Origin of the sequence: Amycolatopsis australiensis, assembly GCF_900119165.1 — a bacterium.
Classification (GTDB): Bacteria; Actinomycetota; Actinomycetes; order Mycobacteriales; family Pseudonocardiaceae; genus Amycolatopsis; species Amycolatopsis australiensis.
Genome location: NZ_FPJG01000006.1, coordinates 3,315,536 through 3,373,206 on the forward strand (window position 1 = coordinate 3,315,536; position 57,671 = coordinate 3,373,206).

Sequence of the window (57,671 nt, forward strand, 5' to 3'; positions counted from 1 at the left end):
CCTCGACGACGACGTGTCCACCGCCCTCGAGCCCGGCCACGAGGTCGGCGGCCGCGGTGGCCGGCACCCGGTCCAAGATCGCCACCCGGTCACCGGCCGCGGCGAACCGCTTCGCGATGGCCCACCCGATGCCCCGGGCCGCCCCGGTCACGAGGACCGCACGTCCGGTTTCGTTCTCAACCATGGAGGAAGTCCCCGCTCGCCAGTCGGTCGACAGCTTCGGCCAGTACGTCGTCCGGAACGGAGAAGCAGGCCCGCACGTACGGACGATCCGGTGGGTTCAGGTAGAACGCCTCGCCGGGGACCGTGCCGACGAGGCCGTTCTCCAGCAGCCGCTCGGCCGCCGCCACCCCGCTGGGCACGCCCATCCGCGAGCAGTCGACGAACAGGTAGTAGGCGCCTTCCGGTTCGTTGGGCGACAGTCCCGCGGCGGCGAAACCTTCCGCCAGCAGCCGGCGCTTCCGGTCGTACATCGCGCGGAAGCCGCGGTAGTAGTCGTCGTCGAGGTTCAGCGCCCGCGCGCCGAGCGCCTGCAGCGGTGCCGGCGCGCAGACCACCAGCGAGTCGGCGGCGATCCGGATCGCGCCGATCAGCCGTTCCGGGCCGCAGGCGTAGCCCAGCCGCCAGCCGGGAACGCTGAACGACTTTCCCAGCGACCCCAGGGTCACCGTTCGCTCGGCGAGACCGCCGACGGTCGCCGCGGCGAGGTGCGGGTCCGGGCCGAAGTAGATGTCTTCGTAGACCTCGTCGGTGATGACGAGCAGATCGTGTTCTTCGGCGACGGCCGAGACGATCTTCAGCTCCGCCGCGGTGAGCCGGCGCCCGGTGGGGTTGTTCGGCGTGCAGACGATCATCGCCCGCGTCCGCTCGGTGATCGCCGCCCGCAGCGACTCCTCGGCGATCCGGAAGCCCGGCCCGGTGAGCCGGACCGGTTCCGGGCGCAGGTTCAGGACTTGCAGCGAGGAAAGGTAGTAGCTGTAGAAAGGTTCGAACAGGACGACGCCGTCACCCGGGTCGAGCAGGGCGGTGAGCGTCGCCATGAGCGCGCCGGTGGCACCGACCGTGGCCAGGACCTGAGTGGTGGGTTCGACGCTGAGCCCGCTGGACCGCTTCAGCTTGCCGGCGACGGCTTCGCGGAAGACGGCGAGGCCTTCGGGCTGGCTGTAGGAGTGCCCGACGGTTTCGAACTCGCGCGCGCCCTCCGCCAGCAGCGAAGCGGGCGGCGGCACCTGGCTGAGTCCCTGGGCGAGGTTGAGCGCGCCGAGTTCCTGGCAGCGCACCGTCATGGCGCCGAGGGCGGACTGCTGCAGGCCCCGCATCCGCGTGGCGACCTTGGCCATCGTCAGCCTCCGTTGGTGCTCAGCCGGTCCAGCAGCTCGTCGAGCTCCGCGACGGTGGGCGCGTCGAACAGTTCGTTCATCGAGATCTCCAGGCCGACCTCCGGCCCGACGCGGCTCGCGATCAGCATGGCGTCGATCGATTCGCCGCCCATGATGAAGAAGTCGTCGTCGACACCGCACCGGGTCCGGGACAGCACTTCGGCGAAGATCGTGCAGAGCGCTTCCTGGCGCGGGGTTTCCGGCGACCGGTAGGGGAGCAGGCCACGCAGGTCGGGCGCCGGAAGTGCCTGCGGCTGCGGCGTTCCTCCGGCGTCGAGGGGGATCGAGTCGACGGTGATGATGGCGGCCGGCACCGCGCCGCCCGGCAGCGTCTTGCGGACGTACTTGTGCAGTGCGGCCAGGTCGAGCCCGGGACCGCTGGGCACGACGTAGGCCACCAGGACCTCGCCGGCGGGTTCCTGGACATGGGTCAGGACCGCGACGTCCGCGAGTTCCGGGTACGCGGCCAGCACGTCTCGCACGTCCTGGATCGCAGTAACAGCCATCAGCCGCTCACCTTCCGTTCGGGCTCCGGGAAGTCTGCCCAGTCCACCTTCGCAGGGGCGGGCGCGCCGGAAACCTTCTCCGTTGCGGAGGTTCGCCGCCCGGCTCGGCAACTCAAGAGATGCCCGCCGCGGACATCGGGCGCGATGCTGCTCCGAGCGGAAATTCGCGATTCGCGACTCGCGTAATAGGAGCGGCACTGTGACCATTCTGCCCGAACTGCCGAAGTTCTCGGCCGTTCAATTGCGAAAGCTCGATCTCCAGCACGTCATCCACCCGCACCAGCAGGCCGCGAAGACCGAGCGCTGCGTCATCGTGCGCGGCCGGGGATGCACCGTCTGGGACGCCGAGGGCAACGAGTACCTCGACGCGACCGGCTCGGCGAACTGGCTGGCGCAGGTGGGACACGGCCGCCGCGAGCTCGTGGCGGCGGCCGCCGAGCAGATGAGCGAGCTCGCCTACTTCACCAGCTGGGACGTCTTCACGAACGACAAGGCGGTTCAGCTGGCCACCCGGCTGGCGGAGCTCGCGCCGGCCGGTCTCGAGCGGGTGTTCTTCACCTCCGGCGGCTCGGAAAGCGTCGAGACGGCGGTCAAGGCCGCGCGCCTGTACCACCACCGGCGCGGCGAGCCGGACCGGACGTGGATCATCGGACGGCACTTCGGCTACCACGGCTCCACCTACGGCAGCGGCAGCATCACCGGCCTGCCGCCCATGCAGGCGGAGGTCGGACCGGCGCTCCCGCACATCGAGAAGGTCAGCGCCCCCGCGTTGTACCGGGCTGCCGAGCTGTACGGCGACCAGGACCCGACCGACTTCCTGATCGACGAGCTGGCGCGGACCATCGACCGGCTCGGGCCGCAGAACATCGCCGCCATGATCGGCGAGCCGGTGATGGGCGGTGGCGGAGGCATCCTCGTCCCACCCGCCGGCTACTGGCCCCGCGTGCGGGAGCTGCTCAGCCGCCACGGCATCCTGCTGATCGCCGACGAGGTGGTCACCGCCTACGGCCGCACCGGCGCCTGGTTCGACTCGGCGGAGCGCGGCATGGCCCCGGACATCATCGTCACCGCCAAGGGACTCACCAGCGGCTACGTGCCGCTCGGCGCGGTGCTGCTGACCGACGCCATCGCCGAGCAGCTGATCAGCCAGCCGTTCTTCCACGGCTTCACCTACTTCGGCCACCCGGTGGCGTGCGCCGTGGCGCTCAAGAACCTCGAGATCATCGAGGAAGAGGGCCTCAACGAGCGGTCGCTGCGGATCGGCGACTGGTTCCGTGCGGCCCTCGCGCCGGCGGCGCAGCTGCCGGTGGTCGGGGACATCCGGGTCGCGGGCGCGACGGTCGGCATCGAGCTGGTGACCGACAAGGACACCAAGGCCCCGCTGATGGCCGGCGCCGCGGCCGTCGAGCTCCGCCACGCGCACGGCGTCATCGTCCGCGACTACGGCCCGACGCTCGTGCTGAGCCCGCCGCTGGTGTTCGAGCGCGATCACGTCGACCGCACCGCGACGGCCATCATCGAGGTTCTGTCCAGGATGGACAGTGACGGCCGGCTGACGCCGCGATGAGCGCCGACGCGTCCTACGACTACGTGGTGGTCGGGGCCGGCTCCGCCGGGTGCGTGCTTGCCGGACGGCTGAGCGAGGACCCCGACGTCCGCGTCTGCCTCATCGAGGCGGGCCGGGAAGACGGCGCCGACCTCACCCGCATTCCCAGCGGTGCCGCGCTGCTCCAGCAGAGCGAGTACGACTGGGACTACGACACGAGCGAAGAGCCCTCCTGCGGCGGCCGCCGCATCTACCTTCCCCGCGGCAAGGTGCTCGGCGGCACGAGCGTGCTGAACGGGATGGTCTACGCGCGCGGCAACTCCGCCGACTACGACGGCTGGGGCCAGCCCGGCTGGACCTACCGGGACCTCTTGCCGTACTTCAAGCTGGCGGAGGACAACGAGCGCGGGGAAAGCGTCTACCACGGCACCGGCGGCCCGCTGGGCGTTTCCGACGGCTGGTACCGCAGCCCGGCCACGAGCGCGTTCGTCGCGGCCGCGCTCGAGGCGGGCTTCGCGGCCAACCCGGATTTCAGCGGCCCGACCCAGGAGGGCTTCGGGTTCTACCAGATCACCGGGCGGGCGGGTGAGCGCTGCAGTGCCGCGACCGCCTACCTGCACCCGGCGATCGACCGTCCCAACCTGACGGTCCGGACCCGCACGCTCGCCGAGCGCGTGTTCTTCGAGGACGGCCGGGCAGCCGGGGTGTCCGCGCGCGCCGGCGGCGAGCGGGTCACGATCCGGGCCACCCGCGAGGTCGTCCTGGCGGCGGGCGGTTACAACTCGCCGCAGCTGCTGATGCTTTCCGGCGTCGGCCCGGCGGATCCGCTGCGGACGGCGGGCATCCCGGTCGTGGCCGACCTGCCGATGGTCGGGCAGAACCTGCAGGACCATCCGCAGTGCTGGCTCGTGTTCACCCACTCGCTGCCGGTCAGCCTGGCCCTCGTCGGCGACCCGCGATCGGTCCGCCAGTACGAAGCGGACCGCACCGGGCCGCTGGCCTCGAACGGCCCGGAGGCGGGCGGGTTCGTGCGAACGGGCCTCAGCCCGGACCCGGACGTGCAGTTCCACGCGGTCGCCGCGAGCCTGGCCGAGAACCGCGCCGCCGGCGCGGGCCCGCACGCGTTCTCCATGGCGCCGTGCATCCTCGCGCCACGGAGCCGGGGCAGCGTGACGCTGGTGTCGGCCGACCCGACCACCAAGCCGATCATCCGGCACAACTACTTCGCCGCCAGCGCCGACTTGGACGCCATGGTGGCCGGCCTGCGGATCGGGCTGGAGATCGCCAAGCAGGACGCGCTGGCGCCGTACACCGAGACCCCGGCCCAGCTCCCGGCGTCGGACTCCGATGCCGATCTGCGTGCTTACGCGCGGCGTCATGCGCAGACCTGCTTCCATCCCGGGGGCACCTGCGCGATGGGCGAAGTCGTCGACGCGGATCTGCGCGTGATCGGCGTCGACGGGCTCCGCGTTGTCGACATGTCGGTGATGCCGACGATCGTCCGCGGCAACCCGAACGCGCCGGTCATCGCGATCGCCGAACGGGCGGCCGACCTGATCCGCGGCAAGGCGCAGACGCCGGGAGCGGCGACCGCGTCTCGATGACGCATCCGGACCGGCAATGCATGAGACGCACCGCATTCCGCGCGGAGCGAGGATGGTTGCGGGTCGGACCACGGGCACATCATTCGGACCCGATTCACATCAGCCGGAAATTGCACGGATTTGAGGCGAGCATGCAGCCGTACCGAGTCGAAATCCCGCAGGCGGCCATCGACGATCTCCGCGAGCGGCTGGCCAACACCCGCTGGCCGGAGGAACTGCCCGACGCGGGGTGGGACCGAGGCGTGCCGCTGGCCTACCTGAAGGAGCTGGCCGAGTACTGGCGCAGCTCCTACGACTGGCGCGCCACGGAAGCGGCGCTGAACCGCCACCCGCAGTTCGTCACCGAGATCGACGGCGCGCCGATCTACTTCATGCACGTCCGCTCGCCGGAGCCCGGCGCCCGCCCGCTGCTGCTGACCCACGGCTGGCCCGGCTCCGTCGCCGAGTTCCTCGACCTGGTCGGCCCGCTGTCCGACCCACGCGCCCACGGCGGCGACCCGGCCGACGCGTTCCACCTGGTGATCCCCGCGCTGCCGGGCTACGGCTTCTCCAGCCCGCTGCGCGCGACGGGCTGGGACGTCCCCCGCATCGCACTGGCCTGGGCCGAGCTGATGCGCCGTCTCGGCTACCGCGACTACCTCGCACAGGGCGGCGACGCCGGCTCGGTGATCTCCCTGGCGCTGGGCACCCTGGACCCGCAGAACTGCGCGGGGGTGCACGTCAACATGCTGATGACGTTCCCGAGCGGCGACCCGGCCGAGCTGGCCGCGCTCGGCGAGGACGACATGGGGCGCCTCGGCGTGCTCGGCAAGTTCGACCAGGAACTGTCGCCGTACATGAAGCTCATGCAGACCCGGCCGCAGACGCTGAGCTACGCGCTCACCGACTCGCCGGTCGGCCAGCTGGCCTGGATCGTCGAGCGGTTCAAGGAGTGGACCGATTCCGACAAGGTGCCCGAGGACGCGATCAGCCGCGACAAGATCCTCGACACGGTCTCGATCTACTGGCTGACCGCCACCGCCGGCACGTCCGCGCACTTCTACTACGAGGGTGCCGCCGCGGTGCGTGCCCAGGCCACCGGGCAGAAGCCGCCGCCTCCGGCCGTGCCGGTCGCGGTCGCGGTCTTCCCGCGCGACATCCTCCTGCCGATCCGCAGCTTCGCCGAGCGCGACCTGCCGACGCTCGCACGCTGGACGGAGTTCCCCCGCGGCGGCCACTTCGCCGCGCTGGAGCAGCCGGAGCTGCTCGTCGGCGACATCCGTGCCTTCGCCCGGTCCCTCGAGAGCCCGCCGGCCGGCCGGTGCCCGGTCCTGGACACGACGGGACGGGACATCCACGGCGAGGCCGCCCGCCTGCGGGCGCTGGGCCCAGCGACCCGCGTCGAACTGCCCGGCGGGGTGCTCGCCTGGTCGGTCACCCGCGCGGACGTGATCAAGAGGCTGCTCACCGACCCGAGGGTGACCAAGAGCGCCCGCAACCACTGGCCGAAGTTCATCAACGGCGAGATCCGGCCCGATTGGGAGATGATCAGCTGGGTCGCGATGGACAACATGGTCACCGCCTTCGGCAAGGACCACGTCCGGCTGCGCCGCCTGGTCGGGAAGGCGTTCACCCCCAAGCGCACGGAGGCGGTCCGCCCGCGGATCGAAGCATTGACGACCATGCTGCTCGATGGGCTCGCCGCCGGTCCGGACGAGGTCGTCGACCTGCGCGAGCGGTTCGCCTACCCGCTGCCGGCGATGCTGGTCGCCGAGCTGATCGGGATGGACGAGCAGGCCCGCGCGGCCACCGCCAAGGTGATCGACATGATGGTGGACACGACGGTCACGCCCGAGCAGGCGCAGGCCGTGCTCGCCGGCTGGCGCGGCTCGATGGCCGAGCTGATCGCGAAGAAGCGCGCCAACCCCGCGCAGGACATCACCAGCGACCTGATCGCGGCCCGCGACGAGGACGGCTCGCGGCTGTCGGAGCAGGAGCTCGCCGACACGATCTTCGCGATCCTGGGTGCCGGGTCGGAAACCACGATCAACTTCTTCGACAACGCGATCACGGCGCTGCTCACCCACCCCGGCCAGCTGGCGCTCGTCCGCTCCGGGGAAGCGACGTGGAACGACGTCATCGACGAGACGCTGCGCGTCGAGTCCCCGCTCGCCTCGCTCCCGCTGCGGTACGCGGTGGAGGACATCGACCTGGGCGAGGGTGTCACGATCCCTCAGGGCGAGCCGATCCTGGTCAACTACGCGGCGATCGGCCGCGACCCGTCCCTGCACGGCGAATCGGCGTGCGAGTTCGACATCACCCGGGCGGACAAGGAGCATTTGTCCTTCGGCTACGGCCCGCACTTCTGCCTGGGCGCGGGCATCGCCCGCCTGGTGGCGACGATCGGCCTGTCCACGTTGTTCGAGCGGTACCCCGACCTGTCGCTGGCGGTGGATCCGGCGGACCTGGAGCCGTTGTCCACCTTCATCATGAACGGTCATCGCGCCCTCCCCGTGCGCCTGAACGCAGTCGCGTAGTTCCGCGTCGCCGAGAAGGTGGCTTCTGCCGGGTACCGCAGGCAGAAGCCACCTTTCTTGCTGTGTCCATCCACAGTGGACTGCCCGGCTCATGCCGCCTCCGGCGTGGACGGCCGTGTCTCGCCGGCTGCGTCGCGCCCGGGCGGCGTCGCATCCGCAGTCCCGGCCGGCTCGATGTCGCCGGCCGAGCTGCCGGCTTCCGGTTCGGCGAGCGATCGGGTAGCGAGGTGGCGGAGCTTCAGGAGGTGTCGATGGACGAGCCCGGCCCGCCGGGCTTCGTCGAAAACGGCACGCGCGGCCCGGTTCGCCCGCCGGCGCTGCTGTCGAGGGGTGGGTCGGTGGTGCGCCACGATTGGTGTCCTCCACAGGGGTATGCCGGTTCAGGTCGGCGCGTCGAGTTGACGCGACATCGCACGGAGTAAGCGTCCGATCGCGGCGAGGGGTCGGGTAACAAGGTTGTCTCGACAAGAAATCAAAGAGGAAAGATTCCGCCACTCGGCGGCTTACGCGCTGCGGCTTCCGGCCGTGTACGCCACGGAGAAGTGGACGGCCCATCGTCCACAGTGGGACCACGCCGCAGACCGCAGCTGTGGGCCCGATCACGTGATCAGGAGGCGCCGTGCGTAGCCCGCGCACGGCGTTTTCCCTGGTGGCGCCCCCGGCAGGACTCGAACCTGCGACCTAGAGATTAGAAGGCTCTTGCTCTATCCAGCTGAGCTACGAGGGCCCGCGCCGACGGCTGCTGCCGGTCGTACCGGTTCGCCCGGCACTGGCAGCTTAGTCGTCGCCATCCTCTCGATCGTTCGACACCGGCGAATCGTTTCAGGTCTCGTTCGACGTAATTCGGAAGTCCGGCGCAGAGGCCGGCAGACCCAGGCAAAGGTGACAAGCCGGTGACGCTGAGTGCTCCTTTCGGCAGAGGTGGCCCGGCCGGCGGGGTTCCGTGACGGGCGCGAACCTGCTATCCAGAGATCAGAAGGCTCTTGCTCTGTCCACCGCAACCCGCCCCCGCGGCGGCCGACGTTCCCGCCAGGGGACCGGACCACCGGCTCATGTGGCCTGGTCGGGCTGGTCGCCGAGCCCGGGTGCTCGCTTGGTTCGCTGGCGCCCGTGCCCGGATCGGTTTGGAACCCGCGACCGAGAGATTAGAAGGCTCTGGCTGCGGCTCGGCCCGCTGATGGGCGGGCCCGGCCTGTGCTGCAGTCGGTCGTGATGCGCCAGGTCTGGGGTGTGTGGGTTCGATGGGACTTCCCCAGTCGCTGGGTGTGGTCCAACAGGCTTGCCAGGCGGTACCCGGCTGTTGAAGGTGGGGTTGGCTGAGAGCTCTAGGGCGGTGGTCACCCTTCGGTGTGCGGTCGGCTGGCGTTCTCGGGACATCCAGCCGCCAGGCGGCCTGCTGAGCGCGCCCAGGCACTGGATGTGGTCGGGGAGCTCGGGGGGCGGTGCTCGGCCGCTGGATGTGGTCTAGCGGGGCTTGCTCGGCCCCTGGAAGTGGTCGAGGAAGCCCGCGGGATTGTGCTCGGCCGCTGAGGTGGTCGAGTGTCGCTCGCCGGAGGCATCCGGCCGCTGAGGTGGTCGAGTGGCGCCGCTGGCGGCATCCGGCTGCTGAATGTGCGAGTGGGCTGGCGGCGGTGCCTGTTCCTCTGGCGGGTGGTCAGTGCCGGCTTGGAGTGGTTCCTGGGGTGTGGCGGGGCGGCGGCCGCTCGGCCACTGGCTGTGGTCGGGTGCGGCCCGCCGGGCGTTGCCCGGCTGTCGAACCGCGCCGGTTCTCCGGCCGGCCAAATCCGGCCAGAACCAACCCCGGGGAGCCCGTGGGCGCGCCCCGCCGCTGAGGCGCGCCCACGGGTGGGGCCGCTGTCGGGGGAGCGGCCCCGGTCGGGTCCGGCCGCCGCCGCGAGCCGGCTCCCCCTGGAGCGGGCGGCGGTTCGGGCCCGGGTCAGTGCGTCACTCCCAGATCTGGATCCCGCGGACCAGGAACGGCGCGTCCGGGACGAACGTGCCGCCACCCGGGTAGGTGACGAAATCTCCCTCCGTCGAGCATTCGTCGTCCTGGTACACCGTGACGTCGCGGGACATCCGGTTCACGAACGACGATCCGTCGAATCCTTCCGGCAGCGGGATGCATTCTCCCGGATTCGCGGTACGCAGATCGAAACGCTGGACCTCACCGCCGTAGTCGTTCGCCGACCACAGGCAGAATTCGCCCTTCTGGCAACCCGGATCGGACGCGGCCTGAGCCGTTCCGACGCTGGTCAGCAACCCAAGCGCGGCCAGGACGAGCAGGTGTGGCAGGCGGGAGCGGAAACGGCGTTCGGACATCGTGGAATTCCCCTCTGGAATCGCGGCTTTTCGCGGGCCGCGGTGGACTGGTGATTCCAGATTGGCGGGTGGCGGGGGATTTGTCAGCCCGCGATTCCGAATCTGTGGACAGGTTCCCGCGCGAGACGCGGTTGTCCACAGGGCCGTGGATTCCCCTTGCGGGTTCTGCCGATGTGGTGCTAGACGGGGCCCGTGCTGCGCCGCACCACGAGCGAAACCGGCACTTCCTCCGGCGGCGGCACCGAACCGGCCGCCAGCAGCCGCAGCACGAGCCCCCCGCGATCCGGCCCTTCGCCGCCAGGTTCTGCCGGACAGTCGTCAGCGGCGGGGACGGCCACGCCGCCGGCGGGCTGTCGTCGAACCCGACCACCGAAAGCTCCCCGGGCACGTCGATGCCCAGTTGTGCCGCCGCGAGCACGGCCAAAGCCAGCTGGTCGGACGTGCACAGCAGGGCCGTCGGCCGCGGGGTGGCAGCCGTCCCGAGCACGCCGGGGCGCCGAAGCCGAGCCGGGCGCCGACCGCCATCCGGTGCTGTGGCTGCTCGCCGCCGTCGCGCTCTGCTCCGTGATCGCCGAAGGCGCTGCTCGTGATGGCCGAACGTGGTCTGGTCCTGGTGCGGCTGCGCTCGCGTTCGGCGGGTTCCAGCCGGTCATGGCACTGACCCGGCCGGCGGGTTCGTGGGCGCAACGCCGGTTCGGCCCCACACGCTGCCTGGCCGCCGGCGGCCCGATTCCGTGCCGGAGCGCGGATTCCGGGCGTTGACAGCCGAAACGTCGGCGGGGCAAGCTGAGCTCGTCGTAAACTGAAATGAATGCGATGACGCGTCGATTTCAGGTCGGCTGACCAAGGTAGGGGCCTTGGTCCGGGGAGGATGTCGTGAGGGTTGTGCTGCTCGGCGGCGCGGGGGCGCTCGCCGGCGGGAGCGGGCGGTTCGGGCTTTCGCTGGTCCAGGGGGCCGTGCCGCGGCTGGTGCTGGTGCCCGTCGTGTTCCGGCTGGCGCTGTTCCTGCAGGCGGTCTGGGCCGCCGACGGGCTCGCCGCGCCGGCGCTCGGCATCGCGGTCGCGCTCTACGTCGTGCCGAACCTCCTCGAAGTCGCCTGGGTCTTCCGCCGCGGCACCGGCATCCCGGCCGTGCTCGCCGCCGACACCGCGTACACGGTCGTCAGCAGCGTCGTCGCGGCGGCGTTCGCGGCGGACGTGCCCGGCCTGCTCGCCCTGACCTGGCCGAACATCATGGGCACGGTCATGGTCTGGACCCTGCTGCGCGGCGCCCCGGCCGGCGCGGCGGCGATCGCCGCCGCGGTGCTCCTGCGGTACGGCATGGCCGCGGTGGCGGGCACGTCCGCGCCCGCGACGTGGATCCTGTTCGCCCTGCTCGCCGCGGCCGTGACGGCACTGGCAATCGTGCTGCTGGTCGCGGGCTCGATGCGGTTCGCGCTCGGGCTGGGGGAGCAGCGCGGCCGGGCCGCCGAACGGGAACGGCACCGCCGCGACGTCCACGACACCGTGCTGCAGGTGATGGAGTCGCTCGCCCTGCCGGCGCCCCGGGACGCGGTCGACCCGGTCGGCAGCCTCGACCAGGTCCGCCGCACCGCCCGCGCGCACGCCCTGCGCCTGCGGCTGAGCCTCGACGGCGACGCGCCCGCCGAGCCCGGCGGCCTCGAACACCGCCTCGGTGCCTTGGCGGTCGAGATGACGGCGGACGGCCTGCGCGTCGACCTGGTCACGCTCGCCAAGCCCGCGGAAGTACCCGAAAGTGTCGTCCACGCCCTGCACGACGCGGCCCGCGAAGCCCTGCGAAACACGCTGAAGCACGCGAAGACGACGAGAGCGGTCGTGTGCCTCGAAGAACGCGAAGGCCTCGTCACGGTGTCCGTGCGCGACCACGGGACGGGCTTCGATGTCGCCGCGCGCCCACCGGGGTTCGGCATCGAGAACTCGATCCACGCGCGGATGGCCGAAGTCGGCGGGACCGCGCGCATCCATTCCGCGCCCGGCCAGGGCACGCGCGTGGTGCTGAGCGCGCCGCTAGAGCTGCGTTTCCCCGTCGGGTGAGTCCCGCCACTGCGCGAACGGGCGGTCCAGCGCCCACTTCCCGTCCTGTTCTTCCAGGACCCGGTATTCGCAGGTGGCCGGGTTGGACAGCGACTCGAACAGCTCGATGCTCCACCCGAAGAGGCGGCGGCACAGCAGCCGCAGCGTGAGCCCGTGCGACACGATGAGCACCGTCTCCGGGTGACTTTCGTCGCGCAGCCGCAGGTCGGAGAGGAACGCCGCGACGCGGTCGTCGACGTCCGCGCCCGACTCGCCGAAGGGCAGCCGGTAGAAGAAGTGGCCGAACTCGTGCCGGCGTGCCTTCTGGATCTCCTGCTCGGCCGGGTCCTGCAGGTTGCCCCAGTCCTGCTCCCGCAGCCGCGGCTCCGGCACGATCCGCTCGCACGAAGCCCGGATGTCCAGCAGCCGCAACGTTTCCCGTGTGCGCAGGTACGGGCTGACGTAGACGGCGGGCCGCGCGCCGTCGAGCAGCCGGACGATCTCCGGTGCCACGGCGAGCGCCTCCCGCCTGCCCTTGTCCGTCAGCGGCAGTGCGTGGTCGGGGATCCGCGTGTAGGCGAGCTCGTCGACGTTGCCGAGCGACTCGGCGTGCCGCAGGAGGATCATCTTCACGGCTCCATCCTGCCCGTCACACGGGCCCGACCGGGCCGGGCATACCCTCGGTGGCGTGTCCGCGACGAAATCCGACGTCCCCACCCAGCGCCGGGCGAGCGTGCTGCCCCTGGTCGCGGTCGGCGTGCTGCTGGCCGCCGTCGTCGCGGTCGGGCTGATCGCGCTGACCGGCGGAGCCGGGTACGTCATCGCCGGCCTGCCGGACCCCGGCCTGGTCACCAAGTACGGCATCACGGTCGTGCGCGTGCTGTCCGAAGCCGCATCGGTGCTCTGCGTCGGTTCGCTGCTGCTGGCCGCGTTCCTGGTGCCGCCGCAGAAGTCCGGCACCCTCGCCCCCGAGGGCTACGGCGCACTCCGCGCGGCCGGGATCGCCGCCTGGGTCTGGTTCGGCGCGGCGCTGCTGTCGGTCGCGTTCACCGCCGCCGACACGGCCGGGAAGCCGTTCGGCGAGATCCTGGACCCGCAGACGCTGCTGGACCTCGTCGGCGCCATCGAGCAGCCCAAGGCCTGGCTGTGGACCGCGCTGATCGCCGTCCTCGTCGCGCTCGGCTGCCGGCTCGCGCTGTCCTGGGGCTGGACGGCGGTGCTGTTCTTCCTGGCCGTCGGCGGGCTCGTGCCGGTCGCGGTCACCGGGCACTCCGCCAGCGGCGGCTCGCACGACGTCGCCACCAACAGCCTGCTGTTCCACCTCGTCGCCGCGTCGTTCTGGGTCGGTGGCCTGGTCGCCGTCCTCGCGCTGGGCTACCGGCGCGGCAGCCACCTGAGCCTCGCCGCGCAGCGGTTCTCGAAGCTGGCGCTGGTGTGCTGGATCGTGATGGCCATCTCCGGCGTGGTCAACGCGCTGGTCCGCATCGGCCTGAACGACCTGTTCACCACCGACTACGGCCTCCTCGTCGTGGCCAAGACGGTCGCGCTGCTGCTGCTCGGCGTCTTCGGCCACCAGCAGCGGCAGAAGGGCGTCGCGGACCTCGTCGACGGCAAGGGCGGCCGGCAGCTGCTGCGCCTGGCCGCGGTCGAGATCCTGATCATGTTCGTGACGATCGGGATCGCCTCCGGGCTGGCCAGGACGCCACCGCCGGCCGACGCGGTCACCCAGCCGTCGACCACCGAGCTGCTGATCGGCTACGACCTCGACGGGCCGCCGACGGTGTGGCGGCTGCTCTTCGACACCCGCTTCGACCTCGTCTACGGCACGCTCGCGCTGGTCCTCGGCGGCCTGTACCTCGCCGGGGTCCGGCGGCTGCTGCGCCGCGGCGACACCTGGCCGGTCGGCCGCACGGTCGCCTGGATCGCCGGCTGCGTGGTGCTGCTGATCGCGACGTCGTCGGGCATCGGCCGGTACGCCCCGGCGATGTTCAGCGTCCACATGGGCAACCACATGCTGCTGTCGATGGTGGCGCCGGTGCTGTTCGTGCTCGGCGGCCCGGTGACGCTCGCCCTGCGCGCCCTGCCCGCCGCGGGCAAGGACACCCCGCCGGGCCCGCGCGAGTGGCTCGTCGCCTTCGTGCACTCCCCGGTGTCGCGCTTCCTCACCCACCCGGTGGTCGCGCTGCTGCTGTTCGTCGGCTCGTTCTACGCGCTGTACTTCTCCGGCCTGTTCGACAACGCCCTGAACTACCACTGGGCGCACCTGGCGATGAACGCACACTTCCTGCTCGCCGGGTACGTCTTCTACTGGCCGGTGATCGGCGTCGACCCCGCGCCGCGGCGGATCCCGTACCTCGGCAGGCTCGGCATGATGTTCGCCGCGATGCCGTTCCACGCGTTCTTCGGCGTCATCCTGATGAGCAAGCAGACGGTCATCGGGCAGGCGTTCTACAGCCAGCTGCACCTGCCGTGGGTGTCGGACCTGCTCACCGACCAGCGGCTCGGCGGGGGCATCGCCTGGGCGTCGGGCGAGATCCCGGTGCTGCTCGTGCTGATCGCGCTGCTGGTGCAGTGGTCGCGCCAGGACGAGCGGGAGGCGAAGCGGCGGGACCGGCGCGAGGCGGCGACCGGCGACGAGGAGCTGACGGCCTACAACGCGATGTTGAAGAACCTCGCCGAAGGCAAGCGACCCTCGGGTTCCAGTTGAGGTTGAGCCCGCGTCCGGATGGCGGGAAAACCGCGGTTTCGGTGCTCCGCCGTGATCTCGGGCTGACTTTCGGTAGTCCGACGGTGACCGGCGTCAAGTCGCGATCAGGTGCGCTCTACGATCGTGGGCATGGCCGAGTTCATCTACACCATGAAGAAGGTGCGCAAGACCGTCGGGGACAAGGTCATCCTCGACGACGTCAGCACCGCGTTCTACCCCGGCGCCAAGATCGGCGTGGTCGGGCCGAACGGTGCCGGTAAGTCCACCGTTCTCAAGATCATGGCGGGGATCGAGCAGGCCAGCAACGGCGAAGCGTTCCTCCAGCCCGGCGCCACCGTCGGCATCCTCATGCAGGAGCCGGAGCTCAACGAGGACAAGACGGTCCGCGAGAACGTCGAGGAGGGCCTCGGCGACATCAAGGTCAAGCTCGACCGCTACAACGAGGTCCTCAAGCTGATGGAGACCGACTACAGCGAAGAGCTGCTCGAGGAGATGGGCAAGCTCCAGGAGGAGCTCGACCACGCCGACGCCTGGGAGCTCGACTCGACCGTCGAGCAGGCCATGGACGCGCTGCGCTGCCCGCCGCCGGACGAAGGCGTCTCCCACCTCTCCGGTGGTGAACGCCGCCGCGTCGCCCTGTGCAAGCTGCTGCTGTCGGCGCCCGACCTGCTGCTGCTCGACGAGCCCACCAACCACCTGGACGCCGAGAGCGTCCTGTGGCTGGAGCAGTTCCTGGCCCGCTACGCCGGTGCCGTGCTGGCGGTCACCCACGACCGGTACTTCCTCGACAACGTCGCGCAGTGGATCATGGAGCTCGACCGCGGCCACGTCGTCGGTTACGAGGGCAACTACTCGACGTACCTGGAGAAGAAGCGCGAGCGCCTCGAGGTCCAGGGCAAGAAGGACGCGAAGCTGGCCAAGCGGCTGAAGACCGAGCTGGAGTGGGTGCGGTCCAACGCCAAGGCGCGCCAGACGAAGTCCCGCTCGCGTCTCGAGCGCTACGAGGAGATGGCCGCGGAGGCGGACAAGCACCGCAAGCTCGACTTCGAGGAGATCCAGATCCCGCCGGGCCCGCGGCTGGGCAACGTCGTGGTCGAGGTCGAGAAGCTGCGCAAGGGCTTCGACGACCGCGTGCTCATCGACGGCCTGTCGTTCAACCTGCCGCGCAACGGCATCGTCGGCGTGATCGGCCCGAACGGCGTCGGCAAGACGACGCTGTTCAAGACCATCGTCGGGCTCGAGGAGCCGGACGACGGCGTGGTCAAGATCGGCGAGACGGTCAAGCTGTCCTATGTGGACCAGTCGCGTGCGGGCATCGACCCGGAGAAGACGGTCTGGGAGGTCGTCTCGGACAAGCTCGACTACATCCACGTCGGGCAGACCGAGATGCCGTCGCGCGCGTACGTGTCGGCGTTCGGGTTCAAGGGCCCGGACCAGCAGAAGCCGGCGGGCGTGCTCTCCGGTGGCGAGCGCAACCGGCTCAACCTGGCGCTGACGCTCAAGCAGGGCGGGAACCTGATCCTGCTCGACGAGCCGACCAACGACCTGGACGTCGAGACGCTGGGCTCGCTGGAGAACGCGCTGGAGCAGTTCCCCGGCTGCGCCGTGGTCATTTCGCACGACCGGTGGTTCCTCGACCGGGTCGCGACGCACATCCTCGCCTGGGAAGGCACCGACGAGAACCCCGCGCAGTGGTTCTGGTTCGAAGGCAACTTCGAAGGGTACGAGAAGAACAAGGTCGAGCGCCTCGGCGCCGAGGCGGCCCGGCCGCACCGTGTCACCCATCGCAAGCTGACCCGCGACTGAGGGGGCGGGTTTCCCCGTGGAAGCCAGCGAACAGCACCGGACGGGCCCGTCCTCCCGCGTGGCGGGCGGGCGTCCCGCGCATGCCGGGGAAACCCTCTCCGCAGTCGGCAGGCTGATCGAACGCGCGGACGCGCTGCACCTGCGGGCGCCCGAGCTCGCGCTGGTCCTCGGCGAGCGAGCGGCCGCGCTGGCCGAAGCCGCCGGGGCCGACGAGCAGTGGATCCGCGCGGAGAGCCTGGTCGTGTCCTCGCGCGTCCGGCTCGGCGAGCGGCCGGGCACGGTCGGCCGAGCGGTCGCGGCACTGCGCGCGGCCGAGCACGCCGGTTACGGCGACATCGCCGCCCGGCTGCGCATCGACCTCGCCGTGTGCGCCCGCAGCCTGGGCGTGCCGCTGACCGGGCTCGCCGCGCTGCGGCCGGTCCTGACCGACCCCGTCGTCTCGCCGGTGCACCGGGCGGCCGCGTTGTGCCACCTCGTCGGCTGCCTCGGGCTGATCGGACGGAAGGCGGAGCTGGACCGGGTGCTCGTGGAGGCGGACAAGCTGGTCCTCGGCGACGACTCCTTGGGCGCCGACACCCAGCTGCTGGTGCGGGCGTTGCTGCGCGTCGGCACGGCCGCGCACCGGCGCCGCCACGGAGACCTGACGGCGGCGGCCGACGCGGCCCGCACCGGCCTCGGCTTCCTGGAGAAGCTCGACAACCCGGCCGACGACGGCGGTCTCGTCCGGATCCGGCTGGTGCTGCTCCTGGTGAGCACGCTGCTGGACCGTGGCGACACGGAAATGGCGTACGAGATCGCGGAGCCGATGCTGGCCGAGCCGGTACGGGCGGCGGGTGTCGCGCCGATGGGCTGGCTCAGGTTGGCGGTCGCGACGAGGATTCATTTGCCGGCGGGCGCGGGCGAGGCAGCGACCGAGCTGGTCCGCGAAGCCGTGGCGAGCACGGAGCGGCACGGGCTGGCGGCGGTCACGGCGCGGTTGTGGCTGGAGCTGGCGCAGCTGCAGGAGCGGTTCGGCCAGGCGGAGGAGGCCATCGCGTGCCTGTACCGCTCCCGGGCGGCGGAGCAGCTGCACGCGCGGGCCCGGCGGCAGGCGTGCAGCGTCCTGGCGGGCGAGTTCGGCACGGGCGAACCGGCGTCGGTGGACCTGGACGAGGTGCTGAAGGCGGTGCCGTCCCGGCCGGTCCCGATGGTGGCGGACGAGCCGGCCTCCCCGCCGGCGTCGCCGGTCTGGTCGTTCGGCCGCGAAGAAGCGGCGAAGCCGGGGCCGGCATGGTCGTTCGAGCGCCCGCGGGTGACGGCCGACGTGGCCGAGACCGCGGTGATGCCGGCGGTGCGGGCGGAACCGGCGGAACCGCGGGGGCGCCGGGAGCCGGTGGTGGTCGAGCGACGCCCGGAGCCCCGCACGCCACGGCCGGAGCCGATCGAGGTCCGTGCCGAGCACCGCTTGGGGGCGGCGGAGGTCGGGCCCCCGGGTGAAGTGCGCTCCGAGCGGCGCTCGGGCGCTGCGGAAATTGGGGCTGGGTCGTCGCGCAGGGCGGAGCCGGAGTTTCGGTCCGAGTCGGTTGAGGTGCGGTCCGAGCGGCACTCGGCGGCTGCTGAGGTCGGATCTTGGTCGTTGCGCCGGCCGGAGCCGGAGTATCGGCCGGAACCGGTCGAGGTGCGGTCCGAGCGGCACTCGGCGGCTGCTGAGGTCGGATCTTGGTCGTCGCGCCGGGTAGAGCCGGAGTTTCGGCCGGAACCGGTCGAGGTGCGGTCCGAGCGCCGGTCGGAGCCGGAGTTCCGGCCGGAGCGCCGGGTAGAGCCGGGATTCAGGTCGGCGTCGGTTGAGGCGGGCTCTGAGCGCCGGTCGGAGCGGGAGTTCCGGCCGGAGTCGGTCGAGGTGCGGTCCGAGCCGGAGTTCCGGCCGGAGTCGGCTGAGGGGCGGTCCGGGCGCCGGGCGGAGCCCGAGTTTCGCTCGCAGCCGCTCGAGGCGCGTTCCGGACGTCGGGCGGAGCCGGATGATGTGCGGCCCGGGCGTCGGGCGGAGCAGGAGTTCCGGTCCGAATCGGCTGAGGCGGGCTCGGAGGCCGGGGCGCGGCGGGCCGAGCCGGAGCGTCGGGTCGAGGCGAGCGAGGCGCGTCCGGCGTCGCGCCGCCGGGAGGCGCCGGCCGAAGCCGAGCCGAGCGACACCGGGAAGACCAAGTTCTCCTGGGCCGCGCTGGCCGAGCAACGGCTGCGGGAGACCGCCGCCGAACGCGAGTCGGCGCCCCCGCGCGTCACGCCTGCCCTGCCCCTCGCGCCCGAGCCCGCCGCCGAGCGGGAGCCGTGGGAAGAGCGGCGGGAACCGCAGCCGTCGACGCGTCACGACGCCGAGCACGGCTCCGTGGCCGCCCGGTCGGTGCTGGACCGCCTGGGGATCTCGCCGTCGGGCGGCACGGGCGGCGGCCGTCGCCGGGCCGAGGACGCCGAGGCGCGCGCCGAGGAACCGGCCCGTCCCGAGCCGGAACTGGCCCCGCCACCGCGGCCGGAGGACGAGCCGCCCTCGGTGCCGGACTACCGCGACGAAGCCGAGCCCTGGCTGCCGCGGCTGCGGATGCCACCGTCGCTGGAGCCGATGGAGGACTTCGGCCACTGGACCCCGGCGACGGCCCCGTTCCCGGAGAGCTACGCCCGAGCCATCGCGGAGGACGAGCCCCCACCGGACGCGGGCCTGGCCGACCTGCTGGCCCGCGCGCTGGCAGAGCACCAGGCGGGCACAGCGAGCGCGGCGGCGCTGGTGAAGCAGCTGGGCTCGCAGGACACGGGCCGCCGCAACGGCCACGGCCGGAACGGTCACGGAGCGGAAGTCCCGGACTCCCGCCGCCACGGCACACCGGACTGACGTGGCGGCGGAGCCGTCTTCACCACCCGGCCCGAACCAACCCCTCCGCCACGCCCGAACCTCCTGCCGTGAGCCTCCGCACCCCCTGTCTTCGCCGACCGGCCGCCACCCTTCGCCGAGCGGCCGCCGACCCGGTGAACTGAACCGATCACGTTGACCCCACCCGGCGCAACGCTCGCCGACCACGGCTGGTCAGCGCGCCGCGAACCCCGCCAACACAACCCGCCGGTAGCTTTACCGATCCCGCAAAATGCCAGCTCCCAGCGCGTTTTTCCGGACTGGCGAACCCCCGGGTCTTCATGTGATCCCCGACCGCCGCGCATTAGTGTGGGGTGGTCCGGTTCACCGCCGAACCGGCGCGGTGCCACCTCACGCATACTGGAGAGTTGCCTCAAATGAGCTCGACCGGAGTCTCGTCCCTGCCCGGAACCGGAGCCGACGCCGAACCCGAATTCGGTGCCCCGCGCTCCCCGGCCAGCCCGGAGCAGATCAGGGACGACCTGATCGACGCCGCGGCCGGCCTGGCGCCGGAGATCGGTGAGCTCATCCGGCTCTACTACCGGCACATCCCCGCCGAGGAGATCGTCGGCGACGCGCCCGTCAACCTCGTCGGTGCCGTCCGCTCGCACCTGCAGCTCGCCAAGCACCGCATGCCCGGCCGCCCGGCCGTGCGGCTGCTCAACCCCACCGTCGCCGAGGACGGCTGGGCCCGCGAAGCCACCGTCGTGCAGGTCGTCACCGACGACATGCCCTACCTCGTCGACTCGATCGCCGCCGAGTTCGCCCGTGACGGGGTGCAGGTGCAGCGGATCGTCCACCCGATCGTCGTCGTCAGCCGGGACCTGACCGGTGAGCTGCTCGAAGTCCACCCCGAAGCCGACCCGGCCGACCCGCCCGCGAACTCCGCCGCCGAGTCGTGGATGTACATCGAGATCGACTTCGTCACCGACCGCAATCGTGCCCGCGAGCTCGACAACCGGCTCTCCAGCGTGCTGGGCGACGTCCGCGAGGTCGTCGAGGACGCCGACAAGATGGCCCAGACGGCCTGCCAGCTCGCGAGCGAACTCGAGAACGACCCGCCGAAGCTGCCGGAGGACGAGGTGGCCGAGGGCGCCCGGCTGCTGCGCTGGCTGGCCGACGGCCACTTCACCTTCCTCGGCTACCGCCGCTACGAGCTGATCGACAACCCGCACCCGGAGTCGGACGAACCCGCCCTGCGCGCCGTCCTCGCCTCCGGCCTGGGCGTGCTGCGGCAGGACAGCCTGGCCGCCCGCGGCCTCACCGCCGGCCCGGACACCGCCGCCACCGCGCTCGCGCCGTCGCTGCTGGTGCTGACCCAGGCGAGCGCGCCCTCGACGGTGCACCGGCCGGTGTACCCGTACTACGTCGGCGTGAAGACCTTCGACGCCGAGGGCAACGTCACCGGCGAGCACCGGTTCCTCGGCATGTTCACCACGACCGCGCTGCACGAGAACGTGCTCGACATCCCGGTGGTGTGCAAGCGGGTCCGCGAGGTCATCCACCGCGCCGGCTTCCCGATGGAGTCCTTCTCCGGCCAGCGGATGCTCGAGGTGCTGCAGAACTGGCCGCGGGCCGACCTGTTCTCCGCCGACACCGACTCGCTGTACGCGACGACGACGGGCGCGATCACGCTGTCCGACCGCCGCCGGCTGCGGCTGTTCCTGCGCCGCGACCCGTACGGCCGCTTCTACTCCTGCCTCGTCTACCTCCCGCGTGACCGCTACACGACGCGCTCGCGGCTGGCCATGCAGGAAGTCCTGCTCGAAGAGCTCGAAGGCACCCAGCTCGAGTACAGCGCCCGGATCGGCGAGACCGTCCTGGCGCAGGTGCACTTCGTCGTGCACACCGATCCGGCGCGTCGCCTGGAGCCGGACACGCTCAAGATCCAGGAGCGGCTGAACGACGCCGTCCGCACCTGGGACGACCGGATGGTCGAGGCCGTTCTCGACGAGCGCCGCGAGCGAGCCGACGGCGGCGTGGCGGTCGGGATCGTCGGCGAGGAGTCGGCGACCGAGCAGGGCCAGCGCTACGCGGGCGTGTTCCCGGAGGGCTACAAGGAGGACTTCACCGCCGAAGAGGCACTGGCCGACCTCCGCGCGCTCGACTCGCTCAGCGACGAAGGCGACCTCGCGCTCTCCTTCTACCGGCCGGCCGACGCCGCCCCGGGCGAACGGCGCTTCAAGCTGTACCTGCGCGGCGAGGGCGTCACGCTCTCGAAGGTGCTGCCCGTCCTGCAGGCGATGGGCGTCGAGGTCGTCGACGAGCGGCCGTACGAGCTGCACCGCGAGGACGGCGGCCCGTGCTGGATCTACGACTTCGGGCTGCGCGTCGACCACAAGATGCTCGACGCGTCCGACGACGACGCCGTGGACGAGCTGCGCGGCCGGTTCGAGGACGCCTTCGAGGCCGCGTGGCACGGCGACGCCGAGGTGGACGGCCTCAACGGCCTGGTCCTGCGGGCCGGGCTCACCTGGCGCCAGGCCGCCGTGCTGCGCGCGTACTCGCAGTACCTGCGCCAGGCCGGCAGCGCGTTTTCCCACGGTTACATCCAGAACGCGCTGCTGAACCACACCCAGATCGCCACCAAGCTGCTGCGGCTGTTCGAGGCCCGCTTCGACCCGAAGCTGCCCGGCGCCGACCGCGAAACGGCCACCGAGACGCTGGCCGCCGAGCTGAGCGCGATGATCGACGAGGTCACCAGCCTGGACGAGGACCGGATCCTGCGCCGGCTGATGGCCGTCATCCGGGCCACCCTGCGCACGAACTACCACGTGCGCGACAGCGACGGGAACCCGCGGCCGTACCTGGCGATCAAGCTCGACCCCGGTGGCGTGCCCGACCTGCCGGAGCCGCGGCCCAAGTTCGAGATCTTCGTGTACTCGCCGCGCGTCGAGGGCGTGCACCTGCGCTTCGGCGAGGTCGCGCGCGGCGGCCTGCGCTGGTCGGACCGGCGCGAGGACTTCCGCACCGAGATCCTCGGCCTGGTCAAGGCCCAGGCGGTGAAGAACGCGGTGATCGTGCCGGTCGGCGCGAAGGGCGGCTTCGTCGTGAAGCGGCCGCCTGCCCCGACCGGTGACGCCAGCATCGACCGCGACGCCCAGCTCAACGAGGGCATCGCCTGCTACCGCATGTTCATCTCCGGCCTGCTCGACCTGACCGACAACCGGATCGAGGGCAAGACCGTGCCCGCGCCGAACGTCGTCCGGCACGACGGCGACGACTCCTACCTGGTCGTCGCGGCCGACAAGGGCACCGCGAAGTTCTCCGACATCGCGAACGAGGTCTCGGCGCAGTACGGCTTCTGGCTCGGTGACGCCTTCGCCTCCGGCGGCTCGGTCGGCTACGACCACAAGGCCATGGGCATCACGGCGAAGGGCGCGTGGGAGAGCGTCAAGCGCCACTTCCGCGAGCTCGGCAAGGACACCCAGACCGAGGACTTCACCGTCGTCGGCATCGGCGACATGATGGGTGACGTCTTCGGCAACGGCATGCTGCTGAGTGAGCACATCCGGCTGGTCGCCGCGTTCAACCACATGCACGTGTTCCTCGACCCGAACCCGGACGCGGCGACGTCGTACGCGGAGCGCCGCCGCCTGTTCGACCTGCCGCGCAGCTCGTGGGACGACTACGACCGCTCGCTGATCAGCGAAGGCGGCGGGGTCTACCCGCGCACGGCGAAGTCGATTCCGATCAGCCCGCAGGTCCGCGAAGCACTGGGCCTGGCGGACGGGGTCACCGCGCTGGCGCCGATGGAGCTGATCCAGGCGATCCTGCTGGCGCCGGTCGAGCTGCTCTGGAACGGCGGCATCGGCACCTACGTCAAGGCGGAGTCCGAAAGCCACGCGGCGGCGGGCGACAAGGCCAACGACGCCATCCGGGTCGACGGCAAGCAGCTGCGCGTCAAGGTGTTCGGCGAAGGCGGCAACCTCGGCCTCACGCAGCTGGGCCGGATCGAGTTCGCCCGCAACGGCGGAAAGATCAACACCGACGCGCTCGACAACTCGGCCGGCGTCGACTGCTCCGACCACGAGGTCAACATCAAGATCCTGCTCGACCACCTCGTCCAGACCGGCAAGCTGGAGCGCGAGCAGCGCAACGAGCTGCTGGAGGAGATGACCGACGAGGTCGGTGCGCTGGTGCTCAAGGACAACTACCGGCAGAACGCCGTCCTCGGCGTCAGCCGGGCGCACGCCGCGCCGATGGTGTCGGTGCACGCGCGGCAGGTCCAGGCGCTGGTCGCCGCGGGCGCGTTCGACCGCAAGCTCGAAGCACTGCCGAGCAACTCCGAGTTCCGGGAGCTGGAGAAGGCGGGCAAGGGCCTCACGTCGCCGGAGCTGGCGACGCTGCTCGCGCACGTCAAGCTGGAGCTGAAGGACGAGCTGCTGGCCAGCGACCTGCCCGACTCGAAGGTGTTCGCGGCCCGGCTGCCCGAGTACTTCCCGAAGCCGCTGCGCGAGCGGTTCCCGGACGCGATCCACGAGCACCCGCTGCACCGGCAGATCATCACCACGATGATCGCCAACGAGGTCGTCGACGGCGGTGGCATCTCCTTCGTCTACCGGCTGATGGAGGAGATGAACGCGACGGCGACCGACGCCGTGCGCGCGTACGCGGTGGTGACGCGCGTGTTCGACCTGCCCGCGCTGTGGCGGGAGATCGACGCGCTGGACAACGTGGTGCACACCGACGTCGCCGACGCGATGGTGCTGGAGACACGGCGGCTGCTGGACCGGGCCGCGCGCTGGTTCCTCACCAACCGGCCGCAGCCGCTGGCGCCGCTGTCGGAGATCAAGCGCTTCGGCCGGGTGCTGAACGAGCTGGTCCCGAAGATCGGCGACCTGCTCCGCGGCCGTGAGGCGGAGTCGGTGCAGGCGCACGCGGACGAGCTGGTCGCCGCGAACGTGCCGCCGGAGCTGGCGCGCCGGGTCGCGTTGCTGCTGCACACCTTCGGCCTGCTCGACGTCACCGAGGTCGCCGAGCTCGCCGAGCAGCAGATCGGCATCGACGCCACGCACAGCCCGGCGGAAACGGCGGAGCTGTACTACGCGCTCTCGGCGCACCTGGACATCGACTCGATGCTCACCGAGATCAGCAAGCTCGAACGCGGCAACCGCTGGCACGCGCTCGCCCGGCTCTCGCTGCGCGACGACGTCTACGGCTCGCTGCGGGCGATCACGCTGGACGCGTTGCGGCACAGCGATCCCGGGTCGTCCGCGGACGCCAAGATCGCCCAGTGGGAGAAGACGAACGCCTCCCGGCTGCAGCGGGCGCGCGTCGCGCTGGACGAGATCACCAAGTCCGGCCGGCTCGACCTGGCGACGCTTTCGGTGGCGGCCCGGCAGATCCGGAGCACGGTGCGGTGACCTACGTTTCGCACGTCCGCCCGCGCTGGACGGACATGGACGTCTACGGCCACATCAACCACGCGAAGATGGTGACGCTGCTCGAAGAGGCGCGGATCCCGCTGCTGTTCGCCGGCGCCGTCGAGGCCGGGCTCGAGCAGCTGCCGAAGGGCATCGTCGTGGTCAAGCTGGAGGTGGCCTACAAGGCGCCGATCGTGGTGTCCGGGCAGCAGCTGCGCGTCGACATCGACCTGACCGAGCTGCGGGCGGCGAGCTTCACGCTGGCCTACCGCGTCCGCACCGGGCCGTCCGCGGACGATCCGGTGGCGGTGACGGCGGAGACGGTGCTGGCGCCGTACGACACCGTCGCGCTGCGGCCGCGTAGGCTCACCCCGGCCGAGTCGGAGTTTCTGAAGCAGGGGTTCGCGGATGCCTGAGTTGTTCGTGCCGGACGCGGCCGACCGGGAGACCCTCGGCGCGTTCGTCGCCCGCGCGGTGCGGCTGGACGGCCAGACGGCCGTCCGGCTGCGGCAGCGCGGCGACGGCGTGGTGGAGGCCTGGTCGGCGACGCCGTTCGAGTGCCTGGCCACGCGCGCGGTGGCGGGCGACGTCACCCCCGGCGACGTCACGGTGTCGGGCAACGAGCTGCTGGCGGCACTGACGGTGGCGGGCGGCCCCCGGATGGACCCGGGCCCGGCCCGCGACCTGCTGTGGCACGGCGAGCTGCCGCCACCGGGCCGCTGGCCGCTGGTGGACGAGCTGCCGGCCCGGGTGGTGGCCGAGCTGGCCGACCGCGGCGTGACGCTGGCCCGCGACAACGTGGGCCCGCACGGCACGCCACCGGCGTCGCTGATGGACCAGGCGGTGCTGACGGTGACCGGCGGCGAGCAGGAGGTCAAGGTCCAGATGCGCTGCCTGTTCGCGATGTCGGGAATGGGTTTCGTGGACTCGGACGTGGAAGGCGACGTGGTCCGCGTGACGGCGACGGACTCGTGGCTGCGCCTGGACGCCCGCTACGGCGCGATCGTCCGGCGCCGCCACGCGCTGCTGCCCCTGCTCTTCTGACGGATTCCTGACGGCTGCCACCGTGTTCCGCGAACGGTGGCAGCCCGAAGTCGCGGCCCGCCCTCCCTGGGGGCTGCCCCCGCTTCCAGCGTATCGGAGAGGCACGACGAAATTCGCCGTCCGGCGGCGCCGACGGCGTGCTTGTCCACATCACGACGGTGCTGTGCACAACCTGCCGGGCGGTGCCTTCGACGACGGAGCCCGGCTGGAAACACCCCAAGACAGGGTGGCGGCTCAGGGGAATCCGCGTAGCGGGCGACGATCGCGGCGGCACGATCCCGCAACGCGGTGCGCAACGACTCCGGTGCCAGTGCCTCCGCCTTCGTGCCCAGCTGCCACAGCGCCCACTCGGCGTGCCAGGCGTCCTGGAAGGTCACCTCCATCCGCAGCCACCCGTTCGCGTCCGGCTGCTCCGCGCGGACGGCCACCGCGGTGTTCAGCAGCTCTTCCCGCCGCGCCGGGTGCACCCGGACTTCCGCGGTGCGCCGGCCGTCCGCCAGGAACCGCGCGCAGCGCTGCCGCCAGATCCGGTCGAGGTCGACCCCCGCCGGCCGCCGGTTCGGGCAGTCCCTCCACGGCGAGTACCCGGGAGAGCCGGTAAGTGCGGTCCGTGCCGGATCTCGTGGCCAGCAGGTAGGTCCGCTCGCGCACCGTCACCAGGCCGATCGGGTCCACCGTGCGCCACCGCGGCTCCTGGCCCGCGGCCGCGTAGTGGATGCGCAGCCTGTGCCCGGTCAGCACCGCGTGCCGGACCGCGAGCATCGTCGCCCGTGGAACGTCCTCGGCCACCGGCCGCCGGGAGAGCAGATCGGTCTCCGGCTCGACGAGGAACCGCCGGGCCGCGTCGCTCGCCGTCGCGCGGTGGTGCTCCGGGAGCGCGTCGACCACCTTGCGCGTCGCCGAAGCCAATGCCGGGCCGGGGCCGGACACCCGAGCTGGCCCCGCGGTCAGCAGGGCCAGGGCTTCGTCGTGGTTCAGCCCGGTCAGCTCGGTCCGGAACCCGGGCAGCAACGCGAAACCGCCGTGCCGCCCGCGTTCGGCGTAGACGGGGACGCCGGCCGCGGACAGCGCGTCGATGTCGCGCAGCACCGTCCGCGGGGACACCTCCAGCTCGCGGGCCAGCGCGTCCGCGGTCAGCCGCCCCCGCTGACGCAGCAGCAGGACCAGCGAAACCAACCGGTCGGCGCGCACCCGCAGAACCCTAGCGAAATCACGACAGCGGGTGTCGTGATTCGACGGCAGGCTCTTCGCTACCGGACAACCGAAAGGAACTTGCGTGACGATGAACCGAACGGCCGTCAACCCGGTCTCGTGGTCGGCCGGGCTGGGGTTCAACCAGGGTGAGCTTCCTCGAAGGACACACCCGGACCCTGTACTGCTCCGGTCAGACCGCGGCCGGCGCCGACGGCAGGCCCCGGCACGAGGGCGACCTGGCCGCACAGCTGGAACTGAGCCTCGGCAACCTGGAGGCCGTGCTCGGCGCGGCCGGCATGTCGCTGGCGAACCTGGTCCGGCTGAACGTCTACACCACCGCCGTCGACGGGCTGTTCCCGCACTACGGCGTGCTGGCGGCGCGGCTGGCGGCGGCCGGGGTGGCGCCGGCCACCACGATGCTCGGGGTCACCCGGCTGGCCATCGCCGGCCAGCTGGTCGAACTGGAGGGAACCGCCGTCGCGTGACGGCGGCCTGCTGCCCGTCCCGGGGCGGGCAGCAGGCTAGACCAGCCAGGCGGCCGAATCCGCCGGCAGCTTCCCGTCCACCAGCGGACTGCTCGACAACAGCACCTCACCCGGCGGCAGCGCGATCGGCGAAGCCGAGGTGTTCAGCGCGCACACGAGCCCACCTCCGCGCCGCCGGAAGGCGAAACATCCCGCCGGTGCCCCGTACCACTCCAGCTCCTCGCCGCTGAACGCCGGATGCGTCTTCCGCAGCTCGATCGCCGCCCGGTACAGCGAGAGCGTCGAGTCCGCGTCCTCGATCTGCTTCTCGACCGTCAGGGCCGCCCACTCCGCCGGCATCGGCAGCCACGTCCGCGGGTTGCGCGAGAACCCGAACGGCGGCAGGTCGCCCTCCCACGGCAGCGGCACCCGGGACACGTCACGGCCGAACTCCGCGCCGCTCGTCTTCGCGCGCGGGTCCGCCATCTCCGACGGCGCCAGGTCGACGTTCGCCAGCCCCAGCTCTTCGCCGTTGTACAGGTACACCGCGCCCGGCAGAGCCAGCTCCACCAGCGCCATCGCCCGCGCGCGGCGCACCCCCACCTGGCCGCCCCCGTAGCGGCTCACCTGCCGCCAGACGTCGTGGTTGCCCAGCGTCCAGGTCGCCGGGGCGCCCACCCGGGCCGGCACCGTCAGGGACCGCTCGATGGCCGTGCGCATCGCGTCCGCGTCGAAATGGGTCAGCACCAGCCGGAAGTTGAACGCCAGGTGCAGCTCGTCCGGCCGCAGGTAGCGCGAGAGACGTTCCTCGTCGGTCACCCAGATCTCGCCGACCGCCATCGCGTCCGGGAACTCGTCGAGCACCTTGCGGATCATCTGGTGGATCTCGTGGACGCCGTCGTGGTCCCAGCGCGGGTCGTAGTAGAGGCTCGGCCCCAGCGGGTCGGCGCGCGGGTCCATGTCCGGCAGCCCGGGCGGCTTGGCCATGCCGTGCGCCACGTCGATGCGGAAGCCGTCGACGCCGCGTTCGAGCCAGAACCGCAGCGTCCGCTCCAGGTCGGCGGCGACCTCGGGGTTGGCCCAGTTCAGGTCCGGCTGCTGCGGCGCGAACAGGTGCAGGTACCACTGCCCGTCCGGCACCCGGGTCCAGGCCGGACCGCCGAACGCGCTCACCCAGTTGTTCGGCGGGTCCTCGCCCTTCGGGCCGACACCGTCGCGGAAGATGTAGCGGTCGCGCTCCGGGCTGCCGGGCGCGGCCGCCATCGCGGACTTGAACCAGGCGTGCTGGTTGCTGGTGTGGTTGGGCACCACGTCGACGGTGACCTTGATGCCGCGCTTGTGCGCTTCGGTGAGCAGCACGTCGAAGTCGCCGAGGGTGCCGAACATCGGGTCGACGTCGCGCGGGTCGCTGATGTCGTAGCCGTGGTCGGCCATGGGGGAGCGGTAGAACGGCGTGAGCCACAGCGCGTCGACACCCAGCAGCTCCAGGTAACCGAGCCGGGAGCGGATGCCTTCCAGGTCACCGACGCCGTCGCCGTCCGAATCGGCGAACGAGCGCACGTAGACCTGGTAGAAGACGGCATCCCGCCACCAGGCGCCCGCTCTCATCACACGAAGCTGTTCATCATGCTGTGCGCGGCCATCTCCAGGTACGCCCACAGCTGCCCGCGGTACGGCTCTTCGAGGTTCTCCTCGTCGACGGCGATCCGGATGCAGCGCAGCCACGCGTCCCGCTCGATCGGCCCGATCTTGAACGGCGCGTGCCGCATCCGCAGCCGCGGGTGCCCGCGGCGGTCGGAGTAGGTGTGCGGGCCACCCCAGTACTGCATCAGGAACAGCCGGAACCGCTCCTCGGCCGGGCCGAGGTCTTCTTCGGGGTAGAGCGGGCGCAGGATCTCGTCGCGCGCGACCTCCTCGTAGAACCGCGCGACGATCCGGCGGAACGTGGGTTCGCCGCCCACCGCTTCGTACAGGTTCGCCGGTTCGCTCACTGCAGACACGCCTCTCATTTTGCTCTCTTGGTGCGGGTTCCCGACGCCCGGTCCCGCGTGGAGCCGATGGTCGCGAACCCGTTCCCCAGCGTAACGACGCCGCCCGCCCGGGGCGGTCCGCTACTTCTCGATCGTCGGCGCCGTGGCGGGGAACAGCCTGCCGAGCGGCGGCTCGAAGCCGGCTTCCTCCAGGGCGGCCAGCAGCTGGGCCCGCAGGGCCCGCTGGACCGCCCACTGCTTGCCCGGCCGCACCTTCACGGTCAGCCGCAGCTCCAGGCCTTCCGGTGTGACGCTTTCCACGCCCAGCATCTCCGGCGGCTCGAGGACGTTGTCCTTGAGCGCGTCGCCCTCGGTGGCGGCGGACGCCGCTTCCGCGAGCACGGTCGTCGCGCGCTCGACGTCGGCCGTGTAGCCGAGCGGGACGTCCACGACCGCCACCGCGAAGCCCTGGCTCGAGTTGCCGACGCGCAGCACCTCGCCGTTGCGGACGTACCACACCGTGCCCTTGAGGTCACGCAGTGTCGTGATCCGCAGGCCGACCGCTTCGACGGTGCCGGACGCGACGCCGATGTCGACGATGTCGCCGACGCCGTACTGGTCCTCGACCATCATGAAGATGCCGGACAGGAAGTCCTTGACCAGGTTCTGCGCGCCGAACCCGATCGCGACGCCGATGATGCCCGCCGACGCGATGATCGGCCCGAGGTTGATGCCCAGCTCGCCCAGCACGAGGATGAACGCGAGGCCGTAGACCAGGAACGTCGTCACCGACTTCAGCACCGAGCCGATGGTCTGCGCGCGCTGGCGGCGCCGTTCGAACACGGCGGAGCCGAGCACTTCGGGGGCGCGCTCGCGCAGGGGGCGCAGCAGCGCGGGCAGCTTGCCGCCCGACTTCGGGAACGTGGTGACCCGGTTGATCAGCCGTCTCAGCAGCAGCCGCACGACGAACGCGATCAGGAGGATCATCAGGATCTTCAGCGGCTTGGTCAGCAGCCAGTTCGCCGAGCCGGCCAGCCATTCGTTCCCGGTGACCCGGAACACCTGGTAGCAGAACGTGCTGGTGTCGTCGGTGCACGGCGTCTTGGCGGTGGTGAGCAGGGGCAGCACGGGAGTTCGATCATCCTTCCGATCAGGTCGATCACCCGAACTCCAGGTGGATGTCGGGTCGCGCGGATGTGACACGTCATGTAACACACGTGCGCTGGGGGCCTGTTCTGTGGTCGACTATGCCTACGCCCCTGGAGGTGGTCGAGTGCCAGACCGACAACCCAGCCCCCGCGGCGCCTCCGGCCGAGCCACGGCCGACGAGACGCCAGAGGTGGTCCTGCGCGCTTGCCCGGGGGGTTCCGCATCCGGCGGAGCCGTCCCGGCCGGGCCGGGGAGCCGCCCAGGGGGAGTTACCCGCCCGCCCGGACAGCGTAGTAGAGGCCGGGATCCGGCCGCCCCGGCCTGGGGCAGGCGCCGGGTGCTCCTGCTCAACGCCACTTTCGAGCCGCTGACCGCGCTGCCGCTGCGCCGCGCGGTCGTGCTCGTGATGTGCGGCAAGGCCGAAGTGGTGCACGGTGATCCCGGCGGGACCGAACTGCATTCGGCGAAGGTTTCGCTGCCGGTGCCTTCGGTGATCCGCCTCAGCACGTACGTGCGGGTACCCTACCGGGCCCAGGTGCCGCTGACGCGCGCCGGGCTGATGCACCGCGACCGGTACCGCTGCGCCTACTGCGGAGGGCGGGCGGAGACGATCGACCACGTCGTCCCGCGCAGCCGCGGCGGCCCCCACAGCTGGACGAACTGCGTCGCCTGCTGTGCGAAGTGCAACCACCGCAAGGCGGACCGGCTGCTCTCGGAGATCGGCTGGCGGCTGCGCGTCGTCCCGCGTGCCCCGCACGGGCCGCACTGGCGGCTGCTCGCCCACTCCAAGGAGGCCGACCCGCTCTGGCAGCCGTATCTGGGTTCGGCCGCCTGAGCGTTCCGGCCCCGGACATGCCGGCGCCCCGGCTGCCTTGTGGCGGCCGGGGCGAGCCGGGTGCTGGCACGGGGTCCAGGAGTGCGCGCGTGACCCTGAACGGACGGGCTTCGGTTCAGGCGGCCAGCGCGTAGTCGTGCTGGCAGGTGACGCGGGTGCCCATGGTGACGCGCGTGCCGCGGGTGACTCGCGTGCCCCGGGTGACGCGGGTGCCGCACGTCACACGCGTGCCGGCCGTCACTCGCGTGCCCATCGTGACCCGGGTGCCCCTGGTGACTCGCGTGCCCCGGGTGACTCGCGTCCCCGCCGTCACCCGGGTGCCCATGGTGACGCGCGTTCCGGCGGTGACCCGTGTACCGCGCGTGACGCGTGTACCCCGGGTAACCCTTGTGCCCGCCGTCACACGCGTTCCGGGGACGAATTCGATGTCGCTCGGTGACGAGAAGGTCTCGGTGATCGCCTGTGCGGGGGGCTGGACGCTGTTCATGGCAAGGCCTCCTGGGACCGGTGCGTTACCTGCTGGGGCTGGGGAGCGGGGCGCAAGGCCCGTACAGGTGAAAAAGCTACGAGGATTTCAAGGCGGCGACAAGACGACAGCGGCGGGTGCGGCCGCCTGTACGTTGAGTTGCAACCTTTCGGCCCGACGGTCTTCGCCCCAACGTTCCATTGCCCGCGAGCCAAGCGGCGGACGGCGCCCGGCTTACGACGAACGGTCGAGTGCGGTGCGCGCGGTGCGCGCGGTGGCCGCGGAGGTCATCCGATACGCTCAGCGCCGTGAACGTTGTCGAGACGATCGTGGTCTTCGCCGTGATCCCGCTGGCCATCTACGGCCTCGCCGGGCTGCTGACGCTCCGGCGCAGGTCCGGTGCCCCGCGATACCGGTCCGGCCAGGCTTGGGAGTACCCGCCCATGTGGTGGAGCGCCAACCCCGAAGGGGTGGGTGCCGGGCACCGGCACGCCGGCGTCGAGAACAGCGCGCCCGAAGGCGCCCCGACCGCGGCGGGAGGCGCTCGTGGCAACTGGTGAGCTGACGAAGCGCGTCGACGAGTCCGAGCTGGGCTACGGCGAGGCCATCACGAACAGCGGCCGCGTGTCCGCGGCCAAGATGTACGAGCCGGCGGCGCCGACGAGCCCGTTCACGACGCGCCAGCTGGCCCGCCTGGACGAGGCGCTGACGTTCGCGAGCCGCGAGACCGGCCTGGACTTCAGCGTGTACCTGGGCGAGCTGGGCGAGGACAGCCGCGCGGCGGCGGAGAAGCTGCACGCGACGACGGCGAACCCGGCCAACTCGGTCCTGGTGGCGGTGTCCCCGGGCGAGCGGCTGATCGAGATCGTGACGGGCCGGACGGCGCACCTGCGCCTCCCGGACCGCGGCGCGAAGCTGGCGGTGGCGAGCATGGTGGCGTCCTTCAAGGAGGGCGACCTGGTCCGCGGGCTGGTGAACGGCCTGGTGAACGCCCTGCGCATGCTGTCCGACCAGGCGGGTCCCGCGCCCCGCTGATCGCAGGCACGAAGAAGGCCCCGCACCGGCTCGGTGCGGGGCCTTCTTGCCGTGGTCAGGACTGCGCGTCGAAGTCCCGTGCCGCCAGTGCCCGGACGATGCCCGCCCGGCCCTCCGACACCAGCCGCCGCAGGGCCTGCGGGTGGTCTCCGGCCAGCCACTCGTCCGAGGCCGTCACCGTCTCCGGGGCCACCGCCCACGACGGGTACAGCCCGATCGCCATCGGCTGGGCCCGCTCGCTCGACCGGCGCTGCCAGACCTCGTCGATGACCTCGAAGTACTTCGCCACGTACGCGTCCAGCAGCGCCTTCTGGCCCGGGTGCGAGAAGCCCGAGATCAGCGCGTCGCTGACCGCGTTGGGCAGCTCGTCGTCGTACACCGCGCGCTGCCACGCGTCCGCCTTGGCCTCCGCCGTCGGGCGCAGGGCCCGCGCGCGCTCCGCCTGGCGGCGGCCCGTCGCCGTGTTGTCGCGGGCCAGCTCGGCGTCGATCTCTTCCGAGCCCGCCCGGCCGTGCGCCACCAGCGCGTGCAGCAGGCGCCAGCGCAGGTCCGTGTCCACCGTCAGCCCCGCCAGCGGTGCCGACCCGTCGAGCCAGCCGGCCAGCACGTCCAGCGTCGCGTCGTCCAGCACCGACCCGGCCAGGGAGTTCACGAACGCCAGCTGGTGGTCCGAGCCCGGCTCGGCGCCACGGGCCAGCTCCAGCAGCCGCGCGGTGAACGACGGCCAGCCCGTCGAAGCCGCCCACTCCTGCTCGGCGTACGAGTTCAGCGCCGTCTGCGCCTGCAGCAGCAGCCGCTGGACGACGCCGACCTCGCTCTCGGTGTGGATGCCGCGCTGGACCAGCGTGACGAAGTCGCGGGCCTTCAGCTCGGCCTCGCGGGTCATCTCCCACGCCGCCGACCAGCACAGCGTCCGCGGCAGCGGCTCGGTGATGTCGGCGATGCGGTCGATCAGCGTGGTCAGCGACGCCGGGTCCAGCCGCATCGTGCAGTAGGTCAGGTCGTCGTCGTTGACCAGCACCAGCTTGCCCGCGGCCTGGCCGACCAGCTGCGGCACCTCGGTGCGCTCGCCGTCGACGTCCAGCTCGACGCGCTGGGTCCGGACGAGCTTGCCGGCGCCGTCCTCGTCGTAGATGCCGACGGCGACGCGGTGGGTGCGCAGCTCACCGGCGCCCGGCTTCGCCCCGGACTGCACGACGGCGAACGACGTGATCTTGCCGTCCGCGCCGACCTCGTAGCGCGGGCTGAGCGAGTTCAGCCCGGTCGTCTCCAGCCACTGCGCGCTCCACCACGACAGGTCGCGCCCGGACGCCTCCTCCAGCGCGCCCAGCAGGTCCGCCAGGGTCGCGTTGCCCCAGGCGTGCTTGCCGAAGTACACCTTCAGGCCGTCGAGGAAGTGGTCCAGCCCGACGTAGGCGACGAGCTGCTTGAGCACGCTCGCGCCCTTGGCGTAGGTGATGCCGTCGAAGTTCACCTCGACCGCGTGCAGGTCGACGATGTCGGCCGCGATCGGGTGCGTCGAGGGCAGCTGGTCCTGCCGGTAGGCCCACGACTTCTCGATGTTCGCGAAGCTGGTCCACGCGTTCTTGTACTCGGTGGCCTCGGCCTGGGCCAGGACGCTGGCGAAGGTCGCGAACGACTCGTTCAGCCACAGGTCGTCCCACCAGCGCATGGTGACCAGGTCGCCGAACCACATGTGCGCCATCTCGTGCAGCAGCGTCTCCGCGCGCCGCTCGTAGGCGTAGCGGGTGACGCGGCTGCGGAAGACGTAGTCCTCGAGGAACGTCACCGCGCCGGCGTTCTCCATCGCGCCCGCGTTGAACTCCGGCACGAACAGCTGGTCGTACTTGGAGAACGGGTAGGGCGTGCCGAACTTCTCGTGGTAGAAGGCGAAGCCCTGCTTGGTCTCGGTGAACAGCCGGTCGGCGTCCATGTGCTCGGCCAGCGACGCGCGGCAGTAGACGCCCAGCGGGATGGTCTTGTGCGCGTCGGAGTACTCGTCCCGCCATTCGGCGTACGGGCCGGCGATCAGCGCGACCAGGTACGTCGAGAGCCGCTCGGACTCCTTGAACACCGTCCGGACGGCGCCTTCGGGCGTCTCCTCGGTGGACTCGGCCATCGTGTTCGAGACGACCTTCCAGTCCTTCGGCGCGATCACGGTCAGCCGGTAGACGGACTTGAGGTCGGGCTGGTCGAAGCAGGCGAACATCCGCTTGGCGTCGGCCGTCTCGAACTGGGTGTACAGGTAGACGCCGTCGTCGACCGGGTCGACGAACCGGTGCAGGCCTTCGCCGGTGTTCATGTACCGGCAGTCGGCGCTGACCACCAGCTCGTTCTGCTCGGCCAGGCCGGCCAGCGCGATGCCCTTGTCCTCCACGTAGGCGCTGACGTCGACGTCCGCGCCGTTCAGGGTGGCCGAGTGCACGCGGTCGGCGACGATGTCGACCCACGTGGATTCGCCGGCCCGGGCGCTGGCGAACCGGACGGTCGTCGTCGACGCGAAGGTCTTCTCCCCGGGGCCGCCGTGGCCGTCGGTGAGATCCAGCTCGATGTCGTATCCGGTGACGTCGAGCAGGTCCGCGCGCAGCTTGGCTTGGTCGCGGGTCAGGTTGGGGGCGGGCACAGGCACCTCTGGTCGTTGGTATCGGTTTTCAACTCCCCGCATCCAATCATGGGGACGCCGGTCGCGGCGACGGGGAACAAGGCCGCGTCGCCGGGTGTTGGCGGCTGTGTGGGGGTGTGCCCACCCTCCCGGACCGGACCTGACTTCGCACAGGAGTACCCGATGACCGCTGCCGAGCAGCCCACGAAGGTCGATTTCTACTTCGACCCGATCTGCCCCTTCGCCTGGATCACCTCGCGCTGGATCCTCGAGGTCGAGAAGCACCGCAACCTCGACCTGAACTTCCGGATCATGAGCCTGTCGGTGCTCAACGAGGGACGCGACGAGCTGCCCGAGCGGTACAAGGAGCTGCTGGCCAAGGGCTGGGGGCCGGTGCGCGTGGCCGTCGCGCTGTCGCAGCTCAACGGCGAGAAGGCGCTGCGGGACTACTACACCGAGTTCGGCACCCGGTACCACAACCAGGGCAACAAGGACTACGACGCGGTGATCAAGGAAGCACTGGCCGCGATCGGCGCGCCGGCGGAGCTGGCCGAGGCGGCCGACAGGACCGAGTTCGACGATGCGCTGCGCAAGAGCCACCACGAGGGCATGGACCCGGTCGGCCAGGACGTCGGCACCCCGACCATCCACATCGACGGCGTCGCGTTCTTCGGCCCGGTCCTGTCGTCGATCCCGCGTGGCGAAGACGCCCTGAAGGTGTTCGACGGCGCCGTCGCGCTGGCGAGCTACCCGGACTTCTTCGAGCTCAAGCGCACCCGCACGGGCGAGCTGAACTTCGACTAGGGCGTGGCGAGGGCGGCCAGGGTGACGTCGCCGGGGTAGCGGGACGCTGCCACGGCGGCCACCTCGGTCGTCTCCCCGCGGCCCATCGCCGCCTTGAGCGAGACCAGCTCGTGCAGGCCGTCGCGGTGGTAGCGGACGAACTCCGCGTCGACCGGGTCGCCGTGGCCGGGAACGACGACGCGGGGCTCCAGGTCGAGGATCGCCGAGAAGGCGTCCGGCCAGGCGGTCAGGTCCGATTCGGAGCTGAAGGAGAACGCGCTGAAGCCGTGTTCGGCGTTCTCGACCACATCGCCGGCGAAGAGCACCCCCGCGTCCGGAACGTGCACCACGGCATCGTGGTGGGTGTGGGCGGGGCCGGGGTGCAGCAGGACGGCCGTCCGGCCGCCCAGGTCGAGCTCGGTCCGGTCGGTGAACACGTGGTCGGGCGCCGCGATCGTGGTGCGGGCGATCGCCTCGGCGATGTCCGCTTCGCCTTGTTCGCGGTAGTAGGCGATCCAGTTGGCGCGCGAGGCTTCCGCGTGCTCGGTCAGCTCGGCACGGCAGCCCTCGTGGGCCCAGACCTCGCAGGGCAGGAACGCCTCGGTGCCCCAGGCGTGGTCGAAGTGCGCGTGCGTGTAGACCACCGCCCACGGCAGCGGCGTCAGCTCCCGGACCGCGGCTGCCAGCTCGGCGCCCTGCTGGAGGTCGCCGCGCGTGTCGACGACCAGGCAGCGCTCCGCGCCGACGACCAGCCCGACGGTCAGGTCCAGTTCCTCGTAACGGCGCGCGTGCACCCCGTCGGCGGCCTCGATCCAGCGCCCGGTCATGCCAATACTCCTTCGTTCAGGACGGGAGCGGTCGCGCTCACGTCGGTTTGCGTGGCCAGTTCGACGTCGCCGCCGTGGCCGGATTCGATCAGCTCGCGCCCGGACACGCAGCTCGCCACCGCGGCGGCGTCGACGGACCGGGCGGCGAGCACGGCTTCGGGGGACAGCGACAGGCCGTACCCGGCCAGCGCCGCGGCGATCGCGCCCGCTCCGGCCAGGTCCTCGACGCACGGCCGCAACGACCCGGAAGTGTCGCCGTCGCCGAAGATGTTCACGCCCCAGCGTTCCCCGGCGGCGATCAGGCCGATCGGGCCGCCGAGTTCGCGGGCCCTCGCGGCGACGGCGGAGGCGTTGCGCAGGCAGCCGGCCAGCACGCGCGCGCCGGTCGCCGCGGCGGCGTCGCACAGCGTCGCACCGTTCGGCGAAGGCAGCGCCAGCAGCGTCCCCGGCGGGATCTCCGTCACAGAGGACGGCCGCAGCGTGAATTCGCCCTCACCCGCGACTACGGCCCCGGCCGCCCTCGCGAGCGTCACGCCGCGCTCGTCGCGCCGGCGCACGGGCAGCACACGGCCGCCCCTGGCGACCACGAGATCCGTGGTCGTGCCGAAGGAAAGCACGTCGACGACGACCAGCACGGCGCATTCCCGGCCGAGCGCGGCCACGCCTTCGCCGCCCCAGTCGAGCCGCACGTCGTAGCCCGTCTGCTCCCAGATCCCCACCCCCAGAGCATGCCCGAACCCGGCCGTGGTGGCAGACTCCCAGCCGTGCGTGTCTACTTGGGATCCGACCATGCCGGTTTCGAGCTGAAGAACCACCTCGCCGCCCACCTGGAGAAGCAGGGCCACGAGGTCACCGACATCGGTCCGCACGTCTACGACGCGGCCGACGACTACCCGGCCTACTGCGTCGAGACGGCGCTGCGCGTCGTGGCCGACGAGGGCAGCCGCGGCATCGTCGTCGGCGGCTCCGGCAACGGCGAGCAGATCGCGGCGAACAAGGTTCCCGGCGCGCGCTGCGGCCTGGCCTGGAGCGTCGAGACCGCCAAGCTGTGCCGGGAGCACAACCACGCCCAGCTGATCGGCGTCGGCGCCCGGATGCACACGGCCGAGGAGGCCACCGAGATCGTCGAAGCCTTCCTGGCGACCGAGGTGTCCCCGGAGGAGCGGCACGCCCGCCGCGTGCAGCAGCTGCTCGACTACGAGCGCACCGGGACCCCGCCGGCGTTGCCGGAGGCCTGATGCCGGAGGGGCACACGCTCCACCGGCTCGCGCGGCTGCACAAGCGCCGGTACGCCGGTGCCCCGGTGGCGGTGAGCAGCCCGCAGGGCCGGTTCGCCGCCGAAGCGTCCCGTTTGGACGGTCAGGTCTTCGCCGGCGCGGAGGCGTACGGCAAGCACCTGTTCCACGACTACGGTCCACACGGGATCGTGCACGTCCACCTGGGCCTGTACGGCACGTTCGGCGAGGCGCCGCTGCCCGCGCCGGAACCGGTGGGGCAGGTCCGGCTGCGCCTGGCCGGCCGGACGCACTGGACGGACCTGCGCGGGCCGACCCGGTGCGAGCTGCTCTCCCCGGACCAGGCCGACGCGATCAAGGCACGCCTCGGACCCGACCCGCTGCGCCGCGACGCGAAGCCCGAGCGCGCGTGGGAACGCATTTCGCGGTCGAAGACGTCGATCGCGGCGCTGCTGATGGATCAGGCAGTGCTGGCGGGGGTCGGCAACGTCTACCGCGCGGAGGTGCTGTTCCGCCACGGCGTCGCGCCCCTGACCCCGGGCCGGGCACTGGACCGGGCGTTGTGGGAAGACATGTGGGCCGACCTGGTGACGTTGATGCGCGACGGCGTCCGAGCGGGCCGCATCGACACGGTCCGGCCGGAGCACCTCCCGGAAGCGATGGGCCGCCCGGCCCGCGTCGACCGCCACGGCGGCGAGGTGTACGTCTACCGGCGGAGCGGCGAGCCCTGCCTGGTGTGCGGCACGCCGGTGGAGCACTCGGAGCTGGTGGGCCGCAATCTGTATTGGTGCCCGAAGTGCCAGCCCGCGTGATCCAAGCCTGAAGCGCCCCAATGCGGCCTTGGGTGCGTCAGACGCACCCAAGGCGGCCTTCGGTGCTCCGCCCATGCCCCCGCCGCCACCCTCAACGGAGGCGCTTCGCGCCGCAGTGCTGATTCAACGCAACCAAGGCCGCCTTGGAGCGCTTGAAGCCGGGGCCTCAGAAGTCGAAGCCGCCACCGTCGAAGCCGCCGCCGTCGAAACCCCCGCCGTCGAAGCCGCCGAAGTCCTGGCCGCCGTCGCCGCCCCAGTCGCCGCCGCCGTCTCCTCCGTCGCCGCCGAAGTCGTCGCCGCCCATGTCGCCGGACTCGAGCGCGTCCTGCTGGCCCGCGTCGTAGCCCGACTCCCACGCCGAGGCGCTCGCGATACCGCTCATGCCCGAGAACATCGCGCTGAACAGGAACATCGATCCGAGGCCCCACGCGCCGGCGACGAGCGCCGGCTTCCACCACGGCTCGCTGTACCAGCCCTGCGGCACCGGACGGCCCGCGACCCGGCCGCCGGGGTAGTAGTACGGCGTGTCCTGGCCCGGCTCGGGGGACGCCGCGTAGTGCTGGCCCTCGACGTCGACGTCGCGGCGCTCGGTGACCTTGCCGGCGCGCTCGCGCTCGGCCTCCTCCGGCAGCTGCGGCCCGGGGTCCATGCCCATCGCGACGCGCGCCGCGCGGACGTAGTAGAGGCCCTCGATGGCCGTCTCCTTGACCAGCCGGGCCTGCTCGACCGTGCGGGCCTGCTCCAGCTGCGAACCGGCCGCGTTGTAGCGCTCGCTGGCGTCGGCCATCGCCTGCTGTGACGCGGTGTCGGTGCCGTTGAGGTTGAGGACCTGACCGCCGAGCCGCTCGACGAGCCGCCGGGCGTCGGCCTTGGCGTCGTCCAGCTCGCGCTGCCGGGCGGCGGCGCGCTGCCGCGAGAAGTAGAGGCCGCCACCGACGATCACGACGACGAGCACGATCAGGAAGATCGCGGTGCCCATGGACCACTCCTGGAAGTTCGGGGCTCGGTGACCGGCGGTCACCTTTGAAACGGACAACGCGGACGCTACGCGGTGGGTTCCCGGACAGTGATCCGGCACACCGCGCCGGCTGGCCCCGGAAACTAGAACACGTTATAGTTCGACGGTATGAAGTTCACCCTGTCGATCGCGATGAACCCCCTCGATCAGCTGGGCGAGCTCGCCCGGGCCGCCGAAGAGGCCGGCTTCGCCTCGATTGCCCTGCCGGATTCACTCTTCTACGCCGAAACGGTGGACACGGACTACCCGTACACCCCCGACGGCAGCCGGTTCTGGACCGCGGAGACGCCGTGGGCCGACCCGCTCGTCGCCGCCGCGTCGATGGGCGCGGTGACCAGCCGCATCCGCTTCTACACGTCCGTGCTGAAGCTCGGCTCGCGCAACCCGGTGCTGCTGGCGCGCCAGGTCGGCTCGGCGGCGGTGCTCACCGGTGGCCGGTTCGGGCTCGGGCTCGGGGTCGGCTGGCTGCCGCAGGAGTTCGAGTACTGCGGGGTGCCGTTCGAGCGGCGCGGCAAGCGCGTCGACGAGGCCATCGACGTCCTGCGCCTGCTGCTCGGCGGCGGCATGGTCGAGTACCACGGCGAGTTCTACGACTTCGACAAGATCCGGATGAGCCCCGCGCCGCCGAGCCGGGTGCCGTTCTACATCGGCGGCCACACCGAGGTCGCGCTCAAGCGCGCGGCCCGCGTCGCCGACGGCTGGTCCTCGGCGATGATGAAGCTCGACGAGCTGCGCGACACGATCGCCCGGCTGAAGGAACTGCTGGCCGAGCGTGGCCGGGCCGACGACCCGTTCGAGTACCAGGCCGTCTGCGTCGACGCCTTCGGTCTCGACGGCTACCGCGCGCAGGCCGAGGCCGGTGTCACCGACGTCATCACCATGCCGTGGGTGTTCGACGGCGTCGGGTTCGACGCGCCCGTCGAGCCGAAGCTCGAATCGATCCGCAAGTTCGGCGCCGAGATCATCGCGAAGTTCGGGGAGTGACTGCCGTGGGCGTGCAGGTCAGCTGGGACACCGGCAAGGAGCAGCCGCCGGCGCGGCGCGCGGCGTTCGCCTCGATGACCGCCGTGACGGCCGGCGACAAGGAAGCCTGGCTGGCGTTGTTCGCCGAGGACGCCGTGGTCGAGGATCCGGTCGGGCCGTCGTTCTTCGACGAGGAGGGCAAGGGCCACCACGGCCGCGACGGCATCAGCGCGTTCTGGGACAAGACGATCGCCAACGTGGAGCGGTTCGAGTTCACCATCCGGGACTCGCACGCGGCGGGCGAGGAGGTGGCGAACGTCGGCACGATCACGACGTACCTGCCGGGCGGCTACCGCGTCGACACCGACGGGGTGTTCGTCTACCGCGTCGGCGAGGACGGGCTGATCCGGTCGATGCGGGCGTTCTGGGAGACCGGACGTGCGATGGCGACCGCCCGGCAGGTGACGGAGTAGCGTCCCGGCCAGCGGAAACCCAATTTCATATCTGATACATGATCTCTTGACGCCGAGTTGGGCAGCTCTCTTTACTAACTGGTGTAGACCTCCGACGTCTCCACCTCCGGGAGTGCGCATGTCCTTTCTCCGGCGAATCGCGGGCGCGGGTGCCGCGCTCGTGCTCGCGGCCAGCGGGCTCGTCCTGTCCCAGTCCGAGGCGCTCGCCCTCGAGAACGGGTTGCTGCGCACCCCGCCGATGGGGTTCAACAACTGGAACTCCACGCAGTGCAAGGCCGACTTCAACGAGACGATGATCAAGGGGATCGCCGACATCTTCGTGGCGAAGGGCCTCAAGGACGTCGGCTACACCTACGTCAACATCGACGACTGCTGGGCGCTGCCCGACCGCGACGCGAAGGGCAACCTCGTCCCCGACCCGGTGCGGTTCCCGCACGGCATCAAGGCGCTCGCCGACTACGTCCACGGCAAGGGCCTGAAGTTCGGCATCTACACCAGCGCCGGCACGCACACGTGCAACAAGGCGGGCTTCCCCGGCGCGCTCGGCCACGAGCAGCAGGACGCGAACCTCTTCGCGTCCTGGGGTGTCGACTACCTGAAGTACGACAACTGCAACAACCAGGGCGTCGACGCGCAGCAGCGGTACAAGGCGATGCGGGACGCGCTCGCGAAGTCCGGCCGCCCCATCGCCTACTCGATCTGCGAGTGGGGGCAGAGCAAGCCGTGGACGTGGGCGGCGCCGGTCGGGAACCTGTGGCGCACCACCGGCGACATCTCCGACAAGTGGTCGAGCATGATCTCGAAGGCGCAGGCCAACCGCGGTCTCGCGCAGTACGCCGGCCCGGGCCACTGGAACGACCCGGACATGCTGGAGGTCGGCAACGGCGGCATGACGGCGGCGGAGTACCGCACGCACTTCGGCCTCTGGGCGATGATGGCCGCGCCGCTGCTCATCGGCAGTGACCTGCGGAAGGTGTCCGCCGACAACTTCGACATCCTGAAGAACACCGACGTGATCGCGCTCGACCAGGACCCGCTGGGCAAGCAGGCGACGGTGCTGAGCGCGAACGGCGGCCTGGTCGTCTACAGCAAGGTGCTGGCGAACGGCGACCGTGCGGTGGCGCTGTCCAACGAAACGGCGGCGACGGCGACGATCAGCACGACGGCGTCGGCGACCGGCATCGGCAGCGCGCCGTCGTACACGCTGAAGGACCTGTGGAGCAAGGCGGTCAGGAGCACTTCGGGGGCAATCAGCGCTTCGGTGCCTTCGCACGCGACAGTGCTGTACCGGGTCTCGGCAGCCGGTGGCGCCACGCGGTACGAAGCCGAGTCCGCGACGCTCTCGGCCGGCGGCACAGTGGACGCCAACCACGCGGGCTTCTCCGGAACGGGGTTCGCCAATGCCGCGAACGCTGTCGGCAGCTACGTCGAGTGGCGGGTGACCGGCCCGGCGTCGGCGCTGACGTTCGGCTACGCGAACGGATCGACGGCGGCCCGCCCGGTGGACATCGCGGTCGACGGCACGGTGACGGCGGCGGGCGTGGCGTTCCCGCCGACCGGCGCGTGGACGACGTGGAGCACGGTCACGCGTCAGCTGAGCTTGCCGGCGGGTTCGCACACGGTCCGCGTCACGGCGACGACGGCCGACGGCCCGGCGAACCTGGACTACCTGGACGTGACGCCCTTGGCGTCGTAGGCGTGCCGGGCCGCTTCGACCTTCTCCAGGTTCGGTGACCACCGGGCGAGGCTCGCGAACAGCGGGCCGAGGCTGCGGCCCAGCTCGCTGATCTCGTACTCCACCCGCGGCGGGACCTCGGCGTGGTAGGTCCGCACGACGAGGCCGTCGCGCTCCAGCTGCCGCAGCCGCTGCGTGAGCACCTTCGGGGTGATCGTGGTGATGCGGCGCTGCAGCTCGACGAACCGCTGGCGGCCGTACTCGTTGAGCGCCCACAGGATCGGCGTCGTCCAGCGGCTGAAGACGATGTCGACCACCGGCGCGATCGGGCAGGCCAGCTCGGGTGTGGTGTCGGTCACTTCGTACGCCTCCAGCCAATACTTTCCTCTAGGTACCTACTATACCGGGGAAGGTAGCGTCGCCGGCATGATCGTAGTGACAGGAGCGACGGGAAACGTCGGACGACCGCTGGTGCGGGCCCTCGCGGAGGCGGGGGAGCAGGTGATGGCGGTGTCCCGCCGGGTTTCGCAGGCGGACGTGCCGGACGGGGTGCGCGCGGTGCAGGCGGACCTCGGCTCGCCGTCGAGTTTCGGGTCTGTTGTGGACGGTGCGGAAGCGCTGTTCCTGATGGTGTCCGGCGCATTCGTGCCGCTGGACGAGGTATTGGCTGTCGCGAAGGACAGTGGCGTCGGCCGGGTGGTGGCGCTGTCGTCCCAGGGGGTGGCGACCGGGCGGCACCCCACGGTGCTGGAGGACTCCGTGCGCGGTTCCGGTCTGGAGTGGACGATGCTCCGGCCGGGCGGGTTCGCGTCGAACGCGTTCCGGTGGGCCGAAAGCGTGCGGTCGGCGCGGAAGGTCGTGGCGCCGTTCGGTGACGTGGGGCTGCCGGTGGTCGACCCGGACGACATCGCCGCGGTCGCCGCCGCCGCGTTGCGGGACAACCGCCACGCCGGTGCCGAGTACGTGCTGACCGGCCCGGTCGCGATCACCCCGCGCGAGCAGGCGGCGGTGCTCGGCGACGTGCTGGGCGAGCCGGTGCGGTTCGTCGAGCAGACGCGCGAGGAAGCCCGCTCGGTGATGCTGGGCTTCATGCCCCCGGAGGTCGCGGAGGTGACGCTGGACGTGCTGGGCGCGCCCACGTCCGGCGAGCAGCAGGTGAGCCCGGACGTCGAGCGGGTCCTGGGCCGCCCGCCGCGTCCCTTCGCCGACTGGGTGGCGCGCAACGCGGCGGTGTTCAGGTGAAGGTCCTCGGCTCGACCATGTCCTATGTGGACACAGGATCCGGTGCGCCGATCGTCTTCCTGCACGGCAACCCGACGTCGTCGCGCTTGTGGCGCAACGTGCTGCCGTCGCTGCCGGGCCGTCGGCTGGCTCCGGACCTGATCGGCATGGGCGGCTCGGGTCGTCCGCCGATCGAGTACTCGTTCGCCGACCACGCCCGCTACCTCGACGCCTGGTTCGACGCGCTGGAGCTGTCCGACGTGGTCCTGGTCGGCCACGACTGGGGTGGCGCACTGGCGGCGGACTGGGCGTCGCGGCACCCGGGACGCGTCCGGGGCCTGGCGTTCACGGAGGCGGTCCTGAAGCCGATGACGTGGGAGGAGTTCCCGCCGGCGGGCGCGGAGCTGTTCCGCGCGCTCAAGACACCGGGCGTCGGCGAGTCGATGATGACGGAGTTCCTCGCCGGGCTCCCGCCGGAGTACGCGGCGATGTACCCGACCCCGGAGTCGCGGATCCCGCTGCTGCGCTGGGCCCGCTCGATGCCGCTGGGCGGCTCGCCGTCGCCGGTCGTCTCGCGCATCGAGGCGTTCGACGGCTGGCTGGCGGCCACGCCGGAGGTCCCGAAGCTGCTGATCACCTTCGAACCCGGCTACTCGACGATGCTCACGCCGCCGATGATCGAGTGGCTGTCCGGGACCTTCGCCTCGCTGGAGGTGGTCCACCACGCGGTCGTGGCGGGCCACCACACCCCGGAGGAGCAGCCGGAGCTGATCGCCGCGACGCTGGCGAGCTGGCTGAGCCGGGTGCGCCCGGGAGAGGCGGTTCCGGCGTAGCCCGGCGAGTTTCCGTCGATTCCGTGCGCGCCGACGGCGGGAATCCTTGGCGGAAAGGAAAGCACGGCGGATTGCGTAGCGCGGGCCGTGTCGAACGCTCATGAACTCGCGCGACGGTCCGAAAATGTCGGACCCCCTCGCTAGGGTCGGAGGCCTGTGGGGATGGGTTGCGGGCCACCGGATCCGGGGGCCGGTCCACCTCGCGGGCCCCGCCGCGGCGGGGCGGGACTGAGGGGAACGCGAGTGAACTTCCGAAGAACTCTTGCCGCTCTGGTGGGTGTGCTGCTGCCGGTCGCCGGGTTCGCGGCGCCGGTCGCGCAGGCGGCGCAGACCGGCGTCTCGGTCACCTACCAGGTCGACGCCCGGCACGACGGCACGTTGCTCGACTCCGGCGTGGCCGCCCCGCCCCTCGACCGGAAGTGGGCACGGGACCTGGGCGGGCGGGTGTCGTACCCGATCGTCGCGGGCGGGCGCGTGTTCGTCACTTCGGCCTCGCCGAGCGGGTACGGCACCATCCTGCACGGCTTCGACGCGGCAACCGGGCAGGACGCCTGGGCACCGGTCGATCTCGGCGGCACGTACTGGTGGTCGGCGCTCGCGTACGGGGGCGGCCGGCTGTACGCGCAGAACTACGACGGCGTGCTGAGCGCGTTCAACCCGGCGACGGGGGCGAAGGTCTGGAGCGTCCAGCTGCCGGGCCAGTACGCCTTCAGCTCGCCGCCGACCTTCGCCGCGGGCGTGGTGTACACGGGCGGAGCGGGCTCGGGCGGCACGCTGTACGCGGTCGACGCGGCGAGTGGCGCGGTGCTGTGGACCCAGGGTGTCGCGAACGGGGACGACAGCTCGCCGGCCGTCACGGCCAACGGGGTTTACGTGTCGTACGCGTGTGAGCAGACGTATGCGTTCGACCCGAAGTCGGGCACTCCGATCTGGCGCCACCAGACGGGCTGCTCGGGCGGCGGCGGCCGGACCCCGGTGGTGGCCGACGGCGGCCTGTGGATCCGCGACGACGCGGGCGCCCCGGCGGCGGTGCTGAACCTGGCGGACGGCGCGGTCCGCGGCACGTATGACGCCACGGGATCGGCCCCGGCCCCGGCGTTCGACGGCCGTCAGGGCTACTTCGTGGACAACGGAGTGCTGAAGGAGCGGCACAGCCGGACGTTCGAGAACCGCTGGACGTTCGCGGGCGACAACCAGCTGTCGTCGGCCCCGATCGTGGTGAACGGCTACGTGTACGTGGGTTCCCGGACGGGCCAGCTGTGGGCCTTGAACGGCGCGACGGGCGAACCGGTGTGGTCGACGAACGTCGGAGCCCCGATCGAGCCCCCGGACGAGCACAACGTGTCGCAGCCGCTGACCGGCCTGGCCGCGGGCGGCGGCCTGGTCGTGGTCCCGGCGACGAACACGCTGGTGGCGTACGGCCACTGAGGAAAAGGGGTGGCCGCCGTTCGCGGTGGCCACCCCGCCGTCCCCGGATGCCCACGGTCGTGGCGGACGAGCACCCGGACGTTGGTGAGCAGCCGGTGCAAGGTAGTCACGACCTCGGGTGCGACCGCCAGGTTCGTGAGGTCGTGGCTGACGTCGAGGTGGATGGGCTCGTCGTCGGGCACCGCGCGGTCGCCGGTGCGCAGTGCGTCGACCAGCCGGCGCATCGCGGCCAGGGCCGCCGTGCCTGCCCCGTGAAGCCGTGGTGTCCACAAAGGACAGCGCTCAGCGCGGGTGGGCGCCGCCGTCCAGGCTGAGTACCTGGTTGGTGAGGTAGCCCTTGCGCAGGATGGCGAGGGCCAGACCGGCGACCTCGCCGGGGCAGCCGAACCGCCCGGTGGGCAGCCGCGTTGACCGTCACGCCGCGCAGGCCGGCCTTCGACGCGGCGTAGTCCGCGCCGACGATGCCCGCGGTGAAGGGAGTGCCGGGCGACATGAGCAGCACGCGACCGAAGCCGCGTTCCGCCATGCCGATGAGAGCGTCCTGCGCCAGACCGCGCCACCAGGTCGTTCGCCTCCGCGGAATGCGAGCCGTAGGCGAGGTTGGTCTTCACCCCGGCGGCGATCAGGCGGTGGCCGATACCCGGAGGCCCCGGTGAGCAGGGCGAATCTGCCGGAAAGGTCGTGCTGGGTCACCGGTGGGCCTGTCGGGTGAGTGAGGTACTCAGGCGCGGGCGAGAGTCCAGCCGACGTCGGTACCGAGACGTGACCCGAGGGCGAGGTGTACGAGCAGTTCGACGGCACGCTCGAGGTAACCCAGCGGCCCCGGCGTCGACCGCGCCGAACCCGAGCTGCGCGGCGAGGTCGAGCACGCTCATCCGAGCGGCCCGGCCGTCACCGGCCACCGGCACGGCGAGCATCGCCGCGGCGACCTGCTCACGTGCCGAAGTCGTGTGCTCGATGGTGAGCGGCATGAAGCCGGCGGCGAGGACGACCGCCTCGGCTGCCGCCGCCTGAGCTGCGACGTGGTCAGTGGACGTGCCGGAGTCGGCACCGGTCACTTCGTGGCGACTTCGCCGATGCGCCGCGCGGGCAACCTGACGATCGGTCCGGGACGAGATCCCGCATCGGGCGAACGAGCGGCCTGTCCTACCAGGTGGCGCAGCTGAAGACGGCGCCGGGCCACGTCGCAACGGTTCGCAGGGGACTGATCGGCCAGCTGGGCGAAGAGCAGGTGGCCCAGCTGGCCGAAGTGACGGAGACGGCAAGAGACCACCTGCGAACACCGCCACTGACCCCACCACCCGAACGCAAGCCCCGCTGAGAAGGCGAGGCCGGGCGGTCACCCCCCGATGATGGAGATGACGGGGAAGTGGCTGCGGTTGGCGATGCAGAAGGCAGTGGTGTTGTACAGGGCGAGCGAGCTACCGATGCAAACAGGCGCAGGCGCGCTGCGCACGTGAGCAGAGGCGGTCCCGGCACCCCCGAAGAGGACACCGGCCATCAACACCAAAGCACCGAACCGAGCAGTGATCCGTCGCATGGCAAAACTCCCATCGAGAGCGGCCCCCTACGCAGAGAGGGCTGCCCCACAACAGCCATCAACGAACACAAGCAACGCAGAAGCAACCACTCGGGTGACCCCCACAGTAATCACAAAAAGCAACCACGAAGAAACGCGCCCAGCCCCGCAGAGGGCAGCCAGAGGCACCGTGGGGGTCCGAGGGGGGCTCGGCCCCCGCGAGACAACAACGAGGATGAGAAGGGAAGCGCATACGCGCGAACACACTCATCCACATCCGAGCCGGGATGACAGGATTTGAACCTGCAACCCTCCGCTCGTGGATCTCCCCGTCGGCCAGTACCGCGAGCTGAGCGCCCGGTACGTCGTATTTCGCGATGAGCTCGCCGAGATTCCCCCCCCCGTCCCATCAGCCTAGTTACGCGCTGGTGAGACCCCGCGCCGGCTGAGCCGGTGTCGGGGAACCTCCTGACAGGAGGTCCAGCGCCGCCGAGGTTCGGGCGCCGCGCGGTCTGTCACCGTCGGAAGCCAGGAGAGCCCGGTCGGGACGGAAGGGATCCGCAATGGTGGACATCGTCGAGGCGCCGGCGGTCACGCGCCGGTCGTTCTGGCGGCTGTGGTGGTCGGCGCTGGTGTCCGGTGTCGGTGACGGCGTCCGGATCGGTGCGCTGCCGCTGCTGGCCGCGGCGCTGACCCGGGAACCGGTTGCCGTTGCCGTGGTGACCTTGGCCGGCGGGCTGCCGTGGCTGGTCGCGGGGCCGTTCACCGGCGCGCTGACCGACCGCTGGCCGGACCGGCGCCGCGTGCTGTGGCTGACCGACGTCGTCAGCGCCGTCGCGGTCGGGGTCTTCGCGGTGTCCGTAGCGGCCGGGGCGGCGTCCATCGCCATGCTGGCGATCGTCAACTTCCTGCTCGGCACCGTCCAGACGCTGCGCGACAACGCGGCGCTGGCGATCGTGCCCGACCTGGTCGAGCGCGAGAAACTGGAGACGGCCAACAGCCGCGTGCAGGCCGCCCAGCTCATCACCATGGAGCTGATCGGCCCGCCGCTGGGCGCGGTGCTGTTCTCCCTGCCGGCGGGCACGCCGTTCTTCGCGGACTCGCTGTCCTTCGTCGTTTCGGCCGTGGCCGTCTTCGGGATCGCCGCGGTGGCCCGCAAGGCCGTCGCCCCGGCGCCGCGGGCGAACATGCTCGCCGACATCGGGCACGGCCTGAGCTGGCTGTGGCGCAACCGGCTGCTGCGTTCGCTCTGCCTGCTGGCCGGGCTGACCAACCTCGCGGTGATGACCGTCCTGTCGATCGCCGTGCTCTACGCCTACGAAGTCCTGCACGTCGGCCACCTCGCGTACGGCCTGCTCCTCGGCGTCGTCGCGTTGGGCGGCCTCGCCGGCACACTCGGCGCGCCCGCGCTGGCCGCGCGGGTCGGCCGCGGACGGTCGTTGCAGCTCTCGTTCGCCTTGGCGCCGGTGGCCTTCGTCGTCGCCGGGACGACGTCGGACGCGCTGGTCGCCGCGATCGCGCTGACCGCGGTCGGTGCCGCCGTGGGCATCACGAACGTCCTCGGGGTTTCGCTGCGGCAGCTGCTGGTGCCCGAGTACCTGGTGGGCCGGGTGAACGCCGCTTACCGCTTCTTCGCCGTCGGCATGGGGCCGCTCGGCGCGGTGCTGGGCGGCGTGCTCGCCCAGTGGCTCGGGTTGCGCGCGCCGTTCCTGGCCGGTGCCGTCGTGCTGCTGATCGGCTGGTTGCTCGCGATGAACTCCATGCGGGAACGCGACATCCGCGCGCGTCTGGCCGGCGAAGAGGTCCCGCCGCGGCGGCGCCGCAAGCTGCGGACCGTCGCCTACGTCGCCCTCGGCACGGTGATCACGCTGGTCGTCGGGGCCGGCGGCTACGGGATGTGGCTCGTGCGCGACTCTTTCCCGGACACCTCCGGAGAGGTCCGGCTGTCCGGGCTGCACGGCCAGGCCCGGATCCTGCGTGACGGCAGCGGGATCCCGCAGATCTACGCGTCGGACGCGCACGACCTGTTCCTCGCCCAGGGGTACGCCCACGCACAGGACCGATTCTGGGAAATGGACGTCCGGCGCCACATCGCTGGCGGCCGGCTGTCCGAGATGTTCGGGAAGAGCCAGGTCGAGACCGACAAGGTCGTGCGGACCATGGGCTGGTACCGCGTGGCGCAGCAGGAGATCGGCCTGCTCTCGCCATCCACCCGCGACTACCTGCAGGCCTATTCGGACGGTGTGAACGCCTACCTCGGCACCCACCGCGTCGGCTCGCTCGGCGTCGAATACCCGATCCTCGGGCTCGCGACGCCGGACTACGAGCCGCAGCCGTGGACGCCCGCGGACTCGGTGTCCTGGTTCAAGGCGATGGCCTGGAGCCTCAACTACGGCGTCGACGACGAGACCCAGCGCGCGCTGCTGGCCTCGGTGCTGCCGCCCGCACAAGTCGACCAGCTCTACCCGTCGTACGACTACGCGCGGTTCCCGGCCGTCGTACCGGGCCAGGCGAATCCGGTGTCGACCACGCCCGCGGGTGGTGGCTCGACGCCCGGGCTGCCGCCGGGCGTGGCGAAGCTGCGGTCGACGCTGAACGCGGTGCTCGGGCCGTCGGGGGAGGGGATCGGGTCCAACGCCTGGGTCGTGGCGGGCAGCCGGACGACGACCGGGTTGCCGATCCTGGCCAACGACCCGCACCTGCCGCAGTCGGCGCCGGGCGTGTGGTACCAGGCCGGCCTCCACTGCGTGCAGCTCAGTGCGAGCTGCCCGTTCGACGTCACCGGGTTCACCTTCTCCGGCGTGCCGGGCGTGCTCGCCGGCCACAACCGCGACATCGCCTGGGGCTTCACCAACCTCGGCGCCGACGACTCGGACCTCTTCCTCGAGCAGGTCACCGGCGGCACCTACCTCAACCAGGGCAGGCAGCTGCCGCTCGAGACCCGGCAGGAGGTCATCAAGGTCGGCGGCGGCGAACCGGTGACCTTCACCGTCCGGTCCACTGTGCACGGTCCGCTGCTCTCGGACGCCCTCGCGGACGCGGCTTCCGCGGGTACGCGCGGTCGCAGTCCCGGTGCCGGCCCGGGTCCGTACCAGGTCGCACTGCGCTGGAGCGCGCTGGATCCCGGCCGGACCATGGACGCGGTCTTCCGGCTCGACGCGGCGGCGGACTGGACGCAGTTCCGCGCGGCGCTCGAGCAGTTCACCGCGCCCGCGCTGAACCTCGTGTACGCGGACCGCGCCGGTAACATCGGCTACCAGATGACCGGCCGGATGCCGGTGCGCGCCGGCGGCGACGGCAGCTACCCGTCGCCGGGCTGGACCGGCACGCACGACTGGACCGGGTTCCTCGGCTTCGACCAGCTGCCGCGCGTGCTCAACCCGCCGCAGGGCTACATCGTCACGGCGAACAACGCCGTCGCCGGTCCCGGCTACCCGCACTTCCTCGGCCGCTACTGGGAACCCGGCTACCGCGCCCAGCGGATCACCGACCTCGTCGCGCAACCCGGCAAGCTCGACGTCGCCGCCATGCAGAAGATCCAGCTCGACACCTTCAACACCAACGCGCCCGACCTCGTGCCGTACCTGCTGCGCGTCGACGCGGGAACGGCACGGCAGGCACAGGACCTGTTGCGCGGCTGGGACTTCTCGCAACCTGTGGGCTCGGCGCCCGCGGCGTACTTCAACGCCGTCTGGCGCAACCTGCTCCGACTGACCTTCACCGACGACCTGGCGAAGACCCCCGCCAAGGCCACGCAGTCCGGCGGCGGACGCTGGTTCGACATCGTGCGCCGCATGCTGGCCAACCCCGACGACCCGTTGTGGCGCAACACCACCGACCCCCGTCACTTGTCCACCAGGGACGACGTGCTGCGGGCCGCGCTGCAGGACGCCGCCCGGGAACTGCGCGGCAGGCTCGGCGACGATCCCGCGTCCTGGCACTGGGGTGACCTGCACCAGGTGACGTTCAAAAACCAGACGCTGGGCACCGGCGGCCCCGCGCCCGTGCAGTGGCTGCTCAACGAAGGCCCGTACTCCACCGGCGGCAGTTCCGAAGCGGTGGACGCGACCAGCTGGGACGCGGGCACCGGCTACGACGTCACGATGGCGCCGTCCATGCGGATGGTGGTGGACCTGGCCGACCTCGACGGCTCGCGCTGGATCAACCAGAGCGGCGAGTCCGGGCACGCCACCGCCGACACCTACGCCGACCAGACCGCGCTATGGCTGCGCGGCGAAACACTGGCCTGGCCGTTTTCCCCGGCCGCCGTCGACAAGACCACTCGGCGGAAACTCGAACTGCGTCCCTGAACCGGCGCGGTAGTCGGGGAACTCCCCGACTACCGGGCCCTCGGGAAATGCGGAATTTTGGTGTCCAGCAGGCCGGGAGAACCGGCCACGATTCACGGAGTGATCGTCATGGAATGGCTTCGCGACCACTCGGCCGGTGACGAGACGGTGCGGGTCCTGTGCCTGCCGCCCGCCGGCGGCAGCGCCCGGCCGTACCGGCGCTGGGCCGGCCTGCTGCCCGGCCACGTCGGCGTGGTGGCCGTGGAACTGCCCGGCCACGGCGACCGGCTGACCGAGACCCCGATCGACGACCTGCCCACGCTCATCCAGGGCATGCTGCCGGAGGTCCGGACGCTGCTGGACCGGCCGCTGGTCGTGTTCGGCCACAGCATGGGCGCGCTGGTGGCCGCCGAGCTGTGCCGGGCGCTGCTGGTCGAGCGGGAGTGGCGCCCGCTGCTGCTCGTCGCCGCCGGGTGCATGTCGCCCGACCGCCCGTCGGTGCCGGACTACGTCACGCGGATGACCGACGAAGGCATCCTCGACTTCCTCACGAAGGTCGGCGGCACGCCGCCGGACATCCTCGCCAACGACGAGTACCTCGGCATGATCCGGCCGGTCGTCCGCGCCGACCTGGAGGCCATCGCCCACCGGGACGTCGACGCGAGCCCGCGGCTCGGCTGCGCGGTCCGGGCCTACCTCGGCGCCGACGACCCCCGGGTCGACGCCGAGCAGGCTGCGGGCTGGGCCATCGAAAGCGACGGCGACTTCGGCATGTGCACCTTCCCCGGTGGCCACTTCTTCGTCCAGGACCACGTGGAAACGGTGCTGAGCAGGCTGCGCCGCGGCCTCGCCGAGGCGCTGCGCATGCGCGGGCGCGACCGCACGCCTGCCATCTCGAACTGAACCGGAAGGGACGACATGCGATCGGCAACCCTGACGCCTGAACGCAGGCGGCTGCTCGAACAGCTCCTCGACGCCCGCGGCGTGGCGCCCACGGCCGCCCGCGTCGGCGTGGTGTCCGGCGACCGGGACGCGCTTCCGCTTTCGCTGATGCAGCAACGGATCTGGTTCTTCGACCGGCTGCAGCCCAACTCCACGATCTACAACGTCGCCGGCGTCGCCCGGCTGCGCGGCCCGGTGGACCGCGAGGTGCTGCGGCGCGCGCTGGAAGAAGTCGTGCGGCGGCACGAGGTCCTGCGCACCACCTTCGCGCAGATCGACGGCCGCGCGGTCCAGCGCGTGCGGCCCGCGCCGCGGCTCGAACTGCCGGTGGAGGACCTGGGGGTGCTGCCCGAGGACGAGCGCGACCGGGCCCTCGAGACGTTCTGCCGCGCCGAGACGTCCCGCCCGTTCGACCTGGGCCGTGACCTGATGCTCCGGCCGCGGCTGGTCCGCACCGGCGACGAGGACTACCGCCTGGTGCTGGTGCAGCACCACATCGCCACCGACGGCTGGTCGGTCAACCTGCTGCTCAAGGAGATCGGCGAGCTCTACGGCGCGTTCGCGCAGGGCCGCCCGTCGCCGCTGCCGGAACTGGAAGTGCAGTACGGCGACTTCGCGGCCTGGCAGCGGGACCTGCTCAGCGGGGAGGTGCTCGACCGCAAGCTCGGCTACTGGAAGGAGAGCCTGGCCGGCGCCGGGCTGCTCGACCTGCCGTGGATCGGCAGGCGCCGTCCGCTCGACCTGTCCTGGGACGGTGCCTCGCTGCAGTTCCGGCTGCCGCCCGGGTTGTGCCGCCGGATCCGCGAGCTGGCCGACACCGAGCAAGCGACGCCGTACATGGTGCTGCTGTCCGCGTTGTCGATCGTGCTGACCCGCTGGACCGAACAGACCGAGGCGGTCATCGGCTGCCCGATCGCCAACCGGACCCGCGCCGAGCTGGAATCGCTGATCGGCTGCTTCGTCAACACGCTGCCGCTGCGCATGGACCTCTCCGGCACGCCGACCTTCCGCGAAGTGCTGCGCCGGGCGCGCGAGCTGTGCCACGGCGGGTACGAGAACCAGGAAGTGCCGTTCGAGACCATGGTCGAGGCGGTCAACCCGGCCCGCGACGCGACCTCGCACGTGCCGCTCATCCGCCACCAGCTGGGCCTGCACAACGAGCCGCGCTCCAGCGTCGAGCTCTCCGGTGTCACATTCGAGGTGCAGACGCTGAGCACCGGCACCGTGCGCTTCGACATGGAGATCGACCTCGGCGTCGACGAGGACGGGGGGATCAGCGGCCCGGTCTACTACTCGACCGACCTGTTCACCCAGGACGTCGTCGAGCAGGTCCTCGACGCCTTCGCCACGGTGCTCGAAGCCGCAGTGGCAGAGCCGGACAGCCCGGCCGCGGCGCTACCGCTGCTCGGCCCGGCTCAGCGGGACTTCGTCGCGGCCGCGGGCCTTCCGTCGCCGCGGGAGTCCGCTGAGGCGGCCACCGTGCACGGGGTGCTCGAACGCCACGCCGACGCGCGGCCGGACGCCGAAGCGGTGGTGTGCGGCCCGGACCGGCTCAGCCGCCGTGAACTCGACGAGCGGGCCAACGGGCTCGCCCGCCACCTGCTGGACCTGGGCGTATCCGGCCTCGCCGTGCACCTGCCCGCGTCCGCCGACCTCGTCGTCGCCGTGCTCGCCGGGTTCAAGGCCGGGGCCCGGGTCACGACGCTGAACCCGGCGCACCCCCGCAAGGACGTCCGCGCCGCCTTGCGCGACAGCGGCGCGACGCTGGTGCTGACCGGTTCCGGGCACTGGCACCCCGGCCTGCTCGGCGGTACCAAGATCGACGTGTCCTTCGTGGACAAGGAAGGCTTGACGACCCGCCGCGCGGCCCGGCCGGATCACATCGTCCCACCCGAAGCCGGTGCGCTGCCCGGACGTTCGCACGTCGCGGTGCTGGACCGTCTCCGTCACGGCGCGGCCCGGCTCGGCTGCACCGCCGAGGACACCGTGCTCTTCGCGGGCCCGGCGGAGCTCGACCTGGCGCCCGCTCGCTGGCTGACCGCTCTGGCGGCGGGCGCGCGGCTGCTGATCGGCGCCGGCGAGCCGCTGACCGGGCTCATCGACACCGAGCGGGTCACCGTCGCCGAGCTGCCGCCCGCCGTGCTGCCCCAGCTCGTCGCCGAACCGCCGCGGAGCCTGCGTGAACTGGTCGCGGTCGGCGAGCTGTGGCCCGCGCTGGCCAAGGACCTGCGCGCGGCCCTGCCCGGCACGAAGCTGTCGGAACTGCACGGGCCGGGCGCGCTCGGGCTGGACCGGGTCGTCGTCAGCGACGGCCGGGCGACCTCCGACGTCCGGATGCGGGTGCTCGACGCGCACGGCGGGCCGGTCGCGCCCGGCGTCGCCGGCGAGCTGTTCCTGGCCGCACCGGCGGCGGGCGAGCCGGTCGCCGATCCGTTCGACGGAGTTCCGTTGCAGCGCACCGGCTTGCGGGCCCGCCTGCACGCCGACGGCCACATCGGCCTCGTGCCCGCCGCCCTGCGCGTGGCGAGCCGCCGCGTCGAGGCGGACGAGCTGCTCGCGACCCTGACCGAGAACGAGGACGTCGACCGCGCGAGCGTGGTGGTCGACGCCGAGGCACCCGGCGGCCCGGAACTGCTGGCCTACGTCTCGCTGCGGGACACCGCCCGGAACCGGCGCACGAACGTGCCGGACGTGGTCAAGCGGGCGCGCTGGCGCAAGGAGTTCGAGCAGACCTACACCGGCCGCGGCGCCGAGGACGACCCGACGGTGAACACCGCCGGCTGGAACAGCCGCTCGACCGGCGAGTACGTCTCGCCGGAGGAGATGCGGGAGTGGTCGGACCTGACGCTGCGCCGGATCTCGGGCCTGCGCCCGGCGACGGTGCTGGAAGTCGGCTGCCGCAACGGCCAGCTGCTCTTCCGGCTGGCGATGCGCTGCGACTCCTACGCCGCGACCGACCTGTCCGCCCGCGCGCTCGGGCACATCCGCGAGCACGAGCAGTGGCTGGCGACCAAGGCCCAGTCCGTCGAGCTGCGCGAGCAGCCCGCCGACGACTTCAGCGGGTTCGCGGACGGCCAGTTCGACGCGGTCGTGGTCAACTCGCTCGCGCAGTACTTCCCGGAACCGGACTACCTGCGCCGCGTGCTGACCGAGGCGGTCCGGGTGGTCCGTCCCGGCGGCACGATCTACCTCGGTGACGTCCGCAGCCTGCCGCTGCTGCCGGCGCTCCACCTGTCCGTCCAAACCGGACGGCTGGCTCCGGCGACCCCGGTTTCCCGGCTGCGCCAGGCGATCCAGGCCCGGACCGAGCTGGAGGAGGACCTGGTCCTCGACCCGGCGCTGTTCGACGAGCTGGCCGCCGCGATCGACGGCATCACCGGCGTCACCGTGCTGCCCCGCACCGGACGCCACCACAACGAGCTGACCGGGTACCGCTACGACGTCCTGTTCCGGGTCGGCGCCCACGAGGCAGCGCCCGAGGCGGAGGCGCTCGACTGGTCTGCCGACGGCCTCACCGCGGCCGACGTGCGGGCCCGGCTGGCCGACGGCGTGCCGCGGCTCGTGCTGACCGGCGTGCCGGACGCGCGGCTGACCGCGGAACTCGCCGCGGTCCGGCTGCTGGCGGGCGAGCTCGTCGACACCGTCGGCGACCTGCTCGACGCAGCCCGGCCGGTGCTCGGCGAACCGGGGTCACCGGTCGAGCTGCCCGCCCTGCTGGCGCTGGCGGCCGAATTCGGCTACGAGGCCCTCGCCGGTTCGCCGCGCGGCGCCGACGTCGACCTGGTACTGGCCCGCGAGGGCGACCCGCTGGACCGGCTCGCGGCGATCCTCGACCGGCCCGCCCCGGTGGCGGCCGCGCCGGCGAACGACCCGCGGCGCGCCATCCGCGTCAAGGCGGCCGTGCCCGCGCTGACCGCGAGCCTGCGCGAACGGCACCCGAGCCACGCGTTGCCCGCCGAAGTCGTGGTCCTGCGCGAGTGGCCGCTGCGGGCCGACGGCGCGGTGGACACCGCGGGGCTGCCCGAACCGGACCGCAGCGCCCGCGAAGAGGCCAAGGCGTCCCGCGAGCCGAGCACCGAGACCGAGCGGCGGATCGCCGAGATCTGGGCCGACGCGCTGGGCCTGGACCGCATCGGCGTGTTCGACGACTTCTTCTCACTCGGCGGCCACTCGCTGATGGGTGCCGAGGTGGTCGAGCGGGTGCGCGCGGTCTACGACGTCGAGCTGCCGCTG

General features: G+C 71.7%; 39 protein-coding genes, 1 tRNA gene and 4 pseudogenes (2 of these 44 running past the window's edge). 27 read left to right on the top strand and 17 right to left on the bottom strand.

Annotation, left to right across the window (positions count from 1 at the left end):
• The 3 genes in view from BT341_RS17220 to BT341_RS17230 are tightly spaced (at most 2 nt apart) and all read right to left on the bottom strand, a layout consistent with a single transcriptional unit that may run on beyond the window.
• A protein-coding gene (locus tag BT341_RS17220) for an SDR family NAD(P)-dependent oxidoreductase (RefSeq protein ID WP_072477274.1) crosses the window boundary here: on the bottom strand, nucleotides 1–184 show its beginning. 575 nt of this gene lie to the left of the window's left edge; 184 of the gene's 759 nt are visible here — the first part of the coding sequence; it begins with the start codon at nucleotides 182–184; its stop codon lies off the left edge, out of view.
• Nucleotides 177–1,340 carry a pyridoxal phosphate-dependent aminotransferase gene (locus tag BT341_RS17225; protein WP_072477275.1) on the bottom strand — a complete coding sequence of 388 codons (1,164 nt, stop codon included), beginning with the start codon at nucleotides 1,338–1,340 and terminating at the stop codon, nucleotides 177–179. The genes BT341_RS17220 and BT341_RS17225 overlap by 8 nt, the downstream gene beginning before the upstream one ends.
• A gap of 2 nt (nucleotides 1,341–1,342) precedes the next feature.
• The gene (locus tag BT341_RS17230) at nucleotides 1,343–1,885 is read right to left on the bottom strand and encodes a phosphopantetheine-binding protein (RefSeq protein ID WP_177328826.1); all 543 of its coding nucleotides are present in this window, start codon (nucleotides 1,883–1,885) and stop codon (nucleotides 1,343–1,345) included.
• Between the two features lie 199 nt (nucleotides 1,886–2,084).
• On the opposite strand from BT341_RS17230, the gene BT341_RS17235 reads away from it, so the two are divergent.
• The 4 genes and pseudogenes from BT341_RS17235 to BT341_RS47870 all read left to right on the top strand — a co-directional run bounded on the left by BT341_RS17235 (nucleotide 2,085) and on the right by BT341_RS47870 (nucleotide 7,551).
• Nucleotides 2,085–3,452 (top strand): aminotransferase family protein, encoded by a 1,368-nt coding sequence (locus BT341_RS17235; protein ID WP_072477277.1) that lies wholly within the window; start codon nucleotides 2,085–2,087, stop codon nucleotides 3,450–3,452.
• The gene (locus BT341_RS17240; RefSeq protein WP_072477278.1) at nucleotides 3,449–5,035 is read left to right on the top strand and encodes a GMC family oxidoreductase; all 1,587 of its coding nucleotides are present in this window, start codon (nucleotides 3,449–3,451) and stop codon (nucleotides 5,033–5,035) included. Before BT341_RS17235 ends, BT341_RS17240 begins: the two co-directional genes overlap by 4 nt.
• A 131-nt stretch (nucleotides 5,036–5,166) precedes the next feature.
• Nucleotides 5,167–6,315 (top strand): annotated as a pseudogene (locus BT341_RS46410) (epoxide hydrolase family protein); the annotation flags it as partial.
• Between the two features lie 591 nt (nucleotides 6,316–6,906).
• Entirely contained in the window at nucleotides 6,907–7,551 is a 645-nt protein-coding gene (locus BT341_RS47870) for a cytochrome P450 (RefSeq protein ID WP_425426479.1), read from the top strand.
• A gap of 650 nt (nucleotides 7,552–8,201) precedes the next feature.
• On the opposite strand, the gene BT341_RS17250 is transcribed toward BT341_RS47870, so the two are convergent.
• The 3 genes and pseudogenes from BT341_RS17250 to BT341_RS17260 all read right to left on the bottom strand — a co-directional run bounded on the left by BT341_RS17250 (nucleotide 8,202) and on the right by BT341_RS17260 (nucleotide 10,357).
• A tRNA-Arg gene (locus BT341_RS17250) sits at nucleotides 8,202–8,278 on the bottom strand.
• Between the two features lie 1,217 nt (nucleotides 8,279–9,495).
• Nucleotides 9,496–9,870 carry a peptidase inhibitor family I36 protein gene (locus tag BT341_RS17255; protein WP_072477280.1) on the bottom strand — a complete coding sequence of 125 codons (375 nt, stop codon included), beginning with the start codon at nucleotides 9,868–9,870 and terminating at the stop codon, nucleotides 9,496–9,498.
• Between the two features lie 179 nt (nucleotides 9,871–10,049).
• Nucleotides 10,050–10,357 (bottom strand): annotated as a pseudogene (locus BT341_RS17260) (substrate-binding domain-containing protein).
• A gap of 398 nt (nucleotides 10,358–10,755) precedes the next feature.
• On the opposite strand from BT341_RS17260, the gene BT341_RS17265 reads away from it, so the two are divergent.
• Nucleotides 10,756–11,925: a sensor histidine kinase gene (locus BT341_RS17265; RefSeq protein WP_072477281.1), complete on the top strand. Its 1,170-nt coding sequence runs from the start codon at nucleotides 10,756–10,758 to the stop codon at nucleotides 11,923–11,925.
• Here the strand turns inward: BT341_RS17265 and BT341_RS17270 are convergent.
• Nucleotides 11,899–12,537 carry a histidine phosphatase family protein gene (locus tag BT341_RS17270; protein WP_084742891.1) on the bottom strand — a complete coding sequence of 213 codons (639 nt, stop codon included), beginning with the start codon at nucleotides 12,535–12,537 and terminating at the stop codon, nucleotides 11,899–11,901. The two genes, BT341_RS17265 and BT341_RS17270, sit on opposite strands and share 27 nt — an antisense overlap.
• A gap of 55 nt (nucleotides 12,538–12,592) precedes the next feature.
• Between BT341_RS17270 and BT341_RS17275 the strand changes: the two genes are divergently transcribed.
• The 6 genes from BT341_RS17275 (at nucleotide 12,593) to BT341_RS17300 (ending at nucleotide 25,705) form a co-directional block, all read left to right on the top strand.
• Nucleotides 12,593–14,611, top strand: coding sequence for a bifunctional copper resistance protein CopD/cytochrome c oxidase assembly protein (locus tag BT341_RS17275; RefSeq protein WP_072477282.1), 2,019 nt, complete (start codon nucleotides 12,593–12,595; stop codon nucleotides 14,609–14,611).
• A gap of 129 nt (nucleotides 14,612–14,740) precedes the next feature.
• Nucleotides 14,741–16,417 (top strand): energy-dependent translational throttle protein EttA, encoded by a 1,677-nt coding sequence (gene ettA / locus BT341_RS17280; RefSeq protein ID WP_072477283.1) that lies wholly within the window; start codon nucleotides 14,741–14,743, stop codon nucleotides 16,415–16,417.
• Nucleotides 16,418–16,433: 16 nt separating this feature from the next.
• The gene (locus tag BT341_RS17285) at nucleotides 16,434–19,277 is read left to right on the top strand and encodes an ATP-binding protein (RefSeq protein ID WP_072477284.1); all 2,844 of its coding nucleotides are present in this window, start codon (nucleotides 16,434–16,436) and stop codon (nucleotides 19,275–19,277) included.
• Between the two features lie 395 nt (nucleotides 19,278–19,672).
• Nucleotides 19,673–24,661: an NAD-glutamate dehydrogenase gene (locus BT341_RS17290; RefSeq protein WP_072477285.1), complete on the top strand. Its 4,989-nt coding sequence runs from the start codon at nucleotides 19,673–19,675 to the stop codon at nucleotides 24,659–24,661.
• Nucleotides 24,658–25,077: an acyl-CoA thioesterase gene (locus tag BT341_RS17295; protein WP_072477286.1), complete on the top strand. Its 420-nt coding sequence runs from the start codon at nucleotides 24,658–24,660 to the stop codon at nucleotides 25,075–25,077. The genes BT341_RS17290 and BT341_RS17295 overlap by 4 nt, the downstream gene beginning before the upstream one ends.
• Nucleotides 25,070–25,705 carry a DUF8010 domain-containing protein gene (locus tag BT341_RS17300; protein ID WP_072477287.1) on the top strand — a complete coding sequence of 212 codons (636 nt, stop codon included), beginning with the start codon at nucleotides 25,070–25,072 and terminating at the stop codon, nucleotides 25,703–25,705. The genes BT341_RS17295 and BT341_RS17300 overlap by 8 nt, the downstream gene beginning before the upstream one ends.
• A gap of 245 nt (nucleotides 25,706–25,950) precedes the next feature.
• Here the strand turns inward: BT341_RS17300 and BT341_RS17305 are convergent.
• Nucleotides 25,951–26,896 (bottom strand): annotated as a pseudogene (locus BT341_RS17305) (helix-turn-helix transcriptional regulator); the annotation flags it as partial.
• A gap of 91 nt (nucleotides 26,897–26,987) precedes the next feature.
• Here BT341_RS17305 and BT341_RS17310 point away from each other — a divergent pair.
• A pseudogene (locus BT341_RS17310) lies at nucleotides 26,988–27,384 on the top strand (RidA family protein).
• A gap of 36 nt (nucleotides 27,385–27,420) precedes the next feature.
• Here the strand turns inward: BT341_RS17310 and BT341_RS17315 are convergent.
• The 3 genes from BT341_RS17315 to BT341_RS17325 all read right to left on the bottom strand — a co-directional run bounded on the left by BT341_RS17315 (nucleotide 27,421) and on the right by BT341_RS17325 (nucleotide 30,461).
• Nucleotides 27,421–28,971: a glycoside hydrolase family 13 protein gene (locus BT341_RS17315; RefSeq protein WP_072477288.1), complete on the bottom strand. Its 1,551-nt coding sequence runs from the start codon at nucleotides 28,969–28,971 to the stop codon at nucleotides 27,421–27,423.
• Complete coding sequence (locus tag BT341_RS17320) at nucleotides 28,971–29,354, bottom strand: globin (RefSeq protein WP_072477289.1); 384 nt, start codon at nucleotides 29,352–29,354, stop codon at nucleotides 28,971–28,973. Before BT341_RS17320 ends, BT341_RS17315 begins: the two co-directional genes overlap by 1 nt.
• Before the next feature lie 120 nt (nucleotides 29,355–29,474).
• A complete protein-coding gene (locus BT341_RS17325) occupies nucleotides 29,475–30,461 on the bottom strand; it encodes a mechanosensitive ion channel family protein (protein ID WP_177328828.1) in 987 nt (328 codons plus the stop codon).
• Between the two features lie 358 nt (nucleotides 30,462–30,819).
• Between BT341_RS17325 and BT341_RS17330 the strand changes: the two genes are divergently transcribed.
• Nucleotides 30,820–31,317 (top strand): HNH endonuclease, encoded by a 498-nt coding sequence (locus BT341_RS17330; RefSeq protein WP_072477290.1) that lies wholly within the window; start codon nucleotides 30,820–30,822, stop codon nucleotides 31,315–31,317.
• 115 nt (nucleotides 31,318–31,432) lie between these two features.
• Here BT341_RS17330 and BT341_RS17335 read toward each other — a convergent pair whose 3' ends face one another.
• Nucleotides 31,433–31,804 carry a hypothetical protein gene (locus BT341_RS17335; RefSeq protein ID WP_072477291.1) on the bottom strand — a complete coding sequence of 124 codons (372 nt, stop codon included), beginning with the start codon at nucleotides 31,802–31,804 and terminating at the stop codon, nucleotides 31,433–31,435.
• 287 nt (nucleotides 31,805–32,091) lie between these two features.
• On the opposite strand from BT341_RS17335, the gene ctaJ reads away from it, so the two are divergent.
• Nucleotides 32,092–32,343 carry an aa3-type cytochrome oxidase subunit CtaJ gene (gene ctaJ / locus BT341_RS17340; RefSeq protein WP_072477292.1) on the top strand — a complete coding sequence of 84 codons (252 nt, stop codon included), beginning with the start codon at nucleotides 32,092–32,094 and terminating at the stop codon, nucleotides 32,341–32,343.
• Nucleotides 32,330–32,818, top strand: coding sequence for a DUF5130 family protein (locus BT341_RS17345; protein WP_072477293.1), 489 nt, complete (start codon nucleotides 32,330–32,332; stop codon nucleotides 32,816–32,818). Before ctaJ ends, BT341_RS17345 begins: the two co-directional genes overlap by 14 nt.
• Nucleotides 32,819–32,873: 55 nt before the next feature.
• Here the strand turns inward: BT341_RS17345 and pepN are convergent, their stop codons facing one another.
• Complete coding sequence (pepN, locus tag BT341_RS17350) at nucleotides 32,874–35,441, bottom strand: aminopeptidase N (protein WP_072477294.1); 2,568 nt, start codon at nucleotides 35,439–35,441, stop codon at nucleotides 32,874–32,876.
• Between the two features lie 162 nt (nucleotides 35,442–35,603).
• Between pepN and BT341_RS17355 the strand changes: the two genes are divergently transcribed.
• Complete coding sequence (locus tag BT341_RS17355) at nucleotides 35,604–36,224, top strand: mycothiol-dependent nitroreductase Rv2466c family protein (protein WP_072477295.1); 621 nt, start codon at nucleotides 35,604–35,606, stop codon at nucleotides 36,222–36,224.
• Here the strand turns inward: BT341_RS17355 and BT341_RS17360 are convergent.
• Nucleotides 36,221–37,030, bottom strand: a complete 810-nt coding sequence (locus BT341_RS17360) for an MBL fold metallo-hydrolase (RefSeq protein WP_072477296.1) — start codon at nucleotides 37,028–37,030, stop codon at nucleotides 36,221–36,223. The two genes, BT341_RS17355 and BT341_RS17360, sit on opposite strands and share 4 nt — an antisense overlap.
• Nucleotides 37,027–37,749 (bottom strand): 2-phosphosulfolactate phosphatase, encoded by a 723-nt coding sequence (locus BT341_RS17365; protein ID WP_072477297.1) that lies wholly within the window; start codon nucleotides 37,747–37,749, stop codon nucleotides 37,027–37,029. The genes BT341_RS17360 and BT341_RS17365 overlap by 4 nt, the downstream gene beginning before the upstream one ends.
• 45 nt (nucleotides 37,750–37,794) lie before the next feature.
• Here BT341_RS17365 and BT341_RS17370 point away from each other — a divergent pair, with 45 nt between their 5' ends.
• Together BT341_RS17370 and BT341_RS17375 are read left to right on the top strand one after the other, a co-directional pair.
• The gene (locus BT341_RS17370; protein ID WP_072477298.1) at nucleotides 37,795–38,268 is read left to right on the top strand and encodes a ribose-5-phosphate isomerase; all 474 of its coding nucleotides are present in this window, start codon (nucleotides 37,795–37,797) and stop codon (nucleotides 38,266–38,268) included.
• Nucleotides 38,268–39,077 carry an Fpg/Nei family DNA glycosylase gene (locus tag BT341_RS17375; protein WP_072477299.1) on the top strand — a complete coding sequence of 270 codons (810 nt, stop codon included), beginning with the start codon at nucleotides 38,268–38,270 and terminating at the stop codon, nucleotides 39,075–39,077. The genes BT341_RS17370 and BT341_RS17375 overlap by 1 nt, the downstream gene beginning before the upstream one ends.
• Before the next feature lie 166 nt (nucleotides 39,078–39,243).
• Here the strand turns inward: BT341_RS17375 and BT341_RS17380 are convergent, their stop codons facing one another.
• Nucleotides 39,244–40,056, bottom strand: a complete 813-nt coding sequence (locus tag BT341_RS17380; RefSeq protein WP_072477300.1) for a hypothetical protein — start codon at nucleotides 40,054–40,056, stop codon at nucleotides 39,244–39,246.
• A 147-nt stretch (nucleotides 40,057–40,203) separates the two neighbouring features.
• Between BT341_RS17380 and BT341_RS17385 the strand changes: the two genes are divergently transcribed.
• The 3 genes from BT341_RS17385 (at nucleotide 40,204) to BT341_RS17395 (ending at nucleotide 43,227) form a co-directional block, all read left to right on the top strand.
• The gene (locus BT341_RS17385) at nucleotides 40,204–41,079 is read left to right on the top strand and encodes an LLM class F420-dependent oxidoreductase (RefSeq protein WP_072477301.1); all 876 of its coding nucleotides are present in this window, start codon (nucleotides 40,204–40,206) and stop codon (nucleotides 41,077–41,079) included.
• 5 nt (nucleotides 41,080–41,084) lie between these two features.
• Entirely contained in the window at nucleotides 41,085–41,531 is a 447-nt protein-coding gene (locus BT341_RS17390) for a nuclear transport factor 2 family protein (RefSeq protein WP_072477302.1), read from the top strand.
• Between the two features lie 118 nt (nucleotides 41,532–41,649).
• Nucleotides 41,650–43,227 (top strand): carbohydrate-binding protein, encoded by a 1,578-nt coding sequence (locus BT341_RS17395; RefSeq protein WP_072477303.1) that lies wholly within the window; start codon nucleotides 41,650–41,652, stop codon nucleotides 43,225–43,227.
• On the opposite strand, the gene BT341_RS17400 is transcribed toward BT341_RS17395, so the two are convergent.
• Nucleotides 43,197–43,565, bottom strand: a complete 369-nt coding sequence (locus BT341_RS17400; protein ID WP_072477304.1) for a winged helix-turn-helix transcriptional regulator — start codon at nucleotides 43,563–43,565, stop codon at nucleotides 43,197–43,199. The two genes, BT341_RS17395 and BT341_RS17400, sit on opposite strands and share 31 nt — an antisense overlap.
• A gap of 67 nt (nucleotides 43,566–43,632) precedes the next feature.
• Here BT341_RS17400 and BT341_RS17405 point away from each other — a divergent pair, with 67 nt between their 5' ends.
• From BT341_RS17405 to BT341_RS17430, 6 genes are all read left to right on the top strand, one after another.
• Nucleotides 43,633–44,448 (top strand): NAD(P)H-binding protein, encoded by an 816-nt coding sequence (locus BT341_RS17405; protein ID WP_072477305.1) that lies wholly within the window; start codon nucleotides 43,633–43,635, stop codon nucleotides 44,446–44,448.
• Nucleotides 44,445–45,260 carry an alpha/beta fold hydrolase gene (locus tag BT341_RS17410; protein ID WP_245805001.1) on the top strand — a complete coding sequence of 272 codons (816 nt, stop codon included), beginning with the start codon at nucleotides 44,445–44,447 and terminating at the stop codon, nucleotides 45,258–45,260. Before BT341_RS17405 ends, BT341_RS17410 begins: the two co-directional genes overlap by 4 nt.
• A 243-nt stretch (nucleotides 45,261–45,503) precedes the next feature.
• A complete protein-coding gene (locus tag BT341_RS17415; protein WP_218177738.1) occupies nucleotides 45,504–46,688 on the top strand; it encodes an outer membrane protein assembly factor BamB family protein in 1,185 nt (394 codons plus the stop codon).
• Between the two features lie 2,082 nt (nucleotides 46,689–48,770).
• Nucleotides 48,771–52,517 (top strand): MFS transporter, encoded by a 3,747-nt coding sequence (locus BT341_RS17420; RefSeq protein ID WP_072477306.1) that lies wholly within the window; start codon nucleotides 48,771–48,773, stop codon nucleotides 52,515–52,517.
• Between the two features lie 108 nt (nucleotides 52,518–52,625).
• On the top strand, nucleotides 52,626–53,399 hold the full coding sequence (locus BT341_RS17425; RefSeq protein WP_084743221.1) for a thioesterase II family protein: 774 nt from the start codon (nucleotides 52,626–52,628) through the stop codon (nucleotides 53,397–53,399).
• Nucleotides 53,400–53,414: 15 nt separating this feature from the next.
• On the top strand, nucleotides 53,415–57,671 hold the 5' portion of the coding sequence (locus BT341_RS17430; protein WP_072477308.1) for a condensation domain-containing protein. It continues 168 nt past the right edge of the window; 4,257 of the gene's 4,425 nt are visible here — the first part of the coding sequence; it begins with the start codon at nucleotides 53,415–53,417; its stop codon lies beyond the right edge, outside the window.

Excerpts from the sequence above, each read along its gene's own strand:
- BT341_RS17225 (WP_072477275.1), bottom strand. The coding sequence starts at position 1,340 with ATGGCCAAGGTCGCCACGCGGATGCGGGGCCTGCAGCAGTCCGCCCTC.
- BT341_RS17230 (WP_177328826.1), bottom strand. The coding sequence starts at position 1,885 with ATGGCTGTTACTGCGATCCAGGACGTGCGAGACGTGCTGGCCGCGTAC.
- BT341_RS17240 (WP_072477278.1), top strand. The coding sequence starts at position 3,449 with ATGAGCGCCGACGCGTCCTACGACTACGTGGTGGTCGGGGCCGGCTCC.
- BT341_RS47870 (WP_425426479.1), top strand. The coding sequence starts at position 6,907 with ATGGCCGAGCTGATCGCGAAGAAGCGCGCCAACCCCGCGCAGGACATC.
- BT341_RS17255 (WP_072477280.1), bottom strand. The coding sequence starts at position 9,870 with ATGTCCGAACGCCGTTTCCGCTCCCGCCTGCCACACCTGCTCGTCCTG.
- ettA (WP_072477283.1), top strand. The coding sequence starts at position 14,741 with ATGGCCGAGTTCATCTACACCATGAAGAAGGTGCGCAAGACCGTCGGG.
- BT341_RS17290 (WP_072477285.1), top strand. The coding sequence starts at position 19,673 with ATGAGCTCGACCGGAGTCTCGTCCCTGCCCGGAACCGGAGCCGACGCC.
- BT341_RS17300 (WP_072477287.1), top strand. The coding sequence starts at position 25,070 with ATGCCTGAGTTGTTCGTGCCGGACGCGGCCGACCGGGAGACCCTCGGC.
- BT341_RS17315 (WP_072477288.1), bottom strand. The coding sequence starts at position 28,971 with ATGAGAGCGGGCGCCTGGTGGCGGGATGCCGTCTTCTACCAGGTCTAC.
- BT341_RS17335 (WP_072477291.1), bottom strand. The coding sequence starts at position 31,804 with ATGAACAGCGTCCAGCCCCCCGCACAGGCGATCACCGAGACCTTCTCG.
- BT341_RS17355 (WP_072477295.1), top strand. The coding sequence starts at position 35,604 with ATGACCGCTGCCGAGCAGCCCACGAAGGTCGATTTCTACTTCGACCCG.
- BT341_RS17360 (WP_072477296.1), bottom strand. The coding sequence starts at position 37,030 with ATGACCGGGCGCTGGATCGAGGCCGCCGACGGGGTGCACGCGCGCCGT.
- BT341_RS17375 (WP_072477299.1), top strand. The coding sequence starts at position 38,268 with ATGCCGGAGGGGCACACGCTCCACCGGCTCGCGCGGCTGCACAAGCGC.
- BT341_RS17380 (WP_072477300.1), bottom strand. The coding sequence starts at position 40,056 with ATGGGCACCGCGATCTTCCTGATCGTGCTCGTCGTCGTGATCGTCGGT.
- BT341_RS17385 (WP_072477301.1), top strand. The coding sequence starts at position 40,204 with ATGAAGTTCACCCTGTCGATCGCGATGAACCCCCTCGATCAGCTGGGC.
- BT341_RS17395 (WP_072477303.1), top strand. The coding sequence starts at position 41,650 with ATGTCCTTTCTCCGGCGAATCGCGGGCGCGGGTGCCGCGCTCGTGCTC.
- BT341_RS17405 (WP_072477305.1), top strand. The coding sequence starts at position 43,633 with ATGATCGTAGTGACAGGAGCGACGGGAAACGTCGGACGACCGCTGGTG.
- BT341_RS17420 (WP_072477306.1), top strand. The coding sequence starts at position 48,771 with ATGGTGGACATCGTCGAGGCGCCGGCGGTCACGCGCCGGTCGTTCTGG.
- BT341_RS17425 (WP_084743221.1), top strand. The coding sequence starts at position 52,626 with ATGGAATGGCTTCGCGACCACTCGGCCGGTGACGAGACGGTGCGGGTC.